This is a genomic window from Alsobacter soli (assembly GCF_003004785.1).
Lineage (GTDB): Bacteria > Pseudomonadota > Alphaproteobacteria > Rhizobiales > Beijerinckiaceae > Alsobacter > Alsobacter soli.
In genome coordinates this window covers 223,670-274,080 of sequence record NZ_PVZS01000003.1, presented here as the reverse complement: position 1 = coordinate 274,080, position 50,411 = coordinate 223,670, and the positions used below count along the sequence as shown (strand labels likewise).

Annotated in this window: 51 protein-coding genes (1 of these 51 cut by a window edge); 11 read left to right on the top strand and 40 right to left on the bottom strand. The window is 70.1% G+C overall.

The genetic code is table 11. The annotated features are described in order from the left end of the window. Window positions 1-1,178, bottom strand: a 1,178-nt coding sequence (locus tag SLNSH_RS04325) for a glycosyltransferase family 4 protein (protein ID WP_146140188.1), incomplete at its 3' end; no start/stop codon positions are given. A 166-nt stretch (window positions 1,179-1,344) separates the two neighbouring features. Between SLNSH_RS04325 and SLNSH_RS04320 the strand changes: the two genes are divergently transcribed. Beyond that, the gene (locus tag SLNSH_RS04320; protein WP_106335423.1) at window positions 1,345-2,493 is read left to right on the top strand and encodes a glycosyltransferase family 4 protein; all 1,149 of its coding nucleotides are present in this window, start codon (window positions 1,345-1,347) and stop codon (window positions 2,491-2,493) included. Here the strand turns inward: SLNSH_RS04320 and SLNSH_RS04315 are convergent. The 3 genes from SLNSH_RS04315 to SLNSH_RS04305 are packed head-to-tail and all read right to left on the bottom strand — an operon-like array spanning window position 2,462 to window position 4,445. Continuing rightward, entirely contained in the window at window positions 2,462-3,202 is a 741-nt protein-coding gene (locus SLNSH_RS04315) for a polysaccharide deacetylase family protein (RefSeq protein WP_106335422.1), read from the bottom strand. The two genes, SLNSH_RS04320 and SLNSH_RS04315, sit on opposite strands and share 32 nt — an antisense overlap. After that, window positions 3,184-3,678, bottom strand: a complete 495-nt coding sequence (locus SLNSH_RS04310) for a phosphatidylglycerophosphatase A family protein (RefSeq protein ID WP_106335421.1) — start codon at window positions 3,676-3,678, stop codon at window positions 3,184-3,186. The genes SLNSH_RS04315 and SLNSH_RS04310 overlap by 19 nt, the downstream gene beginning before the upstream one ends. Then, window positions 3,675-4,445 carry a CDP-alcohol phosphatidyltransferase family protein gene (locus SLNSH_RS04305; RefSeq protein WP_106335420.1) on the bottom strand — a complete coding sequence of 257 codons (771 nt, stop codon included), beginning with the start codon at window positions 4,443-4,445 and terminating at the stop codon, window positions 3,675-3,677. The genes SLNSH_RS04310 and SLNSH_RS04305 overlap by 4 nt, the downstream gene beginning before the upstream one ends. Window positions 4,446-4,550: 105 nt before the next feature. Between SLNSH_RS04305 and SLNSH_RS04300 the strand changes: the two genes are divergently transcribed. Genes SLNSH_RS04300 through SLNSH_RS04290 form a run of 3 tightly spaced genes read left to right on the top strand, consistent with a single transcriptional unit; the run spans window position 4,551 to window position 6,609 of the window. Further along, window positions 4,551-5,324, top strand: a complete 774-nt coding sequence (locus tag SLNSH_RS04300; protein WP_158266674.1) for a glycosyltransferase family 32 protein — start codon at window positions 4,551-4,553, stop codon at window positions 5,322-5,324. Further along, the gene (locus tag SLNSH_RS04295; RefSeq protein WP_106335418.1) at window positions 5,309-6,211 is read left to right on the top strand and encodes a glycosyltransferase family A protein; all 903 of its coding nucleotides are present in this window, start codon (window positions 5,309-5,311) and stop codon (window positions 6,209-6,211) included. The genes SLNSH_RS04300 and SLNSH_RS04295 overlap by 16 nt, the downstream gene beginning before the upstream one ends. Beyond that, window positions 6,208-6,609 (top strand): hypothetical protein, encoded by a 402-nt coding sequence (locus tag SLNSH_RS04290; protein ID WP_106335417.1) that lies wholly within the window; start codon window positions 6,208-6,210, stop codon window positions 6,607-6,609. Before SLNSH_RS04295 ends, SLNSH_RS04290 begins: the two co-directional genes overlap by 4 nt. On the opposite strand, the gene SLNSH_RS04285 is transcribed toward SLNSH_RS04290, so the two are convergent. The 6 genes from SLNSH_RS04285 to SLNSH_RS04260 all read right to left on the bottom strand — a co-directional run bounded on the left by SLNSH_RS04285 (window position 6,584) and on the right by SLNSH_RS04260 (window position 12,090). Next, window positions 6,584-7,363, bottom strand: a complete 780-nt coding sequence (locus tag SLNSH_RS04285) for a MaoC family dehydratase (RefSeq protein ID WP_106335416.1) — start codon at window positions 7,361-7,363, stop codon at window positions 6,584-6,586. The two genes, SLNSH_RS04290 and SLNSH_RS04285, sit on opposite strands and share 26 nt — an antisense overlap. Beyond that, window positions 7,360-8,565 carry a beta-ketoacyl-[acyl-carrier-protein] synthase family protein gene (locus SLNSH_RS04280; protein ID WP_106335415.1) on the bottom strand — a complete coding sequence of 402 codons (1,206 nt, stop codon included), beginning with the start codon at window positions 8,563-8,565 and terminating at the stop codon, window positions 7,360-7,362. Before SLNSH_RS04280 ends, SLNSH_RS04285 begins: the two co-directional genes overlap by 4 nt. Then, complete coding sequence (locus tag SLNSH_RS04275; RefSeq protein ID WP_106335414.1) at window positions 8,562-8,846, bottom strand: acyl carrier protein; 285 nt, start codon at window positions 8,844-8,846, stop codon at window positions 8,562-8,564. The genes SLNSH_RS04280 and SLNSH_RS04275 overlap by 4 nt, the downstream gene beginning before the upstream one ends. Window positions 8,847-8,946: 100 nt before the next feature. After that, on the bottom strand, window positions 8,947-10,140 hold the full coding sequence (locus SLNSH_RS04270; RefSeq protein WP_106335413.1) for an LptF/LptG family permease: 1,194 nt from the start codon (window positions 10,138-10,140) through the stop codon (window positions 8,947-8,949). Further along, window positions 10,140-11,270, bottom strand: coding sequence for an LptF/LptG family permease (locus SLNSH_RS04265; protein ID WP_158266673.1), 1,131 nt, complete (start codon window positions 11,268-11,270; stop codon window positions 10,140-10,142). The genes SLNSH_RS04270 and SLNSH_RS04265 overlap by 1 nt, the downstream gene beginning before the upstream one ends. A 37-nt stretch (window positions 11,271-11,307) precedes the next feature. Further along, entirely contained in the window at window positions 11,308-12,090 is a 783-nt protein-coding gene (locus SLNSH_RS04260; protein WP_106335411.1) for an ATP-binding cassette domain-containing protein, read from the bottom strand. 366 nt (window positions 12,091-12,456) lie between these two features. Here SLNSH_RS04260 and SLNSH_RS04255 point away from each other — a divergent pair, with 366 nt between their 5' ends. The 3 genes from SLNSH_RS04255 (at window position 12,457) to SLNSH_RS04245 (ending at window position 16,511) form a co-directional block, all read left to right on the top strand. Continuing rightward, window positions 12,457-13,521 carry a cytochrome P450 gene (locus SLNSH_RS04255; protein ID WP_158266672.1) on the top strand — a complete coding sequence of 355 codons (1,065 nt, stop codon included), beginning with the start codon at window positions 12,457-12,459 and terminating at the stop codon, window positions 13,519-13,521. Window positions 13,522-13,658: 137 nt separating this feature from the next. After that, window positions 13,659-14,819: an SDR family oxidoreductase gene (locus SLNSH_RS04250; RefSeq protein ID WP_106335409.1), complete on the top strand. Its 1,161-nt coding sequence runs from the start codon at window positions 13,659-13,661 to the stop codon at window positions 14,817-14,819. A gap of 18 nt (window positions 14,820-14,837) precedes the next feature. Beyond that, window positions 14,838-16,511, top strand: a complete 1,674-nt coding sequence (locus SLNSH_RS04245) for an FAD-binding oxidoreductase (RefSeq protein ID WP_106335408.1) — start codon at window positions 14,838-14,840, stop codon at window positions 16,509-16,511. Here SLNSH_RS04245 and SLNSH_RS04240 read toward each other — a convergent pair. The 8 genes from SLNSH_RS04240 to SLNSH_RS04205 all read right to left on the bottom strand — a co-directional run bounded on the left by SLNSH_RS04240 (window position 16,496) and on the right by SLNSH_RS04205 (window position 24,830). Beyond that, a complete protein-coding gene (locus SLNSH_RS04240; RefSeq protein ID WP_106335407.1) occupies window positions 16,496-17,305 on the bottom strand; it encodes an SDR family NAD(P)-dependent oxidoreductase in 810 nt (269 codons plus the stop codon). The two genes, SLNSH_RS04245 and SLNSH_RS04240, sit on opposite strands and share 16 nt — an antisense overlap. After that, the gene (locus SLNSH_RS04235) at window positions 17,302-18,030 is read right to left on the bottom strand and encodes a lysophospholipid acyltransferase family protein (RefSeq protein ID WP_158266671.1); all 729 of its coding nucleotides are present in this window, start codon (window positions 18,028-18,030) and stop codon (window positions 17,302-17,304) included. The genes SLNSH_RS04240 and SLNSH_RS04235 overlap by 4 nt, the downstream gene beginning before the upstream one ends. A 137-nt stretch (window positions 18,031-18,167) precedes the next feature. Further along, the gene (locus SLNSH_RS04230; RefSeq protein ID WP_106335405.1) at window positions 18,168-18,944 is read right to left on the bottom strand and encodes a lysophospholipid acyltransferase family protein; all 777 of its coding nucleotides are present in this window, start codon (window positions 18,942-18,944) and stop codon (window positions 18,168-18,170) included. Between the two features lie 453 nt (window positions 18,945-19,397). Then, complete coding sequence (locus SLNSH_RS04225) at window positions 19,398-19,634, bottom strand: SlyX family protein (protein ID WP_106335450.1); 237 nt, start codon at window positions 19,632-19,634, stop codon at window positions 19,398-19,400. Window positions 19,635-20,107: 473 nt separating this feature from the next. Continuing rightward, window positions 20,108-20,944, bottom strand: a complete 837-nt coding sequence (locus tag SLNSH_RS04220; RefSeq protein ID WP_106335404.1) for an amidohydrolase family protein — start codon at window positions 20,942-20,944, stop codon at window positions 20,108-20,110. 13 nt (window positions 20,945-20,957) lie between these two features. Next, window positions 20,958-21,938: an NAD(P)-dependent oxidoreductase gene (locus SLNSH_RS04215; RefSeq protein WP_106335403.1), complete on the bottom strand. Its 981-nt coding sequence runs from the start codon at window positions 21,936-21,938 to the stop codon at window positions 20,958-20,960. Window position 21,939: 1 nt separating this feature from the next. Then, window positions 21,940-23,790, bottom strand: coding sequence for a TRAP transporter large permease (locus tag SLNSH_RS04210; protein ID WP_106335402.1), 1,851 nt, complete (start codon window positions 23,788-23,790; stop codon window positions 21,940-21,942). An 11-nt stretch (window positions 23,791-23,801) separates the two neighbouring features. Further along, the gene (locus tag SLNSH_RS04205; protein WP_106335401.1) at window positions 23,802-24,830 is read right to left on the bottom strand and encodes a TRAP transporter substrate-binding protein; all 1,029 of its coding nucleotides are present in this window, start codon (window positions 24,828-24,830) and stop codon (window positions 23,802-23,804) included. Between the two features lie 150 nt (window positions 24,831-24,980). Between SLNSH_RS04205 and SLNSH_RS04200 the strand changes: the two genes are divergently transcribed. After that, the gene (locus SLNSH_RS04200; RefSeq protein ID WP_106335400.1) at window positions 24,981-25,751 is read left to right on the top strand and encodes a FadR/GntR family transcriptional regulator; all 771 of its coding nucleotides are present in this window, start codon (window positions 24,981-24,983) and stop codon (window positions 25,749-25,751) included. Window positions 25,752-25,807: 56 nt separating this feature from the next. On the opposite strand, the gene SLNSH_RS04195 is transcribed toward SLNSH_RS04200, so the two are convergent. The 17 genes from SLNSH_RS04195 to SLNSH_RS24820 all read right to left on the bottom strand — a co-directional run bounded on the left by SLNSH_RS04195 (window position 25,808) and on the right by SLNSH_RS24820 (window position 43,379). After that, entirely contained in the window at window positions 25,808-26,566 is a 759-nt protein-coding gene (locus SLNSH_RS04195) for a ZIP family metal transporter (protein WP_106335399.1), read from the bottom strand. 82 nt (window positions 26,567-26,648) lie between these two features. Beyond that, entirely contained in the window at window positions 26,649-27,029 is a 381-nt protein-coding gene (locus tag SLNSH_RS04190) for a hypothetical protein (protein WP_106335398.1), read from the bottom strand. 105 nt (window positions 27,030-27,134) lie between these two features. Further along, window positions 27,135-27,437, bottom strand: a complete 303-nt coding sequence (locus SLNSH_RS04185; RefSeq protein WP_106335397.1) for a cytochrome C oxidase subunit IV family protein — start codon at window positions 27,435-27,437, stop codon at window positions 27,135-27,137. Next, on the bottom strand, window positions 27,434-28,078 hold the full coding sequence (locus tag SLNSH_RS04180; protein ID WP_106335396.1) for a cytochrome c oxidase subunit 3 family protein: 645 nt from the start codon (window positions 28,076-28,078) through the stop codon (window positions 27,434-27,436). The genes SLNSH_RS04185 and SLNSH_RS04180 overlap by 4 nt, the downstream gene beginning before the upstream one ends. After that, window positions 28,075-29,751: a cytochrome c oxidase subunit I gene (ctaD, locus tag SLNSH_RS04175; RefSeq protein WP_106335395.1), complete on the bottom strand. Its 1,677-nt coding sequence runs from the start codon at window positions 29,749-29,751 to the stop codon at window positions 28,075-28,077. Before ctaD ends, SLNSH_RS04180 begins: the two co-directional genes overlap by 4 nt. Beyond that, entirely contained in the window at window positions 29,748-30,803 is a 1,056-nt protein-coding gene (gene coxB / locus SLNSH_RS04170) for a cytochrome c oxidase subunit II (protein WP_106335394.1), read from the bottom strand. Before coxB ends, ctaD begins: the two co-directional genes overlap by 4 nt. After that, window positions 30,800-31,600, bottom strand: a complete 801-nt coding sequence (locus SLNSH_RS04165; protein WP_106335393.1) for a thioredoxin domain-containing protein — start codon at window positions 31,598-31,600, stop codon at window positions 30,800-30,802. The genes coxB and SLNSH_RS04165 overlap by 4 nt, the downstream gene beginning before the upstream one ends. Beyond that, complete coding sequence (locus tag SLNSH_RS04160; protein ID WP_106335392.1) at window positions 31,597-31,989, bottom strand: hypothetical protein; 393 nt, start codon at window positions 31,987-31,989, stop codon at window positions 31,597-31,599. Before SLNSH_RS04160 ends, SLNSH_RS04165 begins: the two co-directional genes overlap by 4 nt. After that, window positions 31,982-32,989 (bottom strand): hypothetical protein, encoded by a 1,008-nt coding sequence (locus tag SLNSH_RS04155; RefSeq protein ID WP_106335391.1) that lies wholly within the window; start codon window positions 32,987-32,989, stop codon window positions 31,982-31,984. The genes SLNSH_RS04160 and SLNSH_RS04155 overlap by 8 nt, the downstream gene beginning before the upstream one ends. Continuing rightward, window positions 32,986-33,444 (bottom strand): c-type cytochrome, encoded by a 459-nt coding sequence (locus tag SLNSH_RS04150; protein ID WP_106335449.1) that lies wholly within the window; start codon window positions 33,442-33,444, stop codon window positions 32,986-32,988. The genes SLNSH_RS04155 and SLNSH_RS04150 overlap by 4 nt, the downstream gene beginning before the upstream one ends. Window positions 33,445-33,500: 56 nt before the next feature. Then, the gene (locus tag SLNSH_RS25645) at window positions 33,501-35,402 is read right to left on the bottom strand and encodes a quinol:electron acceptor oxidoreductase subunit ActD (protein ID WP_425352971.1); all 1,902 of its coding nucleotides are present in this window, start codon (window positions 35,400-35,402) and stop codon (window positions 33,501-33,503) included. A 125-nt stretch (window positions 35,403-35,527) separates the two neighbouring features. Next, window positions 35,528-38,308 carry a 4Fe-4S dicluster domain-containing protein gene (locus tag SLNSH_RS04140; RefSeq protein WP_106335390.1) on the bottom strand — a complete coding sequence of 927 codons (2,781 nt, stop codon included), beginning with the start codon at window positions 38,306-38,308 and terminating at the stop codon, window positions 35,528-35,530. Next, entirely contained in the window at window positions 38,296-38,952 is a 657-nt protein-coding gene (locus SLNSH_RS04135; RefSeq protein WP_106335389.1) for a cytochrome c3 family protein, read from the bottom strand. The genes SLNSH_RS04140 and SLNSH_RS04135 overlap by 13 nt, the downstream gene beginning before the upstream one ends. 216 nt (window positions 38,953-39,168) lie before the next feature. Next, window positions 39,169-41,049 carry an ABC-F family ATP-binding cassette domain-containing protein gene (locus SLNSH_RS04130; protein ID WP_106335388.1) on the bottom strand — a complete coding sequence of 627 codons (1,881 nt, stop codon included), beginning with the start codon at window positions 41,047-41,049 and terminating at the stop codon, window positions 39,169-39,171. A 39-nt stretch (window positions 41,050-41,088) separates the two neighbouring features. Continuing rightward, window positions 41,089-42,105 carry an ABC transporter ATP-binding protein gene (locus tag SLNSH_RS04125; protein WP_245422035.1) on the bottom strand — a complete coding sequence of 339 codons (1,017 nt, stop codon included), beginning with the start codon at window positions 42,103-42,105 and terminating at the stop codon, window positions 41,089-41,091. Window positions 42,106-42,165: 60 nt separating this feature from the next. Further along, entirely contained in the window at window positions 42,166-43,098 is a 933-nt protein-coding gene (locus SLNSH_RS04120) for a pirin family protein (RefSeq protein ID WP_106335387.1), read from the bottom strand. Window positions 43,099-43,217: 119 nt separating this feature from the next. Further along, entirely contained in the window at window positions 43,218-43,379 is a 162-nt protein-coding gene (locus SLNSH_RS24820) for a hypothetical protein (RefSeq protein ID WP_158266669.1), read from the bottom strand. A 183-nt stretch (window positions 43,380-43,562) separates the two neighbouring features. On the opposite strand from SLNSH_RS24820, the gene SLNSH_RS04110 reads away from it, so the two are divergent. After that, entirely contained in the window at window positions 43,563-43,970 is a 408-nt protein-coding gene (locus tag SLNSH_RS04110) for a hypothetical protein (protein ID WP_106335385.1), read from the top strand. A 180-nt stretch (window positions 43,971-44,150) separates the two neighbouring features. Here SLNSH_RS04110 and SLNSH_RS04105 read toward each other — a convergent pair whose 3' ends face one another. From SLNSH_RS04105 to ygfZ, 5 genes are all read right to left on the bottom strand, one after another. Then, the gene (locus tag SLNSH_RS04105; RefSeq protein ID WP_106335384.1) at window positions 44,151-45,143 is read right to left on the bottom strand and encodes an NUDIX hydrolase; all 993 of its coding nucleotides are present in this window, start codon (window positions 45,141-45,143) and stop codon (window positions 44,151-44,153) included. A gap of 6 nt (window positions 45,144-45,149) precedes the next feature. Beyond that, a complete protein-coding gene (locus SLNSH_RS04100; RefSeq protein WP_106335383.1) occupies window positions 45,150-45,662 on the bottom strand; it encodes a tyrosine phosphatase family protein in 513 nt (170 codons plus the stop codon). A gap of 41 nt (window positions 45,663-45,703) precedes the next feature. Beyond that, complete coding sequence (locus SLNSH_RS04095) at window positions 45,704-46,321, bottom strand: HD domain-containing protein (RefSeq protein WP_106335382.1); 618 nt, start codon at window positions 46,319-46,321, stop codon at window positions 45,704-45,706. 279 nt (window positions 46,322-46,600) lie between these two features. Next, window positions 46,601-47,209, bottom strand: a complete 609-nt coding sequence (locus SLNSH_RS04090; RefSeq protein WP_106335381.1) for a DNA-3-methyladenine glycosylase I — start codon at window positions 47,207-47,209, stop codon at window positions 46,601-46,603. A gap of 94 nt (window positions 47,210-47,303) precedes the next feature. After that, complete coding sequence (gene ygfZ, locus SLNSH_RS04085) at window positions 47,304-48,176, bottom strand: CAF17-like 4Fe-4S cluster assembly/insertion protein YgfZ (RefSeq protein ID WP_106335380.1); 873 nt, start codon at window positions 48,174-48,176, stop codon at window positions 47,304-47,306. A gap of 100 nt (window positions 48,177-48,276) precedes the next feature. Here ygfZ and SLNSH_RS04080 point away from each other — a divergent pair, with 100 nt between their 5' ends. Together SLNSH_RS04080 and argC are read left to right on the top strand one after the other, a co-directional pair. Continuing rightward, window positions 48,277-49,614, top strand: a complete 1,338-nt coding sequence (locus tag SLNSH_RS04080) for a dihydroorotase (RefSeq protein WP_106335379.1) — start codon at window positions 48,277-48,279, stop codon at window positions 49,612-49,614. 190 nt (window positions 49,615-49,804) lie between these two features. Beyond that, window positions 49,805-50,411, top strand: the 5' portion of a protein-coding gene (gene argC / locus SLNSH_RS04075) for an N-acetyl-gamma-glutamyl-phosphate reductase (RefSeq protein ID WP_106335378.1). Its footprint extends 323 nt past the window's final position; only the first 607 of its 930 coding nucleotides appear in the window; it begins with the start codon at window positions 49,805-49,807; its stop codon lies off the right edge, out of view.

Here is a 50,411-nt window from a genome sequence, read left to right as displayed (position 1 = left end):
GCCGCCGGGGCGTGCTCCGCGCGGATGCGCCTGCGCCCCGCCTCCGCGAGCCGCGCCCGCAGGCCGGCGTCCGCGCGCAGGCGCTCCAGCGCGCCCGCGAGCTGCGCGTCCGTGAACGCGTCGGGCAGGCGCCAGACCGCGTCCGCGGGCAGCTCGCCCATGGACCCGTGCGCGTTCACGAGCACGGGCGCGCCATGGTTCAAACAATCCAGCGCCGCGCCGGAGCTCTCGCCGCGGGAGTGGGCGCGGAGTTGTACGGCGAGGTCCGCCCGGCGCAGGTAAGAGTTGTAGGTGTCGGGCTCGACCCAGCCAGTGAGGCGCACGCGCTCACCGAGGCCGAGCGCCTCAATTTGACGTTGCAACTCCTGGGCGTAGTCGCTCGACAGCTCGCCACCGACGAAGGCGAGCCGGCAGCGCGGGTCGCCACTCGAGGCCGAGGCCGCGAAGGCGGCGAGAAGCCGGTGGTTCAGCTTGGAAGGGCCGAGTCCGCCGAAGCTGCACACCACGAAGTCGTCCGGAGCGAAACCGAGGTCGATCCCTCCTCCTGCAGCTGGGCCTCCCCTGCCGCATGGGGGATACGGCGCCCGCAGGTGCGGAATCAGCGAAACCGTATCTGCCCAGCCGCCGTACCAGCGCCGGATCCGCTCCAGCGCCTCGCGGGAATGCACGATCGCTCCGACCGAATCGAACAGGGCGGCGCCGCAGCAGGGATAACGCTGGATCACTGCAAAGGGGTCGCGGTGGAGATAACGGTCCGCCGCCGGTCCCCATCCGTGGTCGCGGTAAAGCGCTTCGAACCAGGCGCCTTCCCGGAAGGACGACGTGTCCATGTCGGAGAGAACGCCGGACAGGAAAACGTCGTGCAGCGTGACCACGCCCGGGTGGTCTTGAAGCAGCGGGAACATCCAGCGGTGCGCGTTGGAATTCCCGAGCTGGTAAAGGATCCGGTCGTAGGAGGCCGAGCGGGACGAGAAGGCGGCGGGATCCAGAACCTTGTGCCCCGTGTGCGACCACGCCTCGCGGGCCGTCGCGTCCTCGCACACGAGGTCGAGATCGTAGTGCGCCGCCAAGGCCGGGATCAGCTCGGCCGCGTAGGCCGCCACGCCGCTGCGCTGCGGCGGCAGGGGAGACACGAAGGCCAGCCGGCTGCGGCGCTGGGGGACCGGCGGAGAGCTCAAGGCGATATGGGAGGACACAAACACAGACTCTCAAGACGTGCGCGTCGCGACTTTTCGCGCGAGACGTGTAGGCGTCAACCGGCTATGGGGTCTCGATCGCGCCGAGCGCCGCAGTGGTCGTGCTTGGCGCCACGCTCCGGGAGCCAACGCCACCGTGATCCAGCCAATGGGAGCCCGATCTGGCGAGCGCCCCCTCCGGGTCGCGCTCCTGTCGGACTGGTTCGCGCCGCGCCGGGGCGGCATCGAAACGCAGCTCGCCGGCCTGGCTCGCGCCCTGATCGGTCGGGGCGTTGAGGCCACGGTCATCACCAGCCTGCCTGGCGACGCCATTTACGACGGCGTGCCCGTGATCCGGCTTCCGACGCCACTGTTGCCCGGCGCCCAGATCGCCTGGTCGCCGCGGCTCGTCGCCACCATCCAGGGCGCGCTCGCCGAGGGCGATTTCAACCTGGTCCATGCCCATCCGAGCGTGGTCGCGCCCGTGTGCCTCGCCGGGCTGATCGCCGCTCGCCGCCTGGGGCTGCCCGTTCTGCTCACCTTTCACTCCAGTTTGGGCGTCGTCCCCTTCTGGCTTGGCCTCCTCGACAAGGCGACCGGCTGGACGGCTCAGGGCGTGACGCTCGGCGCCGTCAGCGCCGTCATCGCCGGGCAGGTGCAGCGCATCGCGCCGGGCCGGCCCGTGCTGGTCATGCCGAACGGCCATGACCACGCGTTTTGGTCGGGGGCAAGGCCCCACACCGGCGCAGGCCCCGTTTTTCGCGTTGTCACGGCCATGCGGCTCGCGCGCACCAAGCGGCCCATGGCCCTCCTTAACGTGCTGCGCCGGGCCGGTGAGGCCCTTGCGGGCCGGGGCGTCACGCTGGAGCTCGTCGTTGCGGGGGAGGGGCGCTACGCCGGCCGCATGGCCCGGGCGGCCCAATCGTCTAGCCTGTCGGCGCAGTTGCGCCTGCGCGGCTGGCGGCCCCCCCAGGCCCTCCGCGAGCTCTACGAGCGTTCAAACCTCTTTCTCCTGCCGTCCACCAAGGAGGCGTTCGGAATCGCTGCGCTGGAGGCGAGGGCCGCGGGACTGCCGGTGGTTGGCCGCCGCGGCACGGGGCTGGAGGATTTCATCACCGACCAGGACGGCGTCCTGTGCGATTCCGACGAGGCCTGCGCAGAGGCGATCATCCAGCTGGCGACCGACCGGGCCGCCCTGTCGAGGCTTGCCGGACCCAGGCCCGGACTGGGCCGGTATGACTGGGCGGCCGTGGCCGCCGACCATGAGCGGCTTTATCGGGCGGCCCTCACTGGCCCGCGAATTCGCGGACGAGCTTGAACGCCGCTCCGCGCGTCTTGAACAGGTTGATCACGGCGCCAAGGCAGGCGAGGGCCGGCTCGCCGGTCCGAAACCGGCAGTCGAGGCGGATGGGCGAGCGGGTCAGGTCCACGAATTCCCAGGGGTGGACGAACAGGGTCACCGGGCTCCGCAGCCGGCCGAGCCATCGGTCTCGCACGGGGGCGGGCAGGCGCAGGACGCTGGAGGTGACGGAGGCGCTGAGGCGGGCGGGCGCGCCGGCGCATGTGGCCGGCGGCTCCATCGGCTTGTACAGCGCCCGCGAGGCGTCGACCGTGAAGCCTTGGCCGACCAACAACTCCAGAAAGTCCTCGGGGAAGGCGAGATAAGGCGCCCGAAACGACGTGACCGAGGCGAAGCGGCGCAGGATGTCGTTCGTGCTCGCGATCTCTTCCTGCGCTTCGCGCCAGCCCATGGTGCGGAAGGACCGGTGGGAATAGCCGTGGCAGGCGAGTTCGTGCCCATCGGCGACGAGCCGCGCGATGCAGGCTGGATAAAGGGCCGCCGTTTGTCCGGTCGTGAAGAACGTCACGGGGATACCCGCCCGCGCGAAAAGGTCCAGCAGGCGCGGCATGCCTTCCGTGACCCCGCGCCAAGTCCAGAGATAGGGAGGGCAGTCAGGCTCGAGGTCGACCGTGAGAAACACTTCGAGCGGTTCGGCGGTCCAGGCGTTCACAGCGCGCCTGCCCATCTCGCCGCCAGGATGCAGGCTGCCGTCCACCCGGCGGCCAGGAGGTCGTCTAGGATGACGAAAAATCCACCTTCACGCCTGTCCGCAAGGTAGACGGGCCAGGGCTTCGCCATGTCCAACGCGCGAAAGAGCAGGAACGCGGCGCCGAACCCTTGCCAGGAGCCCGGAGCCGCCTCCAGGGCAAGGCTCATGCCCAAGGTCTCGTCCATGACGATGGACTGATGATCCGGCGCCCCGAGCGCCTTTCCCATGCCGGACGCCGCCACCGACGCAAGCGCGATCAGAAGCAGGTAAGCGGACCCGCGCAAAACGGGCGGGAGAGGGTGCAGTGCCGCGAACAGCGCGATGCCGGCGACCGAACCCGCCGTTCCGGGCGCCCAAGGCGCGAGCCCGACGCCCCCGGTCGTGGATACGAGGAAGCGCCAGTCCGTGAAGACTTCCGCAACACCGGGGCGTCGGCCTGCGGCGCCCTTCACGGGACCATGCCGACTCTGTCGGCCACGTCCCTTTGCCGAAGCAGAAACGCGGCCCGGGTGAAACGCTGGAGCGCCGTGAAGTGGGTGAGAGCGGCGAGCATCCACAGCGCGAAGGGCAGGAACCACGCCATGATCGGGGCCCCAATCAGGCCCACGCACAGGATGAACAGTCGTATGGGCTTCTCGAGCAGATCCGGCCAATCCTTATTGGCGGTCGGGGCCTCGAGAGCCACTCGGGCCTTGTTGTAGCTGGTCAGCATCGACCCGGTGATGATCAGGAAGGCCACGGGCCATTGATCCAGGACCCACCCCACCGTGAGGTAGATCGCCGCTTCCTGATAACGGTCCACGACGGCGTCGAGATACCCGCCAAATCGGGTCGACGCGCCCTGAGCGCGGGCGACCAGCCCGTCCAGGGTGTCGAAAAGGAGCGCGGCGATCAGGCCCGAGCCGAACCAGAAGCTGTTTTTCGACACGACCAACAGCGCACAGAGCAGCGCCGTCAGGATGAGCCCGATCACGGTGATCTGGTTGGGAGTGACAGGGAGCCTCGCCACGCCGCGCACGACGCCGCGCCCGATCGCGAGCCCCAGCCGGACCACGCCGGAGGGCTGGTCCGTGGCGGCGCGCAGCGCCGCGCCGCCGTGGCGCGGCTTCGACATCGCCAGGCCGAGCGCCAGCAGCGGCAGGCCCACGCCAAGATACCAGCCTGCGAACCGGAAGGTCGCGTCATCCATCTGGAAGAAGCGTTGAATCCAAACCAGCATTCGCCTATCGCTTGACCAAAGGTTGTAACAAGGCGCTTTGCTACCATGGGGAGTTCAAGCCGGGCTAGTATCTCCTCCTCGACCGGCGCCGCGATTCCAAAGCTGTTGTCCCAGACCTGGCGCACGAAGGAATTGCCGCCCGCGGCAGCGCGGCTGAGGCGTGGTTGGATCGAGAACAATCCAGATTTCGTCGTCTCGCTCTACGACGACGAGGCCAGCCGCGACGTGGTGGCCGAGGTGGCGCCGGACGGGCTCGCCACGTATGACGCCATGCCTTTCCCGGTGATGCGCGCAGACGCGTTCCGCTACGCCGTCATGGTGCGGGACGGCGGCGTCTACGCGGATATCGACATGGAGTGTTTGCGGCCGGTCGAGAGATTGCTAAGCGGGCGATCCTGTGTCCTGGCGATCGAGGCCTGGTTGACGAAGGCGCGCGCCCGGGAACTGGGCTACGCCGCGCCCTTTCAGGTGGCCAACTGCGTATTCGCGGCGGCGCCCGGGCACAGCTTCTTTCGGGAGGCCCTGGCGCGGGCGCTGGCCTTGTCGGCCGCCGTGCGGAGCAGGGCGGAGGTCGAGGACGCGACCGGCCCGCGCATGCTGACCCGCCTGTTCTTCGAAAGGGAGTGGGACGTGGCCTTGGCGAGCCCGATCGCCCTGACTGCCCCGCTCCATTATCCCAATCTGTGGCCGCTGAACACCAACATGCACGCGCGGCACCGCGCTTTCGGGACGTGGAAGGATCGGCGTCAGAGATCGTTCCGCCGGCTCTGGATCGAGCGGGATCGATGGGTGAACCCGTTTCCTCGCGCGCTGGTGCGCCCGACTGCCGAGGCGTTCCGGTCGGTCTCGGCCGGGGAGGTCCCATGGCCGGCCGCGTGACGAGGGAGGTCGAGCGGGCGTTGGCGCGGTTCCGATACATGCCGCCCGCCTTGCTCCCGGGGCTTTTGGCGCGGGCTATTCGGTTGCATTTCGGCCGTCCAGCCTTCGGCCGGCCCGGCTGCCGTCCCGAGCGCGTCGTGGTCACGCTCACCACGATCCCGGGGCGCGCTCGGAAGCTCGCGCCGACGCTGCGTAGCCTCCTGGACCAGGACGAACCCGCCTCGCGGATCATCCTGGCGCTGCCCCATAGGTCCCGCCGAGATGGCGTCGCCTATCCCGATCCTCCTCAACTCGGCCTGCCGCGAGGAGTCGACGTGCTGCGCTGCCCGGACGAGGGCCCGGCGACGAAGCTCCTACCCGTGCTTGAGGCGGAACCTCGGGCGACGCTGGTCGTGGTCGATGACGACGTGATCTACCCGCGCGACTTCATCGCCACGCTTCTCGACGCCCATCGGCGTCGGCCCGATGCGGCGATCGGCTATCGGGGCGTCCGGCTGAGGGGGCTTGGCAGCATGGCCGAGCTTCCGCATGTGTTCGCCACCGGGGTTGCCGCGCCAACGACCGTCGACGTGCTGTTCGGCACCTGGGGTTACCTGTTGCCGCCGGGAGCCCTGGACAACGCGGTGGCCGATTTCTCCGGCTATCCAGAGGCCGTGCGCCTGGTGGACGACATCTGGGTTTCCGCCCATCTGGCGCGGCGTGGCGTCCCGCGGATCGTCGCGCCGGCCCGGCGGATCCCGCTGGAGACGGCGGCCGCCTGGACCGGCGCCCTCTCCGCGGGGCTCAACCGCTCCGGCGACAACGATCGCGCGGCGCTTGCGGCCCTGGACTCATTCTGGGCGGGGCCGCACGCCCGCAATTCCAAGGACCTCGAGACGCTCGGATGATTGATCTCGCCTACGCCAGCTTCGGCCGCGAGCGACCGCAGGGACTCGGCGGCTTGCCGCTCGCGGCCATCTGGCTGGTTAGCGCGGCTTTCGTGCTCGCCGCCGCCGCGGCGACGCTGGTGCTCAACTTCTTCGCCCTGTTCACAGGGACCCTGATCACCTTTCTTGGGCGGAACGGGACCCGCGTTCGTTTTCTTAAGCTGTTCGGCCGCGTGCCCGCCATTGCCGTAGGGCTACCCGTGCTATTCGGATACGCCGTTTGGCACAGGGCGACGCACGACGGCTTGGCGGCCGCGATCTGGCCCTTCCTGGGCGTCTGGGTTGTCGGAGCGCTGCTGATCGGGCTCGCGGCCCTGGTCGCGCCGCGCAGGGTCAGCCGCGGGCGCTCTCAGCCCTGAGATCCAGCACGGCGACCAGGCGCAGGCCCGGCGTCATGACCAGAACGCGCGCCTCGGCGGCTTCGCCCGAGCTCGGGCGCGGCGCGACGGCAAGCTCCAACGGCTCACCGACGAGGGCGGGGCTCAGGAATCGGCCCGAGTAGACGGTTGCCCCGCTCGGGAAGTCCAGGGCGCGGGCGGCCGCTTCGGCGAGCAGCGCGATCAGCCCGCCCGGCGCCACCGGCCCGGTCAGGCCCAGCGCCCGGGCGCGATCCCTGTCCGCATGAATGGGGTTGGGATCCCCCACTGCCGCCAGGTAGCCGGCGACGACTGCCGGGGCGAGCGGGGCCGTGCGCAGCCGCGTCGCGCCCCCCAAGCGGGCTCGCGCATCGGGGCCAGGGCCGGCGAGGCTTGCAGCGTCGGCCAGCCGCAGGCCAGCGGTTAGCGTGGCCGATGCGCCTGCGGATGGCTGTTCGAAGGCGGCCAGCAGGACGGGGGCGCGCGCGACGCTGTCGTCGAATTCGACGCGAGCCGCGACGACCCCGTCGTGCGCGAAGACCCCGCGCGACGCGTGGCGAAGGCTTTCCTGGACAAGAGCTGTTCCAGCCGGAAACCGCTCCAGGCGGTTTCGCATCGAGGATGTCGCGCGGCCGGCGAGGACGAGCGCGGACGCGAGCGGGGAGGGCCGGCCTGCGCGGCCGTGCCCAGCCAGGCCAGCGGCGAGATCCGCAAGCGCCAGCGCGGCGTCGGCGTCATAAGGGACTTCGATGATCACGCCTGCGTCAGGACCAGCGAGGCGTTCACGCCGCCGAAGGCGAAGGAGTTCGTCAGGGCCGCCTCGGCCGAAAAGATCCGCGGCCGGTGGGGAACAGGCTCGATGCCCACCCGGGGATCGGCGGCGGTGAAATTGAGCGTCGGCGGCGCGGTCTGCTCGCGCAGCGCAAAGAGCGTCACGATGAACTCCAGCGCACCCGCCGCGCCAAGGGCGTGGCCGTGGACCGGCTTCGTGGACGAGACCAAGAGGCGCTCGGAGGCCGGCCCGAACGCACTGCGGATCGCCTCGGCTTCGGTCATGTCGTTGGCGACCGTTCCGGTGCCGTGGGCGTTAACGTAGCCGATCGCGGACGGCTCGATCCCGGCGTCGGCGAGCGCCTGGCGCATGCATGCAGCGGCGCCGGCCACGTCCGGGCGCAGCAGGTCGGCGGCGTCGCTGGTCGCGCCGTAGCCGGCGACCTCCGCCAGGGGGTGCGCGCCGCGCTCCCGGGCAGCTTCGGCGGACTCCAGCACCACTACGCCCGCGCCTTCGCCCAGCATCATGCCGTCGCGCCCGGCCGAGAACGGCCGGCACTCTGTCGCCGACATGACGTGCAGGCTTTCCCAGGCCTGGAACTGCGCGTCGACGAGCGGCGATTCGGCGCCGCCCACGATGCAGCGGTCCGCAAGGCCGCCGCGGATCAGCTGGGTTCCCAGGCCGATGGCCTGCGTGGCCGAGGCGCAGGCTGTGGAGATGCAGTAGGTCGGGCCGGTGGCTCCATAAGCCATGCCGATCCAGGAGGCCGGCGCGTTCGCCATGACCTTCGGCACCGTCATGGGGTCGAAGCGTCCGCCTGGGTCGGAGATGAACTGGTGATAGCCCGCGTTCAGCGTCGGGGCGCCGCCGAAGCCTGTGCCCCAGACCACCGCGCAGCGCGAGCCGAAATCATCTGGCCCGAGGCCGGCCTGCTCGACCGCCTCGCGGGCGGCGGCGAGGGCCAGCACGGACACGGGGTCCTGGAAGCGCGGCTTCGAGCCCTCCATCAGCGACGCGAGTAGGCCTTCGGGCAGCTTCGCCGCGCGGGTCACCTGCTGGCGGCGCATAGCCGGGAAGAGGACTTCGCGGACGCCGCTTCGTCCTTCCAGAGTCGCGCGCCAGAGCGCCTCGGCGCCGAGCCCGCAGGCGGAGACCGCCCCGACCCCGGTGACGGCGACCCGCCTCACGCGCCAGCCCTGGCGCGGTGCTCCTGGATGCGGGTGACGACGATGTCGGTCAGGTCCCGCACCGTCTTGGCCTCGGCGAGTTCCTCGTCCACCGAGAGGTACACGCCGAACTTCTCCTCCACGGCCATCAGGATCATCACGAAATCCGCGGATTTGACGCCAAGTTCTTCCAGCAGCGCCTCCGGGCGGATGGCGGACCGGTCCACCATCGCCTCCTCCGCGACGATGTCGAAGAGGCTCGCCGTGATGGCGTCGCGGTCGGCAGTGGAGGAGCTTGTCATGCTGGCTTCCGGTCGTAGGCCGAGGCCTCGGGGCGGAGGCGGGCCGCTTGGTATGGACGGCGGTTCCCCGCATAGCAAGACGCGCCCACCGAAAATTCAATCATCGGTGGTGCTCCCGCGGACTGAGCCGGTAGAGCAGCCATCCATCCGCCGCGGCGAGCGCCAAAGGCAGCGCCGCGGCGGCGACGATCGCGGGTCCCAAGTGGCTCTCGATCGCGATCGCCGCGATGCGTGCGCCCAAATAGGCCAGATAGCTGGCGGCGAGCCCGGCCATGGCGGCAGCGGCGAGCCCCCAAAGGTCGTAGGCGACAGCGAAAAGGCCAGCGACCGCGATCGCGGCGAGCCCGGGCGTGAGCGCCTGGCTCAGGCGAATGCGCAGCCACTCGGCATATTGCGGCGGGTTGTTCGGCAGCGCGCGGTCCCGCGAAAGGGCGATCAGGTCAGGCAACGGAACGTATTTCGGATGGATGCCCCGATAGAGAAGCCACCGCGGGCTGAGGGCGATCGTGATGTCCTCCTGATGGACGCGCGCGCCGACCGGCGCCTCGGCGCCGGCAGCCGACGCAGCCTCGCCCCTGTCAGGTTGCATCGTCCAGACCGAAGCGCCGCGAGCCCGCAGCAGGAACGGCTCGGCCGGGCTGACGGCGAATACGCCCGCCTCGGCCACGCGCAGCAAATCGCCCTGAGCATCGAAGTCATAGACGGTCGCAGGCCCGAGTTTCGGATCGGGAGCATCCTGGAGCGTCGCTTGGATCACGCGGCCGCCCACCGCCAGCCACGAGGCGTGCGGCTTGCGCGCGGCCGCGTAGGCCCAGCCATATTCGCCCAGGTGACTCCGGCTCAGCGACATGAAAGCGTATGGACGGACCACGTTGTCGAGAAGGAACTGGGCGGGAACCGATGCTGCCGCGAGGATGAACAAGGCCGCGCTCCGGCCTGCAAAGGACATCCCTACGGTGCGCACCATGGCCAGTCGCCCGCTGGCCGCATGGGCGGCCTCCGCCCAGATCAGCCCAAGCAGAAAGGCGATCGGGAAGGCTTGCGAGCCGTTGTCGAGCAATCGATAGGCAATATACGCCGCCGTGCGGCTGGGCGCGGCGCCAAGGGCGGCGCCTTCAGCCCAGACCTGGGCGATCTCGGACGACACGTTGATCGCTGTGACCGAGCCGACGATGGCGAACAGGGTCAGGCTGATGAACCACAGATGATGGCACAGCATCGCCCGCGTGTGGACGCCGAGCGCGAAGCGGCGCAGGCGTCCCCACGCGCGGGGCGTGGGTGCAGGCGCTCGCATTATGAACGGACCAGGCGCGGGGCGGTCAGCATGGGGCGCGTCACAACGGCCGACAGCACGAGCCCGCCGAGTGACAGGGCGGCCAGCGCCGCCGTCGCGAGAGCGGCTGCAACCGCCGATCCGTCGGCAGGCGCGAAGGCGCCGGAGCCGGCGAGCACCAGGCAGCCAAGCAGAAGGGCGATGGCGGCCGGCAAGGCGAGGAAGCGGGTCCTGGCCGTTGTGCCGGCGGCCGCCAGAAAGGCCAGGCCGACTCCGAGGGCGCTCACAATCGCCTGCTGCACGATGATCGTCCCTTTCCGCCCATTGGAGCGGGAGAGAAAGACCGTATCGCGCCGCGCCAGGAGTGCCGGCAGCGTCAACTCGTCCTGGCGACTGCTCACCTCCGGTGGGAACAGCGTGTTGACGTCGAATTCCCTCCGCGACCCGGCGCCCTTGACCCGCACGACGTCGATCCCGCCGTCGGGGTCCGTGCAGATCCGACAGTGTGGCGTCATGGGGAGCGGCTCGCCCGATTCGCTTTCCGGCTTCTTGAAGGCGAATACGCGCGCTTCGCAGGCATCCACCAGCAGTCGACCGCCCTCGACGCGCATGTCGGCGCAGTTGGATGCGAACACCTGGTCGAGGCGGTCGCCGTCGAAGCTGAAGACGCGCATCTTGCGCCCCACCGGAGAGGGATCGCCCCAGACATGCAGCACGGTGTCGCGGGCATCGAAAAACTGTCCCGTCTCCGCCCCGCGGCCGACGACACCCGCGAGCGCCGCTTCGTACTCGCTGCGGAACACGTGGCTCGCGAGCGGCTTGAGGAAGCCGGCGACTCCAAGGGAACTGAACAGGGCGACGCAGGCCATCGCGGCGGCGATTTCGATTCGGGGCCGCCCCCCCGAACCCGCAGCGGAAAGGATCAGAAATTCCCGCCCCTCGCGTTTCTGCAGCACGACGAGGTAGGTGGCGACCAATGCCGCGATGGGTGCCACTGCATCCATGATGGTTGGCATCATGGCGCCGAACAGCACCAAAAAGGAGCGCGGCCCCAGCCGGTAGGTCAAGGCCGTGCGCAAGATGAAGTCGAACTTCTCGATGGCGAAAACGCCCAGCAGTGCGGAAAACGCGATGAGGTAGGTCGTCAGCATCTGCCGGACGGCTTGCCGCGAGAAGAGCATCGGCGCGCTAGACCGCCATTGCGCCTTCGGCGGGAGCGGCCTCGCCGACGCTGAAGTTGTCGCCCAGAAACGCGGATCGTACGCGCGGCATGTCGATCACGTCCGCGGGAGGTCCGGCAGCGATGACGCGTCCGTCCTGAAGGACGACGGCGCTGTCCACCAGTTCGAGCGCCGCGCGCGCCTTGTGGTCGGTCAGCAGCACCCCCACGCCCGACGCCGCGATGGCGCGGATGCGGGCCGAGAGCGCGGCGACCATCAAGGGGTCGAGCCCAGTGAAGGGTTCGTCAAGCAGGAGGTAGCGGGGCAGGGGGCAAACCGCATAGGCGATCTCGACGAGCTTGCGCTGTCCGCCCGACAGCAGGCCCAGCCGAACATTCCTCGTCGGCTCGATCCCGAACCAGGCCAGCATCATCCCGACCACCCGCTTGCGCAGGGCTGGGTCCGTGTGGCGCGCCTCCGCGGCGATCTTCAGGTTTTCCTCGGCGGTAAGACCCGGGAACAAGCTCGGAGCCTGCGGAACGTAGCCGAGCCCGAGGCGCGCCCGGCCATCGAGGGCGACGCGGGAGACGTCGCGCCCGTCCAGGGAGACAAGGCCGCGGTCAGGTCGCTCCAGCCCCGTCAGCATGCGGAAAATCGTCGTCTTGCCAGATCCCGACGGGCCCAGAAGCCCGGTGATCTCCCGAGGGCGCACCAGGATCGAAACGTCCGACACCACCACCCGCGCGCCATAGGCTTTGACCAGGCCGGCGCCGGCCAGCCTCCATCCTTCCGACTCCGTCGGCCCGGTCATCAGGTTAAGCTCCAAGCGGGCCCGCGGCGCCGCGACAGTTGGGGAACATCAGGTGGCGACACGGCGCATGCGAGGTGACTTGCAAGGGTCGACAAGCTCTAGTTGAGGGAGGTAACGGTCACAAGCAAAGCTAGTAGTTTTCCACCTCTCCGATCGCAGGGCCAAGCGTCCATGGTGCTCCGACGTCTGCTGTCCACCCTTCGCGGGGATGCGCCGAGCCCGACGCAAGCCGCGGTCGGCTCGCCACTGGACCTCCTGGATCCCGTCTTTCTCGAAAATCCGTATCCGACCTACGCGGCGCTGCGCGTCCATGACCCCGTGCATCGGACACGCTCGGGCGCCTGGTTCCTGACACGACACGCGGACGTGGCTGCGGCGTTCGGCGACCGCCGCCTGGGCAACGCTCCGGCGCCCACGGCCGTGATCGCCCGTCGCAATCGCGACCGGTTCGTCTGCGCCGACGTGGCGGCGAACATCCTGCCCTTCCTCGACAAGCCGGAGCATGGGGCTGTTCGGCGGATCGTCGCGGGAGCGCTTCGGGCCCGGCTTGGTCGTCTCGATCTCGAACTTCCGCAACTAGCCGGGAGCCTCCTGGAGCCCTGCCTCGAGCGTCGGTCGATGGAGGTCATGTCTGAATTCGGGCGCCCGCTCTCGGTCGCGGTGATTTCGCTGATCATGGGGCTGCCGATCGAAGACGCCGCTCGGCTGGATGCCTGGAGCGACGCCTTCTTCCATCTGTTCGCGCCCATGCCCTCGGAGGCCGCCCGCGTGAGGGTGGACCAGGACCTCGCGGAATTTCGCGACTATCTGCGCCAGCACGCGGCGGCGCGGCGTCGAGCGGGTGGCGACGACCTGATTTCTGAGTTGATGCAAACCGAGGCCGAAGGTCGAATACTATCGGAGCCCGAGCTGCTCGACGCCTGCATGCTAATCTATGCCGACGGGATCGAGAACATCGACGCCGCCATTGCGAACACATTGCTGGCCCTCGGCGGCCATCCAGAAGAGCAGCGCAGGCTCGAACGGGAGCCCGAGCGTGCGCGCGCCGTCGCCCAGGAGGGGATTCGCTTCGATACCCCCGGCCAGTTCATCGCCCGCATCGCGCGGGAGGACCTGGTAATAGCCGGGCGTTCGATCCCCCAGGGCGGCGTCGTGCTTCTGGCGCTGGCGGCCGCCAACCGCGACCCGGTTGCCTTCGAGAAACCTGACAGGTTCGCCCCTGATCGGTCAGAGGGCGGCGCCTTGACCTTCGGCCAGGGACGCCACGGTTGCCTGGGCGCCAACCTCGTGCGCCTCCAGGTCGCGGCGGCGCTGCAGGCGCTCTTCACTCGAACCCGTCGGCTCGCGATCGACGACGGCCCGGTTCGCTACAAGGCCCGTGTCGGGCATCGTTGGCCGGAGCGGCTCCACATTCGTTTCGAACCAACCTGAGTTAGGTTTCAGGTTGTTGCCCAACCTAGGGTTGTTTAGTACGTGGCGCTTGCGGCCAGCGCCCGCCTTGGGCTGCTGACCGCCGATTCGAATTCCCGCCTGCGTTCGTGGGCGTTCCCATCGACGAGGCGTGGAACATGGGCACCCTCCTGACGGGGGCGACCGGGACCCTGGGATCGCAGCTGCTGCCGCGCCTTGTCGACGCGGGGGAGCCGGTGATTGGCCTCGTGCGCGCGGACGACGAGGCTCACGCCAGGCGGAGACTCCAACCCCTCCTGCCTTCAGGAGCAGAGGTCGGCGCCGTTCGCGGGGATATCGGCGCGCCGCTCTGCGGGCTGTCGGCTTCGAAGCGCGCGAGCCTTGCGGGTCGCGTGAGCCGCATCCTTCACTGCGCCGCCAGCATCGATTTCCTCGACGCCGAGCAGGCGATGGCCAGCAATGTGGGTGGCGTCCGCAACATGCTGGACCTGGCCGACGCGCTGGGCGTGCGTGAGGTGCTGCACGTCTCCACCGCCTACGTGGCCGGCGACGCGCGGCGCTTCGGGGAGACGGACTACGCGGTTGGCCAGCGCTGGCGCAATCCCTACGAGACGTCGAAGCATACCGGGGAAGGCCTGGTCCGCGCGTGGGCGGCCTCCGCCGCGGGCCGCCGCTTCGCCATCTATCGACCCGCGATCCTGGTCGGCGGACAAGACGGCTATACGCCGGGTTTCGATGCCTTCTACACGTATTGCAAGGCGCTCGCGGTCGCGGCCGCCGTGTTGCGCCGCCGAGCTGGCGCTCGTCTGCCGGACAGCGTCGCCGTTTCAAGCGAGGGCGTGGTCCACATGCCAGTGGCCGTGCGCCACGACGTCGGAGCCACGCTTAACCTGGTTCCGCTCGACTGGGCGGCGGACGCCATCGTGGCCTTGCTTCGCGTGCGAGCCGAGGGCGTCTTTCACCTCACGCATCCCCATCCGCCCCAGGTCGACGAACTCTGGGCAGACGCCCAGCGCGCCCTGCGAATCACGGGCCTTCGGGTCTGCAGAACCGACGCCGAGAAGGCGGCTGCGCTGTCGGCCATGCCACCCGTGATGGCGAGGCTCCAGAAGGGATTGGAGCCGGTGTTCCAGGCTTACCAGCCCTACACGACGGGCGAGCCCGTGTTTGGAGTCGAGAGGCTCCGCGCCGCCCTGGGCGACGCGTATCGGGACCCACCAGCCGTTGACGGCGCCTATGTCGTCCGCCTTCTCGCCTTTGCCGAGCAGGCTGGCTGGGGTGACCGCGCGCCGGGGCGGGAGGCGATCGCGGCGGCCTGAAACCGGGAGAGAGCGCCCATGATGAAATGGTGGGGCTGGGGCGCGTATGACGTTTCGTTCCCCATGGACCAGAAGCCGAACCTTTGGCCCTGGGCCCGGACCAAGCTTGGACTCGAGGTGGAGCGCTCCACGCCGCCGGTGGAGCGGGCATCCCTGCGGTTTGCCTCGCCTGTGATGAACGACGCCTTTGTCGGCGCGCTCGCGGCGGCCGTGCCCCATGCGGAGTGTTCGAGCTCGGACGAGGACCGCCTCCACCACGCATATGGGAAGAGCTATCCGAACCTCTGGCGCGCCCGCTGCGGAGATCTGGGCAGGCTGCCAGACCTCGTGGTTCGTCCGAGCTCGCGGGAGGACGTCGAGAGCATCCTGGCGCTGGCGCATGCCCACGAGGCGTGCGTGATCCCCTTCGGGGGCGGGACCAACATCGTCGGCGGCGTCGATCCCCTGCTCGGGGAGCGGCGCATGATCGTCTGCCTCGATCTGAGACGGATGAACCGGGTGGTGAGCGTGGACCGCTACGCCATGACCGCGGTGATCCAGGCGGGCGCGTCCGGCCCCGAGCTGGAGCAGCAACTCCAGAAGCACGGCCTCTCCCTGGGGCATTTCCCGGATTCCTTCGAGTACTCGACCCTGGGCGGCTGGCTTGCGACCCGGTCCGCCGGCATGCAGTCCGACGCCTACGGCAGGATTGAGGATATGGTCGTGTCCGTCACGATGGCGACCCCGATGGGCGTGATCGAGACTCGTCCCGTGCCTGCCTCGTCGGCGGGACCCGACCTGAACCGCGTTGTCGTGGGCTCGGAGGGGGTGCTCGGCGTGATCGTCGAAGCCACCATGCGGGTGCACGCGGCGCCTGCGGCGAAGGATTATCGCGGGCTGCTTTTTCGCAGCTTCAGTGATGGCGTGGCCGCCATCCACGACTGCCTGCGGGCGGGTATCCGTCCCAGCATGATCCGGCTGCAGGACGAGGGCGAGACGGAGTTGGCCTTCCGCATGAAGGCGCCGCCCAAAGGCCTGTCCGGCCTGCTCCAGGGCGGGGTGAAGGCCTACCTGGCCCGTTCCGGCTACGCGCGGCCGTGCATCATGGTGATCGGCTTCGAAGGCCAGCCTGCGGACGTGCGCCGCCTTCGGGTCCAGGCGCTCAGGGTGATGAAGAGGCGAGGGGCCTTTCCCCTCGGGGCGAGCGTGGGCGGAGCTTGGTCGAAAGACAAGTACAACATGCCCTACCTGCGGGACTACATCATGGACCGCGGCGTCATGTGCGACGTCTCGGAGACCTCGGCCACCTGGGACAAGGTCGTCGACGTGCACGCCCGCACGATAGCGGCCGTGGAGGAGTTGTTCCGGGAGGAGCAGGGCGGCCATGGCGTGGTGGGCTGCCATATCTCCCACACCTACGATACCGGCGCCTGTCTCTACTTCACCTACGCGGCCCGGCAGATCGAGGGGCGCGAGCTCGACCAGTATTACCGCTACAAGCGCCGCATCACTGACGGGTTCATGCAGAGCGGCGCGGCCCTGACCCACCACCACGCCGTGGGGACGGAACACCGTCCCTGGATGGAGCAGGAAGTCTCCTCCACCGGCCTGCGCGCCTTGCGCGGCCTCAAGGCGGCGCTGGACCCAAAGGGGATCATGAATCCCGGCAAGCTCATTCCGGACGAAGGGAAGACCGCTCAGCCGCCGCCGTGACCGCCCAGGCCGCGCCTGGCGTTAATCGCGCCCATCACCCTGGCGCGGGACGGGCGCGGGACAAGGCCCGCGGCCAGCGTGAGCAGCTTGTTGCGCAACCCCGGCACGATCAGGAAGCGCCCGGCCATCAGGCCCTCGACGGCTTCGGCCGCAACGCGGTCTGGGTCCATGCCGCCGCGCTCCGCCCTGGGGCTGAGGCCCGCGCGGCTGCGGAAGGCGGTGCGGGTCGTGCCCGGCGCGAGCAGGCTGGCGGTGACGCCCGTCCCCCTGAGCTCCTCGCGCAGGGCCGCAGCGTGGCTAAACATGAAGGCCTTGCAGGCGCCGTACACGGCCTGGTGCGGGACGGGGATGAACGAGTAAACGGACGCCACGTGCACGATGCGCCCGCTGCGCAGCGGCAGCATGGAGCGCAGCGCCAGCCGGGTCAGTCGCAGGGTCGCGAGGATCTGCACCTGAACGAGGGCTTCCTCCGCATCCGCCTCCACGGCCGCCACGGGGCCGTGCACGGCGAAGCCGGCGTTGTTGACCAGGATCTCAACCCGCATGCCGGCCGCGTCCAGGGCTGCGGCGATCCGCTTCACGGCGTCCGGCTCAGCGAGGTCGACGGCGCAGATCTCCGCCCTGACGCCCGCGCCGGCGCAGTCGTGGGCCGCGGAGCGCAAAGTGGCCTCGTCGCGGCCCACAAGCATCAGGGGAAAGCCCCGTTTCGCGAGCTGACAGGCGAGAGAGCGGCCGATCCCCGAAGATGCGCCCGTGACGAGCGCGGCCCCGGTTATGTCCGACGGCAAAGTCATCGGTCCTCCCAGTCCGCAGGCTGTCCGAAATGGCGCTTCTCCAGCCGAGCTAGCGTCTCGCCGATGCGGGCCGTGATTGCTCGGTATGCCCCAGGGCGGGGGAGTACGGCGCCGAACTCGATCACTTCCATGGCGAGGCGGAAGCGGGATCCGCGGCGAGGGAAGTCCGAGTAGCCGTCCTGCCCCTCTGCGCGCATGTAAACGCAGGCGACCCGGCACGGACCCGCGTGGGCCACGACCTTGCCGACGCCGGTCGCCAGCCGGCCAGGGTCGAAGCGGCCGCTCCGGCTGCGCCTCCCTTCGGGAAAGATCGTCACCGTCTCACCCTTCGCGAGCAGATGCGCGCAGAACTGCAACACGCGGTCCTTGTGCCGCATGGAGCCGTTCCGATCGATGGGGATGCATTTCGTGACGCGCAGGATGGCCCTGCAAAGCCACCTGCGGCCAAAGACGTCGTCGGCGGGCACGTTCCAGGAGAGGTGATTGTAGCGCCGCGCGTAAAAGCGCGCCGGCGCGAGCGCCCACACGATGAGCAGCGAGTCGACGAACGTGAGATGGTTCGCGCAGATCAGGATGGGACTGGAGCGCGACGCGAGCGCTGCGAATTGGCCCCTAATCGCCCGAAGGTTCTCTATGCGGTAGCCGCCCACAATGCGCAGCGCCAACCAGAAGGCGGCGTAGACCGGCCAAAACAGGAGGCGGCTGATGCGTCGGCGCTGCCCCACCTTATAGAGCGAGTGCGGCGATAGGGTCGGCTCCAGCCACCCGTTCGGCGCTTCCCTGGCCGGATTGGCTGCCTGAGCCGCCCCAGCGTCACATCGCGCCTCCGCGTCAAAGCGGCGCCCAGGATCGCCCGCTCTTATCAGCACGTGGCAGCCGCGAGTTCCTCGCCTCGCGAAGCCTCAACCCCCGCCAGACGCCTGGATGCAGTCTCGATGCGATCAATCAGGACGCCCATGAACGCCGTGCGTTCGGTGCTCGCTGGGATAAGGGGCAGGATTTCGACCCGTATGACGCCGGGCGGGCGGAGGATGCTCCGCCGCGGCCAGACCAGGCCCGAATTCAAGGCGACAGGTACGCAGGGCGCCTTCAATTGCTGGAACAAAACGGCCACGCCCTTGTGATAGTCCGGCTTGGCATAGGGCGCCGCGCATCGGCGCGTGCCTTCCGGAAAGATCAGGATCGAGCGCCCCTCGGCGAGCGTCTGCCGGGCTGTCTCGACGGCCTTCGCGAAAGGTCCGACGCCCTTGCCGCGAGCCACGGGGATATGACGCATTCTCCACGCGACAAGACCCATGATCGGCGCCAGCAGGAATTCGCGTTTCACGAAGGCGGCCGGATCGCCCAGCAGCATGGGCAGAACAGCGCTGTCCCACGCGGATTGATGCTTCGAGGCGAACAGCACGGGCCCCGGGGGGATGTTTTCACGGCCCACGACGACATAACGGACGTCGCAAACGACTTCGATGAGCCAGAGTCCGATCCTGAGATACGCATGAAAAATGCGCCGCACGAACGACCGCGGCAGGACCATGAACGGCAGAAGCAGGGCGAACGCGCCGCTCAGCAGGATGATCAGAACGAGAAAGACATAGGATCTCAGAACTACGCGCCATGACGGCGATGGGAGTTGGGTCATGAGGCTGTTGCAAAATGGGTCATGCTGGCCACAGTCATATCCCCGAGCACGTCGGCGCACACCATCCGACCGTGTGATAATCCGGCTTATATACTAAAAATCGCGAGGCGCTCGCCCACGCCGGCGGGCGTCCTACGCAGGTCCGGCCCGCTGAATGCCAGCCACGACAGGTCCGCAAGCGCTCGGGCGCGCACGTGATCGAACAGGGCTCCTGTACACCAAGCTGGACCGGTCTGCTGCTCGACTCCCTCGGCTTTCCAGGGTGATGTTCCCCCAGCATTACGACCACCGAACGCCGTCTTGTAAATCGTCGATACTCGCCAACTGCTCCGCGCTGAAATCAAGTTTACCGAGCGCCTCGGCGCAGTGGTGGACCTGTTCGGGGCGGCTTGGGCCAATGAAAGCCGATGCCACACGGAGTCACTCGGGTGTCGAGGGACTGCGGTCCGCCGCTCAGTAGTGAGGTGGCGGGGGCTCCTCCTGCGGGCCGGGAATGGGCCGCTCCTGTAGGTCCCGCACCCTTTCCTCCAAGCGCTCGATCTGGCGACGAAAGGTGTCCATGGCGGACCATTGCTCGACAATGACCTTATTGAGATCCTCGATCACCTGATCCTGGTAGGCGAGACGCACCTCAACATCTTCGAGCCTCGCGGCGAAGTCCTTCTCGGCGAATTCGAGTTCCCTATTCATCCAGTCCTCGCGCACTATCGGCTCGGGCGAGCGGGCGTTCTTCGCTGATCTGAGATGCGATGTCCACCGCGTCGCTCAGTTGCGTTCTCCCGACCGAAGCGGAGTCGGAACTCTGGCGCGTTAAGGTCCGTGTTGGTCATGACCTCGCGTTCCCAGTGGTCTCCCTCAACCAAGCAGAAATTGCCGCGGCGCGTCGCATGTCGACGAATTCGCCCGCCTAAAAAATGCTAGTCACGAGATCGAAATGCCATTGCAGCTCAATGCAGCATTTCTTATGCGGGTCAGATGAATAAGTCTTTGACCAGGCTTAACTGTTGCGCTTCTGCCGGGGTCGCCACGCTTCCAATTGAACGCTATGCGTTCCTTGTCGCCCCCGACCCCTAGGGCGGCCAGATCACCCCCAAATGCCCACTATTCGGCGCGCCGCTTCGCCGGCGGGCTGCCGGCCGCGCGCGGGCTCTCGTCGACGAAACTCAGGCCCCCTCGAAGCTGTAAACCGCAGCCGGATTGCGAACGAGGATCTGCTCGATCGCCGGCGCGGGCGCCCATTCGGCTAGGAGGTCCAGCAGGTCCGCGTCGTCGGGCGGCTGCTTGACCGAGACATGCGGCCAGTTGCTGGCCCAGAGCATGCGCTCGGGCGCCGCCTTCACGCAGGCGCGGGCGATGGCGGCGACGTCGTCGTAGCCGGGCGGCCCCGCGCGCGAGACCTCGTAGGGACCGCTGAGCTTCAGCCAGGTTGTTCCCGCCTCCAGCAGTCGGAGGAGGCAGGCGACGCCCGCATGGTCGAGTCCCGGCGGCTCCAGGAACTTGCCGACATGGTCGATCACCAGCGGGCAAGGCAGGCCCCGCAGCATCGCTTCGCGCTCCGGGAGGAGCCGGCCGTCCATCTGCAACTGGATGTGCCAGCCGTGGTCGGCGATCTTGGCCGCCACGGGCTCGAGGTCGTCCCACGGCACGACGCCGCCGGGCAACATCTGGAATCGCGCGCCGCGGATCCCGGCCTCGGTGAGCCGGCGCAGTTCGGCATGGTCCACGTCCGCCCCGACCACGGCGACGCCGCGCGTTGTCTCCTGTCCCAGCGCCTGGATGGCGGCGACCGTGCAGCGGTTGTCGAAGCCATAGGCGGTGGGCTGGACCACGACGGCCCGCGTGAGGCCAAGCCGGGCCTGCAGGGCCCGGTAGGCGTCCGCTGTCGCCCAGGCGAAGCCGGGCGTGGGCGTGGTCGCCGCGGCCGGATAGGCGGCGTCGTAGATGTGGATGTGGCAGTCGCAGGCGCCGGGCGGGGCCTGGAGTGCGGGGCGATGGGTCATGGGGCCTCGGGGGTCAGGCGCCGCGGCGCGTCCAGCGGTCGGCGTTCACGGCCCCCTCGGGGACGGAGCCGGCCAGGATGGCCTCGACCTGCCGCACGGTGTCGAAGGCCTGGGATTCGATCGCCTGCGGTACGAGGCCGCCGATGTGGGGCGTGGCGATCACGTTCGGGAGCGCGGCCAGGGCCGGGGAGGGCATCTGGTCGGCCGCGCGGCCGACATCCATCGCCGCGCCGGCGAGGCGGCCCTCCCGCAAGGCGGCGGCCAGCGCCGCCTCGTCCACCAAGTTCCCGCGCGAGAGGTTGATGAAGAACGCGTCCGGCCGCATCAGCGCGAAGGCGGCGGCGTCGAACAGGTTCTCGGTTTCTTCCGTGGCCACGGCCAGGCAGATCACGAAGTCCGAGCGGCGGAGCAACTCCTCCCGGCCCACCTGCTGGAGCCGGGCGTCGTCCACGGCTGCGTAGGGGTCGTGCACGAGCACGGTCATGCCGAGGGCGGACAGGATGGGGGCGAGGTGGCGGGCGATGGCGCCGTAGCCCAGGATCCCTGCGGTCGCGCCCGTGAGTTGCCGGCCCATGCGCACCTCGGGCATGCGGCCGGCGTGGTAGTCGGCGGCGGCGCGCGAGACGCCGCGAGCGCAGTCCACCAGGAAGCCGAGCGCCAGCTCGGAAACGGCGGCCATGAAGCCGGGCTTGGCCCGGGTCACCAGCACCCCGCAGGCGCTGGCCGCCTCCACATCGATGTTGCGGATGTCGACGGCCACGCGGAGCATCGCCTTCAGGCGCGGCAGGGCGGGGAAGATCTCGCCGCGGCCTTCGGTGAGCCGGTCGGCGATGATCAGGTCGACGCCCTGCGCGGCGCGGACCAGGCCTGCGGCGTCCAGGGCGTCCGCGCCCTCGTGCAGGCGCACCTCGGCCAGGGCCTGCAGCGCCGCCAGGGCGCGCGGGCCGTAGTATTGCGCCCGCGCCTGCGGCGTGTGGGTGAGCAGGATCTTCATCTCAGTACCCGAAGGCGTGGGGCAGCCACAGGCTGACGCCCGGCACGAAGGCGATCAGAAGCAGGCAGGCGAACAGCAGGGCGAGGTAGCCCAGGATGGGCTTGATCGTGCGCTCGATCGGCACGTCGCCGATGAGGCAGGCGCCGTAGAGCCCCAGCCCCAGGGGCGGGGCGAAGAGCCCGATGCCCATGGCGATCACCAGCACCACGCCGAAATGCAGGGGCGCGACGCCGAGCTGGGCCGCCACCGGCAGCAGCAGCGGCCCGAAGATGATCAGCGCCGCCGCGCCCTCCAGCACCGATCCCATGACGATCAGGATCGCGATGGAGAGCAGCATGAACATCCACACGCCGGTCGAATGGGACAGCGTCACCATGGCCTCGGCGACCATGTGGGGCACCTGCTGGAGCGTCAGCACGAAGGCGAGCGACTGGGCCGCGGCCACGATGAACAGCACAAGGCCCGAGCGGTTGGCGGCGAACACGAAGCAGCGCCAGGCGGCCGCGAAGGACAGCTCCCGGAACACCGCCGCGCCCACCACGACCGCATAGAGAGCCGCGAAGGCCGAGATCTCCGTGGCCGTCGCGAAGCCGCTCTTGAAGCCGATGAAGATCATGGCGATGAGGCCGAGCGACACGACTGCGCCCGTCCACATGCGCCCGACCTCGCCGGCCGGGATGACCTCTGCGGCCTCTGCGGCTTTTGTCCCGAACAGGATCGACACGGCGATCAGCGCCGCCGCCATCAGACCGGCGGGCAGGAGGCCCGCCATGAACAGGCCGCCGATGGAGAGGTTGGCGACGAAGCCGAGGATGATGAGGTTGATGCAGGGCGGGATGGTCTCCGCCATCACGGCCGAGGCGGCCAGCAGCGCCACGGCCTGCCCGGGGTTCTGCTTCGATCGCCGGGCGGCGGGCACCAGCACGGAGCCCACGGCGGCGACGTCGGCCATCTTGGACCCCGAGATGCCGGAGAACAGCACCATGGAGGTGACCATGACGACGTTGAGCCCGCCGCGCATGCGCCCGACGAGGCGCTGCAGCAGCTCGATGAGGCGCACGGACATGCCGTTCGCCTCCATGAGGTAGCCGACCAGGATGAAGAACGGGATCGCCAGCAGCACGAAGTTGTCGATGCCGCGCGCCATCTGCTGGGCGAAGATGACGCCCGGCAGGCTGCCTTCCACCCAGATGTAGATGAGCGCCGCCAGCGCCAGCGCGAAGCCGATCGGCAGCCCGCCCATCAGGGTCACCACGAAGCCGACCAGCATCAGGGTGCGCGGCTCGGGGACCGTGGCGGGCGACAGCGCGTCCCAGGCCAGGTAGGCGCAGGCCGCGACCACGACGAGGGCAAGTCCCGACGCGATCTCGCGGGCCGGGCGCCGCAGCACGATCTCGCCCGCGAACACGGCCATGCAGGCCGCGCCCGCGCCCATGGGATAGAAGGTCCATTCCAGGGGCAGGCCCGAGCCGGTGGTTTGGCCCGTGGTGAGCCATCCGAGCTTGAGCGCGTTCCAGGCCGCGTAGGCGGCGATCACCGTCACCAGGACGGCGCCGGCCGAATCCGCCACGCGGCGGGCCCCGTCTGGCAGCTTCTCGACAAAGAATGCGACGCCCGGGTTCTCGCCGCGGGCCAGCGCGCTCGCCGCGCCGAAGAAGCTCGACCCCACCATGAGGCCGCGGGCGACGTCGTCGGCCCACTCGACGGGCGCGTTGAACAGCGACCGTGCGATCACGGAGCCGATGACGACGGCGAGATCGGCCGCCAGCATCGCCGCCGCGAGCCAGTCGGTGGCGAGGAGCAGGGAGCGGGTTCCCGGCCGCGCCACGCGGCCCGCGACGGCGAGTTCCATGGCGAGCCGCCTCAGGCCTGGGTGGACTTAATGATGTCGACGATCGGCTTCGCTTCCGGGCGCGCCTTCACGAAGGCGTCCGTCTGCGGGGCGACCTTCTTGCGGAACGCCTCGCGGTCCGGGTCGATCACCGTGACGCCCTTGTCGGCCAGCACCTTGAGCGCTTCCTTCTCGACCGCCAGGCCATGGGCGCGGGTGTCGGCCGCCGCCTTCTGGGCCGCGTCCAGGAAGGAGTCGCGCAGCTTGGGATCGAGACGGTTGAAGGTGGTCTCGCTGAAATAGACCGCCAGCGGCGAGAAGTTGTGCTGGGTGAGGCTGTAGAACTTGGCGGTCTCGTAGAACTTGCTCGCCACGATGGTGGGCGGATCGTGCTCCAGCCCGTCCAGCACGCCGGCCTGCAGGCCCGTGTAGATCTCGCCAAAGGCGAGCGGGGTCGCGGCGGCGCCCATGAGGCGCAGGCATTCGGTGATGACCGGGTTGGGGAGGGTGCGGATCTTGAGGCCTGCGAGGTCCTCGGGCGTCTTCACGGCCTTCTTGGCCAGCACGCTGCGGGCGCCGAAGTTGTAGGCCCAGGCGATCACGCGGATGTTGGCGTTTTTGAGCAGCGCGGCTTCCACCGGCTTGGCGGCGCCGGCGTCGAAGGCCTTGGTCTGCTGCTCGAAGCTGGAGAAGAGGTAGCCGAGGTCGAAGGTCCCGACGAGCGGCACCAGGTTGGCCGAGATGGACGAGCCGGACACCATCATGTCGATGACGCCGAGCTTCACCGAGTTGATGACGTCGATCTCCTGGCCGAGCTGGTTGTCCGGGAAGAAGGAAACGTCCAGCTGCTCGCCCAGGCCGGAGCTTTTCACATGCTTCATCAGGTTGTCGTAGAACACCCGGCCGTTGGCGTATTTCGGGTCGTTCGCCTGCGAGGACGAGAGCTTCAGCTTGGTCACCGCTGCCACGGCGCGCCCGATCAGGGCAGGAGCGAAGACGAGGCCGGCCGCGAGCGGGGCGGAGGCGCGCAGCAGCGAGCGGCGGGTGAGATGTCCGGTCATATGTTTCCTCCGGAGGCGGGTCTGGCGCCCGCTCTCGTGCTGACGAGTCCCTTTGGACTTCATCTGCGCTTAATGTAAGACTAGATTTCCAATGCCGGCAAGCCTCGTGCGCCAACTTCCCCGGCGCAGCGGACCGGCCCAAGGGCGCCCATGTTCAAGAACTCGGCCGGCCTCGTCCGGAACGTTCACAGCCAGGTGGCGGACCGCATCGGGATGGGCATCATCCGGGGCGAGATCGCGCCCGGCGAGGCGCTCCCGGCCGAGATGCGCCTTTGCGAGATGCTGGACGTGAGCCGCCCGGTGGTGCGCGAGGCGATGAGGATCCTGGCCGGCAAGGGGCTGATTGAATCCCGCCCCAAGAGCGGCACGCGCGTGCGCCCGCCCGAGGCCTGGAGCCACCTGGACCCGGATGTTCTGCGTTGGCGGCTCGCCTGCGCGGACACGGAAGACTACCTGCGCAAGCTTTTCGCGCTTCGCTACGCGGTCGAGCCCGCCGCCGCCGCCATCGCGGCCGAGGCGGCCGGGCCGGAGGACTGCGCCGCCATCGCGACCGCGCTCGCCGGCATGGAGACGGCTGCCGACAATGCCGCCTTCGTGGAGTCCGACATCGCTTTCCACAAGGCCATTTACATGGCCACCCGCAACGAGCTCTTCTGGCCCATCGCCCAAATGCTGGAGATCTCGCTGCGCCAGAGCTTCGCGATCGCGGCCACGGGCGATCACCGTCCGCGCGCACTCGCCGAGCACAGGGCCGTGATGGAGCGGATCCAGGCCCGGGATGCCGAGGGCGCGCGGGCTGCGACCGCCCTGCTGCTGGCGAATTCCGCCGGTGACCTTGAGAAGCTGCAGGCCGGCCACGTGCGTCCGCCCGCCTTGCCGCAGGGCGCCGGAGAGACGGCGATGCAGCCGGTCGCCGGATAGGGCCGACACCTGGAGGAAAGCGGGCCTCGGTGGGAACGCCAAAGCCTTGCCCGCCGTCAGCCGGCCAGCTTCGACAGGCAGAAGGCCGCGAGAAAGCCCGCGACGGTGATCAGGCCCGCATAGTCATGGGCCGTCTCGAAGGCCTCCGGGATCATGGTGTCGGCCAGCATCGCCAGGATGGCGCCGGCCGCGACCGCGGTGGTCGCCGCGATGATTTCCGGGCTCGCGCCCTGGAGGGCGACGTTGCCCACGAGCGCGGCCAGTCCCGAAATGATGGCGATCGCGCCCCACACGCCGAACACATAGGCCGCGCTGCGGCCCGCCTTGCGCATGCCGGCGGCGCTCGACAGTCCCTCGGGCACGTTCGACAGGAACACGGCGGCCACCGTGACGAGGCTGACGCCCTTGCCGGCGAGCAGGCTGACGCCGATCACCACGGATTCGGGGATGCCGTCGAGCAGTGCGCCCACAGCGATCGCCAGCCCTGATCCGCCCGAGGAGTCCTGGCTTTCCTTCGGATTGGACCCCGACCGCTTGCGGTGCTTGGCCCCGCGCCGCGAGATGTAGATGTTGGCTGCGGTGTAGATCGCGCCCCCGCCCAGGAAGCCGATGGAGGTGGAATCGAAGCCGCCCTCGCGATAGGCCTCGTCCATCAGGTCGAAGGCCACGGCCGAGATCAGCACGCCCGAGCCGATGGCCATCACGGCGGCCACAACGCGCTGCGACAGGCTGGCGAACCAGGCCGTCGCAGCGCCGACGAGAAGCGCGGAACCGCCAAGGAGGCCCCACAGGCCTGCCTGCAACCACATTGGCATCAGTGTCTCCGTCCGCCGCGTGCCGGGGGCGGCGGCGCCTCCTGTGATCCGGTGACGAGGGAAGGGGGCCGCGTGACCCGCGCTACTGCTTCTGGCTGTTGTTTTGGTTGATCGAGCCGGTCTGGTCCGTGCTGTTGCCCGAGGAGCTGTTCATGGCCTCGAACACCGACATCCCGTGCGGGCCGATGGTCATCACGACGGGATTGCCGTCCTTGGTCTTGGCCTGCACCACGAAGGACTGCGCGACCACGTTGACGTCCTTGAACCCGGCGGATTGCAGGTCCTGCTTGATCTTCTGGGCCGCCGCCTGGCTGTTCTGGCCGGCGCTCATGCCGGCGCCGGGTTGGGCGCTGGCGGATGGGGCGGGGGTGGCAGGGGAGGTCCCGCTCGTGCTGGATTGGGCAAGCGCCGGGGAAGCCAGGCCGAGCCCGGCGACGGCCACGAGAATGCCGAGTGATTTCATCTTCGATCTCCGTTGAAAGCCCCCGTGCGACCAATGGATGGTCGGCGCCCATGTTCCGGCGCCGGACCGCGACTCGGTCTCTTCCCGAACCGGTCGGGAGGCACGTCAGAGACGGGTGAGCACGTCGCTCAACGTGAGGGCGAATAGGATGGCGATCCAGAAGAAGCCGGCCAGTCCGGTCAGCCGGAGCAGGGGCGTCCCGCGCTTCAGGTTCATGAAGAAGGCCGCCACGAAGCCGGCCTTGATCGCCGCGATGCCGAGGCCGATCGCGGTGGTGATCGGGCCCAGCGGCCAGTAGGCCGCCCAGCAGGACAGGGCGAGCAGCCCCATCAGGGCGGCCCAGACCGAGAGGTCGCGGAGCAGCGGGAGAGGGCGGGGGCGCTCGGCCCCGGAAGGCCCGGCGCTCATCCGGCCCTCCCCGGGAGGTAGATGAGCGGGTAGAGGATGATCCAGATCACGTCGACGAGGTGCCAGTAGAGCGCCGTCACCTCCGCCTGCGGGTTGTCGCGCAACCGCAGATGCGGACCTCCCCCACGGATCGTGAGCCGGCCGACGAGGCCGATGCCGATCGTGAGGTGCAACGCGTGCACGCCGGTCATGACCCAGTACAGGGCGAAGAACAGCCGGGCGCCGGGCTCCGGCAGGGCGAAGTCCCCGGCCGGCCACAGCCCCTTGCGTAGGTCGTCCGCGTACTCGAACCCCTTGATCGCCAGGAAGGCGCAGCCGAGCGCCGCGGTCGCGGCCAGGCAGGCGCGGATCACGATGGGCCGCGCCTCCCGCTCCGACGCCTGGGCGGCGAGCGCCATGGCGAAGCTGCTCGTCAGCAGCACGGCGGTGTTCGCAGTGCCGTAGACGATGTCCGTCTCGCGCGCGGCCGCCATGAAGGCGTGGGGATGGCCGATGCGGCACACTGCATAGGCGAGGATCAGCCCGCCGAAGAACAGCAGCTCGCTGGCCAGGAAGATCCAGATGCCGAAGGTGGCCGCCTCCCGCTGGCTCGCCAGGTCGGGCCAGGGTTCGCGCAGGAGCGATTGGACCGGCGCGCTCATGCGTCCTCTCCCTGCCGGCGGCGGGGGCGCTGGTCCGGCGCCGGAGCGACCGCCTCGGGGTGGTAGTCGTAGGGGCCGACGTCGATCCTGGGCTGCTGGTCGAAATTGTGGGGCGGCGGCGGCGAGGCCGTGCGCCACTCGAGGCCCGTCGCGTCCCAGGGATTGTTCGGGGCGCGGCGTCCCCAGATCAGGGACCAGAGCAGGTAGCCGAAGGGCAGCGCGTAGGCGGCCGCCAGGACGGTCGCGCCGGACGAGGACATCACGTTCCAGACCTGGAACTCGGGCGGGTACACATGGTAGCGCCGCGGCATGCCGAGGTAGCCCAGGATGAACTGGGGAAAGAAGGTCAGGTTGAAGCCGAAGAACATCAGGATGGCGGCGAAGCGCGCCCAGCCTTCCGGATAGAGCCGGCCGGTGATCTTGGGCCACCAGAAGTGCAGGCCCGCGAAGTAGGCCGACACGGTGCCGCCCACCATGATGTAGTGGAAATGCGCCACCACGAAGTACGTGTCCGTGACGTGCACGTCGATGGGGATGGAGGCGAGGAACAGCCCCGTCAGGCCTCCCATCGTGAACAGGCCAAGGAAGCCCAGCGCATAGAGCATGGGCGCCTCGAAGCTGATCTGGCCGCGGTAGAGCGTCGCCGTCCAGTTGAAGACCTTGATGGCCGAGGGCACCGCCACCACGAAGGACAGGAATGAGAAAACCAGTCCGGCGAAGGGCGACATGCCGGACACGAACATGTGGTGGCCCCACACGAAGAAGCCGATGCCCGCGATCGACACCAGCGCGTAGACCATGAATGTGTAGCCGAACACGCGCCGCCGGGCGAAGCAGGTGATGACTTCCGAGACCACCCCCATGGCCGGCAGCACCATGATGTACACGGCTGGGTGGCTGTAGAACCAGAACAGGTGCTGGAACAGCAGCGGGTCGCCGCCATGGGCCGGGTCGAAGATCGGCAGGTGGAGCACGCGCTCGGCCATCACCAGCAGCAGGGAGACGGCGAGCACCGGCGTCGCCAGCACCATGACGAGGCTCGTGGCGTAAAGCGACCAGACGAACAGCGGCAGTCGGAACCAGGTGAGTCCCGGCGCCCGCAGCAGGTGGACGGTGGCGATGAAGTTCACCCCCGTGGCGATTGACGAGAAGCCCACCGCGAACACCCCGAACGCCGCCGCGAAGACGTGGGAGTTGGAGAACATCGTCGAGAACGGCGTGTAAAAGGTCCAGCCCGTGTCGACGCCACCCAGGATCAGGGTCGCGACCGTGAAGGCCCCGCCCAGGATGGCGAGGTACCAGCTGAACAGGTTCAGGCGCGGGAAGGCGACGTCGCGGGCGCCGATCATGAGCGGCAGGAGGAAGTTGCCGAGCGTGGCCGGGATGGCCGGGACCATGAAGAACCAGACCATCACGATGCCGTGGAACGTGAACAGCCGGTTGTAGGTGTCGGCCGTGACCACGTCCGCCTGTGGGGTGAACAGCTCCAGGCGGACGAGCGTGATCGCGGCGCCGCCCAGGAAGAAGAAGATCGTGATGGTGACCGCGTACAGGATCGCGATGCGCTTGTGGTCGGTCGCGCCGAACCATGAGCGCAGCGAGGCGCCGGCGCCCAGGTAGCTCGGGCGGTCGGGAACAAGCAGGCGCTCGTCGGGGGTGGCGGCGACGCTCATGGCGATCCTCCAGCGGGCGGGGTTCCCTCCAGCGCGCGGCCGGGCTCCATGGCCGGGCTGCGGCCCTCCGGCGGCCCCGGCGCCAGCCCGGGCGGGGCCGCCGCCTCGGCTGCGGGCCGGCCTTCCGGCGCGGCGAGCGAGCGGATGTAGGCCGTCAGCGCCACGATCTCCCCATCCCCCAGCACCCCCCTGAAGCTCGGCATGATGGGGTCGTAGCCGGCGGCGATGTCGCGCTCCGGCTGCAGGATGGAGTCGCGGATATAGGCCTCATCGACCACCGCGCGGCGTCCGTCCGAGAGCGGCACGGTGCTGCCGAAGAGCCCCGCAAGGCGCGGCGCGCGTACGCGCGAGCCCGGCGCGTGGCAGCCCGCGCACCCGCGCGACACGAACAGGCGCGCGCCCTCGCGGGCGAGCCCGTCCGCCTCCGGCCGCGCGCCCAGCCAGCGCGCGTAGTCCTGCGCGGGCATCACCACCACGCGCCCCTCCATGCGCGCATGATCCGTCCCGCAATATTCCGCGCAGAGGAGGTGGTAGACGCCGGGCTTGGTGGCCTGGAACCAGGTCTCGGTGTAGCGGCCGGGCAGGACGTCCTTCTTAATGCGGAAGGCGGGGACGAAGAAGGAGTGGATGACGTCCTCCGAGGTCATGAGCAGCCGGACCGGCGTGTCGGCCGGGACGTGCAGCTCGTTGATCTCGCGCGGCCCCTCAGGGTGCTGCGTCTTCCACATCCACTGCTTGGCGACGACGTGGATCTCCAGCGCCCCGGCCGGCGGGATCAGGGCGGCGACCTGGGCGGAGCTCGCCCACCAGAACAGGAACAGGAACACGAACAGCGTCGCCGCGGTCCAGCCGATCTCGAACTCGCGGCTCAGGATGGCTGGCATCGCGCCGCGCGGCGCGGAGGACCCGCGGCGATAGCGGACGGCGAAAACCGCCACCAGGGAGAACACCAGCAGCAGGATGACGCCCGACAGGACCAGCAGCAGCAGGAACAGCCGGTCGGTGGTCGCCGCCTGCGTGGAGGCGGACACGGGGACGAAAAAGGCGCTCATGGGGCGGCCCTCGCATCGCGGCGCCGCGCGGCCCGGGCCAGGGCGGCGATGGCCAGGGCCATGCCGATCAGGGTCAGCACGCCGGCTCCCGCCAGAATGCGCCGGATCGCCGGCGTATAGGCCCCGAGCGCGGGGTCGAAGCCGTAGCACAGCAGGGCGAGGCGGTCGGTGAAGCCGCCGATGCGGCCCTGGCCCGCTTCCATCAGCGCTAGTCGCAGCCCGTCCCGATCCAGCGCGAAGGTGGACAGGGCGCGCGACACGCGTCCCTCGGCCGTGACCGCGTAGGCGGCGGCCGGGTGGGCGTAGCGGCGCTCCCCGGCGTCATACGAAGTCGTGTAGCCCAAGGCGGCGAACAGCCGCCCGATAGCGTCCGCCGAGCCGACCAGGGCCACCGTTCCGCTGGCGTCTCCCGGATCGCCCAGGGCGGGCGCCACCATCGCGCGAGCCTGCTCGGGCGTCTGGGCCGGGTCCATGCCCACGGCCACGATCCGGTAGTCGCGCCCCCGCTGCGCCGGGATCGCGTCGGCGGCCGCGCCGACCAGCGCCAGCGCCGGCCCGCACAGGGATCGGCACGCGTAGTCCACCGGGATCAGCAAGGCCGGCCTGCCGCCCAGGGCGTCGCGGAGCCTGAGCGGGCGGCCGCTCGCGTCCCGGAAGGCGGCGTCGAGCGGCAGCACCGCGCCGGGCGCCGCGGCGGAGCGCACGCCGTCGAGCTCCGATCGTGTCAGCGCAGCCCGCGCGGCTCCAGGCTGCAGCAGGATCGCGAGCAGCAGCACGGGCGCGAGCCGGCGCTTCATGGGCCGCTCCCCTTGGCTGACTTGGACGCGTCGGTCCCGGCGGCGCCTTCGACCGGATCGAAGGCGGCCTGGCCGCGGGCGGCCACCATCGCCATGGCGTCCGTGATCGGGACGCGCGCCACCCCCCGGTCGCGATCCACCCAGGCGTAGCCTGCCAGGCGCTCGCGCTGGGCCGCTTCAAGGCGCAGCCGGTCCGCCCGGGGATCGGCCTGTAACCGAGGTTCCGCGAAGCGGCTCGGCTCTGGGAGGCTGGGGCTTCCGGCGGTCAGCCGGTAATAGGCCAGCAGGGCGATAAGCGCGACCGCCACAAAGGCCAGGAAGCCGAGCGCGATGGCGGTGACGGCCTTGGCCGCCACGTCCGGCCGTTCCGGGCGCGACTGGTCACGCACGGGCGGCCCTCCGGGGCGCCCGGACGAGCGACGGGAGCGCGACGCCCAGCGCCACGGCGCACGTCGTCGCCAGCACGGCCGCGAGCGCCGCAAAGAACCCTTGGTCGGGCGCCATCAGCCAGAAGACATGCAACGCCGATCCGATCAGCACGAGTGCGCCGGCGACGCGCAGCAGCGGTCCGCCCTGCCGGGTGGAGCGCAGGAGCAGCAGGCCGAGAGGCGCGGCCGCGCCGACCAGCAGGGCCGCCAGGATCACCGCCTGCCAGGCGCCTTCCGTGCGCCGGACATACCAGGCGGCCTTGGCCGGCAGGTCGCCGTACCAGAACACCAGGTAGGTCATGAAGCCCAGGTACACGACCCCGAGCAGGGCGGCGATCATCAGGCCGGCGATGTTGGGCGAGGCGCGGTCGTCCGGTCCCGCCAGCGCGGAGACGCCCAGGGCCGCCAACACCTGCTGCGTCGCGAGGGTGAGGCCCGCCGAGGTGTTGGTGAAGCCCGGCGCCAGGGACACGATCCAATCCGTCGCTAGCACGGACACGGCGACGGCGTGGAACACGAGGAAGAGCGCGGCGGCCAGACGCGACGGATTCCGGTCGGCGAGGACAGCCATGGCGATCCAGCCGGCCAGGATCAGGCCGGTTCGCGCCAGCAGAAGCGGCGCGTTCAGATAGAAGCGCGCCACCCCCGGCGCGCCCGGCGGCGCCGCGGCCCAGGGAAACAGCCCGCCGAGGTCGAGGGCGACGAGCGCGAGCGCGAGGCCGCCGGCGAGGATGAGCCATGGCGCGCGCGCAGCCGGGGCGGCCAGGCCGGCTCCCCAACGCCCGCCGGTAAGGCGCTGGATCATTCGCAGCGCCACCCCGCCCAAGGGCGCCAGCAGGACGACCGCGCCCGCCACCGCCGAGCCCTGGGCGGCGGCCCTGGGCGCCAGGACGAAGCACGCGGCCAGCGCGGCGGCGCTCGCCAAGCCCAGAACGGCGGGGAGCACGGGCGCGCGGCTCATGGCAACCGCTCCCGCAGTTGCGGCGCGTCCGCGACGCGGGCCGCCTGCGACAGTTGCAGGGCGCGGATATAGGCCACGATGGCCCAGCGGTCCTTCGGCGCCACGCGAGCCGCGTAGGGGTACATGACCCCATAGCCGTGCTCGATCACGTCAATGAAGTGCGAGGCGTCGGCCGAGCGCAGGCGCGGCTCGTGATAGGACAGCGGCGCCGGGAAGCCGCGGGAGACGATCACGCCGTCGCCGTAGCCGGACAGTCCGTGGCAGGGCGCGCAGGCGATCTCGTAGCGCTCGCGACCGCGGGCCAGCAGGGCGGGCGTAACGGGCGGTGGCTGCCGGGCGGCGTCCTGCGCAGCAGCGTCGACCGGCACGGCTCCCTCGGGCGCGGTCCGACTCGAGGCGCCGTCCCGCCAAAGGCTGGAGGGTTCGTCCGTGTCGTAGCGCTTCTGCACGATCATGGACTGGTCGCTGCACGCCTGCAGCGCCGCCAGGAGCAGCAGGATGCCGAGGCGCCTCACGGATGCGCCTCCGTGACCGAGATCGCTCCCGCTTCCTCGAGCGACCGCCGCAGCTCCGGGAGCGACCCGGCGGGCTGGGCCAGGAGGAAGAAACGGTCCTGGGTCGCCCGCTCGAAAGCCGGGACGGCGAACACGGGATGATGGAGCCGCGGCAGGCCGCCCGTCCGAAACATCGCGACCAGTCCCGCGAAGGCGGCGGCGAAGAGGCCGACCTCGACCGGCGCGATCAGGAAGGCCGGCCAGCTGTGGGGCGGGCGGCCGCCCAGGTTGAGCGGATAATCGACGACGGCGCTCCACCACTCGACCGCGTAACCGAACGCCGCCGCCGCGACTCCCGTCGCCAGCATCGCGGGGCCGACCCGCACCCGTTCGTCCGGGATCGCGGCGGCGAAGGCCCGCACGGGGTAGGGCGAAAACAGGTCGACCGTCACGTCGCCGCGCTGCGTGACGCGGGCCACGGCGCGCAAAAGGCGATCCACCGTCGCGAACTCAGCCAGCAATCGCCCGGTCGGCGGCGCCTCGGCCGTCTTCCCCGGCGGCGCAGCCGCGGAGGGGAAGAGTATCCAGTCTGGGCGNGCCGCGGAGGGGAAGAGTATCCAGTCTGGGCGCCCAGTCTCCTGGATCCCCTTCCCGGCGCTTCGCGCCGCCGGGGATGACGGCTCCTCGGCCAGGGCCTGCGAGAGCCCGTCCAACGATTGCGCGGGCGCGGCTGTCTCCGCCGCCTGGGCCCGCATCTCGTAGGCGGACAGGGCGGGGGCGACCCGCAGGAAGACGAGGTAGAGGCAGCCGAAGAACCCGATGGGGCCGAGCAGCAGGGCCCAGTCCCATATGGTCGGGTGGAACGCGCGCCAGAGCGTCGGCATGGTGTCGTGCGAGAGCGTGCCCCAGATGATCAGGATGCGCTCCAGCCACATGCCGACCAGCACGCCCCCGGCGATCAGGCCGAGGCTGATGGGGCTGCGGCGCACGGCGGGGAGCCACAAGGCCTGGGGGATGACGCAGTTCAGGGCCAATTGAGCCCAGTAGAGCGGGGCGTACGAGCCGGTGAACAGGAACCGCACGACCCCGCGGTCCGCCGCATCGCCGCCGTACCAGGCGGTGAACCACTCCGTCGCGTAGCTGAGGCTCATCAGCAGGCAGGAGGCCAGGATGATCTTGGCCATGGCCGAGAGATGGCGGGGCGTGATCATGCCTTCGGCGTCGAGGCCGCGACGCACCAGCAGGGCCAGCAGCAGCACGCAGGCGAAGCCGGAATACAGGGCGCCGAACACGAAGTAGGGCGGGAAGATGCTCTCCTGCCAGCCAGGCATCAGGCTGGCGGCGAAATCCAGGCCGACGATGGAGTGCACGGAGACGACCAGCGGGACCGCGATGGCGGCCAGCGTCCGGTGCAGCCGCTGATGGGCGCGCCATTGCAGGGCCGAGCCCCGCCAGCCCATGGCGAGGACCCCATAGGCGACCTGCCAGCCTCTGCGTTTGGCGCGATCCCGGAGGGCCGCCAGATCCGGCAGCAGGCCCACATAGAGGAACAGGATGGAGAACAGTAGGTAGCTGAGGATGGCCCAGAAATCCCAGACCAGCGCGCTGCGCCACTGGGGCCAGAGGCCCATGGTGTTGGGATAGGGCGCGAGCCAGTAAAAATATTGCGGACGACCCAGATGCAGGATGGGGTAGAGCCCTGCGATCGCCACCGCGAACAGGGTCATGGTCTCGGCCAGCCGGTTCACGGCGTGCCGCCAGTCCTGGCGGGTGAGCACGAGGATGGACGAGATCAGCGTGCCGCCGCTGCCGATGGCGATCCACCAGACATAGCTGGCGATGGCGTAGCCCCAGACGACCGTGGAGTTCACGCCCCACGAGCCGATGCCGGCGAAGAGGTCCACGATCCCGACCACCATCGCCAGCGTGAGTGCGAGCCCGGCGCCGAAGGAAATCCACCAGCGCCGCCCGGGCCTCGTTTCGAGTGGACCCAGGATGGCCTCGTTCGTCGCGGCCATGGCGGTCGCCTGGGCGGCGGCCGCGTTCATGCGCCGCCTCCCAGGGCCGGGTCCGGATTGCGGCGGTCGGCGAGGTAGGTCGTGCGCGGCCGCGTGTTGAGCCGCTCCAGCAGGACGTAGTGGCGCGGGTCGGCACGCAGGTCGCGGACCGTCGAGTCCTTCGCGTTGAGGTCGCCGAACGCGATGGCCCGGGTGGGGCAGGCCTGCTGGCACGCGGTGACGACGGCCAGGTCCTGATCCTCCCGGCTGTCGCGCTCAGCGTCCTGGCGGGCCTTGGCGATGCGCTGCACGCAATAGGTGCATTTCTCCATGACGCCGCGGGCGCGGACCGTGACTTCCGGGTTGGCGCGGGCCTTGAGCAGTTCGGCGCCGAGGTTGGCGTATTCCTGGCCGTCGGCGTAGCCGAAGAAGTTGAAGCGGCGAACCTTATAGGGGCAGTTGGCCTCGCAGAAGCGGGTCCCCACGCAGCGGTTGTACACCTGCGCGTTGAGGCCCTCGCTGTCGTGCACGGAGGCGGCCACTGGGCAGACCGGCTCGCAGGGCGCCTGCTCGCAATGCATGCAGGGCACGGGCTGGAACCCCACCCCGGCCCCTTCCTGCTCGTATTCGTCCACCCGCAGCCAGTGCATCACGCGGCCACGGCCGATCTCCTCCGGCCCGACCACGGGGACGTTGTTCTCCGACTGGCAGGCCACCACGCAGGCGTTGCAGCCGATGCAGGCGCCAGTGTCGATCACCATGGCCCAGGCCGGGCCCCCGCCGGGCCAGGCGGGATAGAGGGACGGCTCCGAAACAGGCGTGGGCTGCTGATCCGGCGCCTGCGCGTCCGTGATAAAGCGGAAAAGGTCGCGGCGCTCGCCGTCGAGCCGCACGACGTTTTGCGTGGTCAGGACCTCGCCCCGACCTTTCGCCTTCGCGACCTCGACACCCCGGATCACCCACTGGTCCGGCCCCTCGCGAAGGGGGAAGGCGTTCGCGCCGACGCCGTTGCCGATCGCGCCGGCGCGTTGGCGCCCGTGGCCGAGAGCCAGGGTGGCCGCGCCGGTCGGCTGGCCCGACACGACGCGGACCGGGACGGTGATCACCTTGCCCGAAGCCCGCGCTGTCACGAGATCGCCCTCGACGACGCTGAGCCGGGCGGCGTCCTCGGCCGCCAGCGCGAGCGAATTGCCCCACACCTGCTTGCCAAGCGGCTTGGGGCATTCCTGCAGCCAGGCGTTGTTGGCGAAGCGGCCGTCCCAGAGGGTCGGGTCAGGCTCGATGACGAGGTCGAGGCCGCCGGGGGCAGGCGGAGCGGGCGCGGCGGCCGGGGCCGGCGCTCGGGCGCTGAGCCCGGCCAGGGGCGCGGGCGCGGAGTCCGCGACGAACCCCTGGGCCAGGGCGACGCGCCAGTCGGCGTCCGCCATGGTCCAGCTGGCGCGCACCTCGTCGCGCGCCGAGGAGTCGGGCTTGCCCATGAGCGCTTCGAGCAGCTCGTGCGAACTCCAGCCGCCGAACAGCGGGGCGATGAGGGGCTGGGCGACGCTGGCGAGGCCTTCAGGGGCGCGCAGGTCCGTCCAGGTCTCAAGCGGGTGGGCCTGCGGGACATGCCATCGGCACAGCGCCGCGGTTTCGTCGACGGCGGGGCCGAGGTGGAGGGAGAACGCCGTCCTTGGCAGATGCTCGGCCAGGCCGAGGGTCGGCCAGTCATAGGCGGGGTTGGCGTCCAGGATGAGGAGCGCGCGGACCCGGCCGGCGGCGAGATCGTCCCGGAGCGCCTGCGGGTCCTCCGGCTCCGCCCCGGCGGCGCGGTCGAAGGCGGGGAGGAGGTCGAGGGGCGCCCGGAGCTTCTCGTTGATCCACCACGCCCAAGCCCCGGCTTCTGGCGCCAAGGCCGGGCCTGGCAGAACAAGGGCGCGGCCGGGGGCCTGCCGGAGGGCGGCTGCGGCCGCCTCCACGAAGGGTCGGGCCGCCGGCGGAAGATCGGGCTCGGGCATGCCCGCGCCGAAGCGGTTGGCCAGCGCGGCTGCGCAGGCCTCGACGGCTGCGGGAGCCAGGGCCAGGCGGCCATCCGCCTTGGCGCCGGTCAGGGTGAGGCGGGATTCGACGGCGTAGAGTCGCGCCGCGCCCCGGCGCCGGCCTTCCGCCCAGCCGCGGGCGAGGCGGACCTGGTCGGGCCCTGGCCCAAGCGGGTCGGCGTCCAGGCACACGAGCGCATCGACCTTCTCGAGGTGGGGAACGGCCTCGATCTCGCGGCCGTAGGCCAGGCGCAGCGACGCGCGGGGCGAGACGTCGGCGGCCTCATAGGCGTGCCAGCGGGCGCCGGGGAAGGCGGCGAGCACGGCCGCGATCTGGCGCAGCAGGGTGGGGGAGGTGACCCGGCCGGTGAGGAAGCGCAGGCCCCCGCCGGCGTCGGGCTCCTTCCGCCACTGCTCCAGGGCGAGGAGGAAGCTCTCGCGCGAGGCGATGGCGCCGTCCCGCAGGATCGCGCGCGAGCGGTCGGGGTCGTAGAGGGACAGGATCGCGGCTTCGGCGAAGACGTCGGCGGCGCCGCCGCTTCCGGGATGGCGTGGGGCGCCTTCAACCGCGATGGGGCGCCCGTTCACGGTGACGCCGACCACGCCGCGGCCGTAGCCGGCGAGAGCCAGGGCGGTGGCGAAGCGCTCCGGCTCGCCGGGCGGCGCCTCGCGGCCGAGCACGGCCGGGACGATCTCCTCGTCCGGCCCGGAGCAGGACGTCGCCGCTAGCGCCATGGAGGCGGCCAGAGCCTGCAGGGCGGCGCGGCGGGTCAGGCCGCCGCCCGCGGAAGCGTCGTTCAGCGGTGGCATCGCGAACAGTCCGTGAGGCGGGCGGGGTCGACGTGGCGCTCGGCCATGAGCCGGCGGCCGCGCGCCTCCTGGTCCGGCGGGGGCTTCCAGGCCATGTCATAGACGGCGGAAAGCGGGCGGAGCGCCTTCTCGGGATGGCGGTGGCAGTCGAGGCACCAGCCCATGGTGAGCGGCGCCGCCTGGCGCATCAGCGGCATGCGGTCCACCGGGCCGTGGCACGTGCTGCAGCCGACGCCCTTGGTCACGTGCACGGCGTGGTTGAAGTAGACGTAGTCCGGCAGGGCGTTCACCCGCCGCCAATGCATCGCGCGGTTCTCCGCCAGGCTCGTCCGCACGGGCGCGAGCATGCCGGCGTCGGTCCACAGCTGGGAGTGGCAGGTCATGCAGGTCTCGGTGGGCGGCATTCCCGCGTAGCGCGTGGTCTCCACGCCGGTGTGGCAGTAGCGGCAGTCCAGGCCGAGGCCGCCCACGTGGTGCTGATGGCTGAACGGCACCGGCTGCTCGCGCGCGAGGTCCTGGCCGGTGACGGCGGGCGAGCGCATCAGCGCGTAGGCGAAGCCAACGCCCAGGACCGGCGCGGCCGCCAGGGCGGCGAGCCCGAGTCGCAGCAGCACGTCCGCTCCCGGGCGAAAGATCTGCGCCATCACCCCTCACTGCGGCGATAACGCGGGCATCCCCGGCGGCGTTCAGTCGGCCGGGATTAGCCCGCGCCTGATCGACTTCCTGAGGGCGTGGATCGTTCCCCCGAGACGCCGTCGCATGGTCGGCCGGAGGACCAACAGGGTCGCGCGAGGAACCTCAGCGTCCCCGCTCGCAACGGAAAATGGGGCGCCGGCCGCCCTGTGATCAACAGCCCGCGGTCAGCCCGCGAGGGCTTCCTCGTACTCGGTGGAGAGCGCCAGCCATTCCTCTTCGGCGGTGACGAGCGTCCGTTCCAGTTCGGCGCGCTGGGCCGACAGCTGGGCGGCCTTGGCGGGATCCCGCTGGAACGTGTCCGCCTCGCCGAGCACGGCGTCGACGCGCGCGATAAGGTCCGAAAGCTTCGCCATGCGCTGCTCTGCGGCTTCGATCTTCTTGCGCAGCGGGGTGAGGGAGGCGCGACGTCCGGCCGCCTCGCGCCGCTGTTCCGCCTGGGAGGTCCGGCTCTCGTCGGACTTGTCGCCCTTCTCCGAAGGTCCGTCCCCCTCCAGCACGAGGCGCCGGTAGGCGTCGAGGTCGTCCTCGAACGGCTTCACCGTGCCGCCCTTTACGAGCCAGAGCCGGTCGGCGCAGGCCTCGAGCAGGAAGCGGTCGTGCGAGATCAGGATCACAGCGCCGCCGTAGTCGTTGATGGCCTCCATCAGGGCGGCGCGGGAATCGATGTCGAGGTGGTTTGTCGGCTCGTCGAGGATGAGCAGATGCGGCCCGCCAAAGGTGGCGATGCCCATCAGCAGGCGCGCCTTCTCGCCGCCCGAGAGGTTGGCGACCGGTGTGTCCGCCTTCGCGCCGGGAAACCCCATCTGGGCGCAGCGGGCCCGCACCTTGGCTTCCGGCGCGTCCGGCATGAGCTCGGCGACGCTGGTGAACGGCGTGGCCGCGAGATTGAGCTCGTCCAGTTGGTGTTGGGCGAAATAGGCCACCTTCAGCTTGGACGAGCGTCGCACCACGCCGGACTTCGCCTCCAGCCGGCCGCCGACCAGCTTGGCGAAGGTGGACTTGCCGTTGCCGTTGGAGCCCAGCAGGCCGATGCGGTCGTCCTCGGCAATGGAGAGCGACAGGCGCGAGAGCACGGTGGTCTCGCCGTAGCCGACGGAGGCGCCTTCCATGGCGATGATCGGCGGCGAGAGCGGCCGCTCGGGCGACGGGAAGTTGAAGGGCAGCACGTCCGTGTCGATGAGGGCCGCGATGGGCTCCATCTTCTCCAGCCGCTTGACGCGTGACTGCGCCTGGCGCGCCTTGGACGCCTTGGCCTTGAAGCGGTCGACGAAGGCCTGGAGGTGCCGGCGCTCCTCCTCCTGCTTCTTCACGAGCTTCAGCTGGAGCGCCTGCTTCTCGCGGCGCTGGCGCTCGAACTGGTCGTAGCCGCCGCGGTAGAGGGTCAGCTTGGCCTGGTCGAGATGGAGGATCCCGTCGACGGACTGGTTGAGCAGGTCGCGGTCGTGGCTGATGACGAGCACCGTATGCGGGTAGCGCGCCAGGTAGTCCATGAGCCAGAGCGTGCCCTCGAGGTCGAGGTAGTTGGTCGGCTCGTCCAGGAGCAGCAGGTCCGGCTCCGCGAAGAGCACGGCCGCGAGCGCGACGCGCATGCGCCAGCCGCCGGAGAAGGACGAGCAGGGCCGGGCCTGCGCCTCGGCGTCGAAGCCGAGGCCATGCAGAATGGACGCGGCGCGGGCCGGGGCCGAGTGGGCGTCGATGTCGACCAGTCGCGTCTGGATTTCGGCGATGCGGTGCGGGTCGGTGGCCGTCTCGGCCTCGGCGAGGAGCGCGGTGCGCTCCGTGTCGGCGGCGAGCACCACCTCGGTCAGCGTCTCCGGGCCGCCGGGCGCCTCCTGGGCGACGGAGCCGATGCGCAGCCCGCGTCCCACCGTGACCGTGCCGCCCTCGGTCGCGACCTCGCCGCGGATGATGCGGAACAGCGTGGTCTTGCCCGTGCCGTTGCGGCCGACGAAGCCGACGCGGGCGCCGGTGGGGATCGCCACCGTGGCCTTGTCGAAGAGCGTGCGGGCGCCCAGCCGGTAGGTGAGGTCGTTGACGTGCAGCATGGCGGGCTTGTCGCAAAGCCCGCCGGGAGGCGCAAGGCGCTATTCCACCACGTCGACGGGGGTCCCCAGCGGCGTCTCGGTCTCTTCCGCGATGGCGTTCACCGCCTGGGCGATGAGGTCGTACTTGGTGGCGGTGGCCGTGAGGTCGCGGAACCAGTTCACCAGGTCGCCCCAGGGGTCGTTGATCTTGGCGAGGCCGGACACGAAGGCAACCACGGTGCCGACCTCCGTCTGGCCATGGACCACGAACCAGCCGCCCGCCGCCAGCACGCCGGCGGTGCCGGAGTGGTGCAGGAGGTTCATCAGGAAGTTCATGGAGAACTTGAGCTTGTAGATGCCCATGTTCAGGGCGAACACGTCGTCGATGCGGACGTCGAGGTCCTGGCCGACATGGAAGTGGGCGCCGGGCTCTCCCATCATGGCGACGCTGACCTCGCGCAGCGCGCTGATGCGGCGGGCCACGCGCAGGTTGATGGCGTGCTGCATGAGCGGGACGAAGACGATCTGCGGGCAGAAAACCAGCAGCGCGACGAGCGCCATCAGCGGCTCGAGATACGTCATGTAGCCGAAGACGGCGAGCAGCAGGCCGCCCTGCATCATCGGCTCGGACACCGAGACGCCCACGAAGCCGCCGATCGGCTCCGCCTCCGCCAGCATCATGGATGTCTCGATGCCGAGCGCGTCGGCGGCGACGCGGTCGGAGGAGGCTTCGCGCAGCAGCAGGTGCACCGTGCGGCGCAGGGAGCGGACGGTCGTCTCGCTCACCCAGCCGCGGTAGACGTTCATGGCGAGCTTGACTGCGCCTTCCGCGATCGCCAGGCCCACATAGGCGAGGGCCAGCGCCAGGATCGGCTGGAACTGACCGCCCTTGAAGGCGTCGTTTACCATGCGCCGCTGCACCTCGAGCGGCGCGGTGGAAAGCAGGAAGACCAGCACCGACAGCGCCGACAGGGCCAGCTGATGCGGGCCGCTGACCTCCCAGATGAAGCGCCCCAGCGACGGGGAGAGCCGCACGCCGGCGGCGCCCAGGCGGGTCGGGTCCATTCGCTCCAGCATGACCGCCGATCTCCTCGACGGCAGGGTGGCCTCAGGCGGCGCCGGCCGCAATGCGATGGATCATGGGGGGAGCGGGATGAACTCCGTCTCCCCGGGCACCGCCTCGAAGCGGCCGGCTCGCCAGTCGGCCTTCGCCTGCTCGATCCTGTCCCTGGACTTGGACACGAAGTTCCACCAGATGTGGCGCGGCCCGTCCATCGGCTCGCCGCCGAAGATGAGCACGCGCGCCGCCGTCTCCGCCGTCACCGTGAGGGCGTCGCCCGTGCGCAGCACCAGCAGCCGCCCGGCCTCGAACCGGTCGCCCGCAATGGCGATGGCGCCCTGCGCCACGTAGATGGCGCGCTCCACGTGCTCGGCCGGGACGGGCAGGCTGGCGCCGGGCTCCAGCGCGGCGTCTGCGTAGACCATCTCGGAGAAGGTCTTCACCGGGGCCGTTTCGCCGTAGAGCGAACCCGCGATGATGCGGACGCGCTTGCCCTCGGCCTCGAGCGTGGGCAGCGCGGCGGCGGCGTGGTGGGCGAAACCGGGGTCGGTCTCCTCGTCGCGCTCGGGCAGGGCGATCCAGGACTGGATGCCGAACAAGGGGGCGTCGCTCAGCCGGACCTCGGGGGCGGTGCGCTCCGAATGGACGATGCCGCGCCCGGCGGTCATCCAGTTCACCTCGCCGGGATCAATGGCCTGGATCGAGCCCAGGCTGTCGCGATGAAGGATCTGTCCTTCGAACAAGTAGGTGAGGGTGGCGAGCCCGATATGCGGGTGCGGACGCACGTCGATGCCCGTGCCCGCCTTGAACACGGCCGGGCCCATCTGGTCCCAGAAGATGAAGGGGCCGATCATCTGGCGCCGGGCCGAGGGCAGGGCGCGCCGCACCTCGAAGCCGCCCAGGTCGCGGGCGCGCGGCACGATGATGGTCTCGACGGCCGGGTTCGGGCTGTCTTCTGCGTCGGCGCCCTCGCGCAGGGACGCGTCCGCGCGGATGGTGAACTGGGTCATGGGGGGAACGCCCTCGTTCAGGCGGCGCGCTTCCGCCCTGCGCGGTCGCGCCGTCGCCGCAAGGCGGCGTTCCCACAGTGTAGACCGGGTCTGGCCCGCCGGACAGGGCGGGCGTGGGGCTACTCGCGTTCGGCCTTTTTGTCGCCCGCGGCGGCGCGCACCATGGCCTGTGTGATTTCCAGGCTGAACAGGGTGAACCCGAAAGCGATCTTCATGGCGAACAGTGGCAAGGCGAGGTCGACGCCGCCGCTGGGGGCGGTCTCTGGAACGATGGGCTGCATGGTTGTTCGCTCGCCTGGCGAGCGCTCCTCGATGGCGCCGGCCCAGCCGGCCTGTCGGGGATTCAACGGCTTGGCCGCATGCTTGTTCCTCGCCGGTACGGGGCGGGAACGACGCCTGCGCCGCCACGTTGGCCCCAGAGACAACCGAGGGCGCGTCCGCCGCGCCCGCCAGGAGGAGCACCGATGGCCGAGCACAAGCCGAAGGGCGGCGACCACGACCGCCACCGCTACGAGGAGCACCGCCAGGAGACCCCGCCCGTCGGAGGCCGGGAATATGGACGAGTGCGCGCAGGCGAGACCGACAACACCGTCATCGGGGGCGGCGAAAGCCACTCCTATGGCGGCTACGGCAGCGACTACGTCCGCTCGCGGGAGGAGTTCGGGGGCGGCGGCCCGCCGCTTCACGAGCCGAGCGATGCCTACCAGCCCGGCTACGAGGTCAAGAAGGGCTCGGGTTACGGCGCCCTGGGGCAGGGCGGCCAGATCGACCGGCCCGGCGAGGGCATGCCGGACCCCGATCCGCAGGCCCAACCCGTCGAGAAGGGGCGCTCGGGCGGTCTTCCCGACGAGAAGCCGACCCAAAAGCGCTAAGCGCGTTCACGCGCTTCTGATCCGACGTGAGGGGAGCGACTCGCAAAGAGGAGTAGACTGGATCATCCCAACGACGAACCGGGAGCCTGCCATGCTCGACAAGGCGGTCGATTGGATCTTCGTGATGGTGGTCCTGCTCTCGATGGGCTTCGTGTCGATCCTGCCCATCTGACCGGAGGGCTATCGCACGCCCACCTTGAGCCCCGGCGCCGGGCGCTCCTGGACCACCTCTCGCCTGAACCTGAACAGGGCGGCCGGACGGCCGCCCGTCGTGGCCGTCTCGCCCGTGGGCTCGACCAGGGCGGCGTTCTCCACCACCCGGCGGAAATTCTGCGTGTGCAGATGGCGGCCGGAGATGGCCTCCACCGTCTTCTGCAACGCCGTGAGCGTGAAGGTCGGCGCCAGCAGCTCGAACACCACCGGGCGATACTTCAGCTTGCCGCGCAGCCGGCCCATGGCGGTCGCCAGGATGCGGCGGTGGTCGAACCGCATGGGTTCGCCCAGGACGGGAAGGCTCGACCGGGCCAGCGCGGCGGGACGGCCGTCGCGCCGCGCCTCCTCGAGGATCCCCGCTTCATAAAGCAGTTCGTAGCGGTCGAGGACCTTCTCCTCGTCCCAGGCCAGCGGCTTGGGCGAGTCCGGCGTCGCTCCGAAGGCGAAGCGCAGCCGCTCGATGCGTCTCAGCGGGCGCTTGTCGCCCTCCGCCTTCTCGGAGGCGGCGTCCAGCGCCCAGTCGAACAGCGCGGGAAGGATCTGCGCGTCCAGAATGGCTGGACGACCCTCGCGCCAGTCTTCCCAGGGGAAAAAGGCGTACCAGGGCCGGAAGCGGGCGCCCTTGGGCAGGACGGACCGGCCATCCGCGAAGCGCGTCAGGGCGAGGTAACCGATGGAGATGACGTGGGCCTCGGTCTCGGGGTCGACGATCCGGCCCCGGTCCGCGAAGGTGTAGAGTTGCTCCACATAGCCCAGCCCGAGCCCGGACTGCTCCGTCACGAAGGCGCGCAGGCCGATCTCGAGCGTGCGGTGCGCCAGCGGATCGAAGCTGCCGGACGGCAGCCCGGCCAGTTCGCCGCGTTCGGAGCCCGCCACCAGGATCTGGGGCGACAGGCCGTCGATGGCCACCACAGCGGCGGCAAGGCCGATCTCGATCCCGCTTTCGATCGGACGCGCCATGCGGGATCAGTCCAGGGGAAAGCGGAAGGGGGTGTTCTCGAAGCAGTCGGCGCCGCGCCCGATCGCCGCGACCGCGTCCGCCATCCGGCCGCCCCGACCCAGGAGGTCGTCTGCGATCCGCACCAGCTTCGCGTTGGGAGTCGCCGATGGCGACAGCTCGCGCAGAAGCCTCGCCGTGGCGGCCTCGTCCCGCTCCGGCCTGAGCGCGCAGACCGTGATGAAGGCGGCAGCCGTGGAGCGGCTGACCCCCGCCCAGCAGTGGATCACCATGGGGGCCTGCTGGTCCCAGGCGCGAGCGAAGGCGAGCAGCTGCTCCACATGGGCGTCCGCCGGCAGGATGTGGCCGTCCAGCGGGTCCACGATGTCGTTCACGCCGATGAAGAGATGGCGCTCCGGCGCGATGGCGGCGGGGCGCTGAACCGGCGTGGCCGGATTGATCAGCGTCACCACGTGGCTGGCGGCGCAGGCCTCGACGGTCTCATGAAGGCGGGAGAGGGGCGTGACGTGGATGGCGGGCATGCTGTTTCCGGTCTGCGGCGCTCACAATAGGCCCGTTTCGCTCACACGCCACCTGTCCTTGCCTCGTCCAAGCGTCTGAAGCGGGCCAGAAAGCGGTCCTCCGCCTCGCCCGCGGTCCAGGGTTGGAGGAACTCATCCGCGTCGTCCGGCATGGCCGCGGGCCTGCCGAAGAATTTGGCCGCCTCGGCCTCCACGAAGCCGGCCAGTCGCGTGGCCTCCAGGTAGGCGGAGGCTTTGTCGGCCGTCTTCGCCAGGACGGCGACCGGCTTGGGGGCGGCGGGCGGGAGTCCGAAACGCAGGTGGATCGCCGACAAGAGCCGGTTCTCGATACCCTTGTAGCCGTCGCCCAGCACCGCCTTGAACGGCGAGATGATGTCGCCGATCACGTATTCCGGGGCGTCGTGGAGGAGGACGAGCAGCCGGGCCTCATGGGTGAGACCAGGGTCGATGGCGCCCGCGATGGCCTCCACCAGCAGCGAGTGCTGGGCGACGGAGAACACGTGCGGCCCGCGCGTCTGCCCGTTCCAGCGCGCCACCCGGGCGAGCCCATGGGCGATGTCCTCGATCTCGACATCGAGCGGTGAGGGGTCCAGCAGATCGAGCCGGCGCCCCGACAGCATGCGCTGCCACGCCCGCGGGGCGGTCTCACGCGGCGGCATGGGCGGGCCTTTCGCGATTGGCGGAATCACGGCGAAGAGTTCGTCGCGCGCCGCCCTGCCGACCGAGAACGCTCCCCGTCATCCCCGGCCGGAGCGCCGACGGCGCGGAGGGGAAGGGGATCCAGGGGCCCTGGCGCGAGCGTTGGGTGGCGCAAACCAGGGAAGGCCCGCGCGCGCCGGTCAGACGAACTGTCGAAGATGTGCGCGCGCCGCCCCTGGATTCCCTTCCCGCGCCTTCGGCGCGCCGGGGATGACGGGGGAGACGTTTGTGCGCGTTGCTCACAGCTTCGCCCCCAGCGCCTTCACCTCCTCGTGGCGGAAGCAGCCGACGTAGTGGTCATTGACCATGCCGACCGCCTGCATGAAGGCGTACACGATGGTGGGGCCGACGAAGTTGAAGCCGGCCTGCTTGAGCTCCTTCGACATCCGCCGGGCGGTTTCTGTTTCCGTGGGAACGTCGCTGCGGTCCCGCGGCGCATTCTGCTGCGGCCGGCCATCGAGGTGCTTCCAGAGGAAGTCGGAGAACGAGCCCTTCTCCATGATCTCCAGGTATGCGCGCGCGCTGCCGATGGTGGAGACGATCTTCGCCCGGTTGCGGATGATGCCCGGGTCCGCCATCAGCGCCTCGACCTTCTCCGGGCCGTAGCGGACGATCGCTTCGGGCCGGAAGCCGTCGAAGGCGGCGCGGAAATTCTCGCGCTTGCGCAGGATGGTGATCCAGGACAGGCCGGCCTGAAAGCCGTCGAGGATCAGCTTCTCGAACAGCGCCCGGTCGTCGAACTCCGGCACGCCCCAGTCGGTGTCGTGGTAGGCGACATAGAGCGGGTCCACCCCGGGCCAGGAGCAGCGCGTCTTGCCGTCGTCGTGCGTGATCAGGTGCGCGTTCATGGCCTGTTCTTAGCCCAGGATTCGCGCGGAGGGCAGGGGGCTGCTTCACCGTCAATGCAAGGAGCCTTCGTCGCTGCGCTCCTCGCAATGACGGCTACTCGGCCCCCGGCGCCTTGAAGCTGGCCCAGTCGGGCTTCACCAGCCGGATCGGCAGGCCGCCGGCGGTCACGGGGGCGCCGGCTGCCAGCGCGTCCTCGATCCGGTCGAGGCGGACGGATGCCAGGCCGCGGCCGCCGGGGGCGGTGGAGCCGATGCGGCCCGCGACCTTGTCGCCGGCCATCACTTCCGAGCCTTCCTCCGCGGCGAAGCCGCCGTCGAAGGCCACCGGGACGATGCGGGTTCGGGCCGTGCCGCGGTGCTGCATGCGGGACACGACCTCCTGGCCGATGTAGCAGCCCTTGTCGAAGTCCACGCCCCCGAGTTGGTCCATGTCCGCCTCGTGCGGGAAGGCGTCGCCATAGGCGAAGTCCTGGCCGCCGTGGGGGATACCGAGCGCGATGCGCCAGGCGCGCCAATCCTCGGCGGTCGCCGTGGCGAGGTCGGGAGCGCGCGCCGCGTCGGTGACGAGGCGGTCACCCAGCTGCGTATGCCGTGGGTCGGGATAAAGCACGCCGGCGCCATCGCCGCCTCGGTCGCCGCCCCAGTAGGCGACGACGCCAAGCGTGTCCGACAGGTCCTCGACGGAGACCTTGGCGCGTAGCTTGTACGTCGATAGGCGCTTCGCGAGATCCGGCGCGAGCGCCCGGGGGCAATCGAGCACGAACCCGCCGCCCATCTGCTCGCCGTCCGCCTCCGCGACGATGAAGTCGACGAGGATCTTGCCCTGGGGCGTCAGCAGGGCGGCGTAGCGCGCCCGGTCCACGGCCACCTTGTCCATGTCGCTGGTGACGAGCCCGTCCAGGAACTTGCGCGCGTCCTCGCCGGTGACGCGGATGACGCCGCGGTCGGTAAGATGGGCCGAGGGCATGGGCGAAACTCCTTCAAACGGACGCTGGCGGCTTGCGGCGGGCGCCGGGCTTACGTATGTGCCGCAGCAGGCGGATCAAGCCGCAACCGGGAGCCTCACCATGTCAGAGTCCTTCGACGTCATCTACGCGGGCGGAATCGTGGTGAACCAGGACGGCGCCGGCGTGCGCGACGTCGGCGTCCGGGGCGGACGGATCGCGGCCCTTGGCGACCTGTCCCGCGCGTCCGCCGGGGAGCGGGTGGACTGCACGGGGCTGCACGTGCTGCCGGGCGTGATCGACACGCAGGTGCACTTCCGCGAACCTGGGCTGGACCACAAGGAGGACCTGGAGACGGGCTCCCGCGCGGCGGTCATGGGCGGCGTGACGTGCGTGTTCGAGATGCCGAACACCAATCCGCAGACCACCACGGCCGAGACCCTGGCCGACAAGGTGGGGCGCGGGACGCATCGCATGCATTGCGACTTCGCGTTCTGGGTGGGCGGCACGCACGAGAACGTACGCGACATCCCGGAACTGGAGCGCCTCCCGGGCGCGGCCGGCATCAAGGTGTTCATGGGATCGTCCACCGGCTCGCTGCTTGTGGAGGATGACGCGGGCGTCACGGCGGTTCTCTCCGCCACGCGCCGAAGGGCGGCGTTCCACTCGGAGGACGAGGAGATGCTGCGCGCCCGCAGGGACCTGCGGGTCGAGGGCGATCCGCGTTCCCACCCGGTCTGGCGCTCGCCCGAGGTGGCGATGCGCTGCACGGAGCGCTTGGTGCGGATCGCGCACGCGACCGGCGCCCGCATCCACGTCCTTCACATCTCGACCGCGGAGGAGATGCGCTTCCTGGCCGGCCACAAGGACGTCGCCACCGTCGAGGTGACGCCGCACCACCTGACGATCGATGGCGACGAGGCCTATGCTCGCCTTGGCACGCTGGTGCAGATGAACCCGCCCGTGCGCGGCAAGGACGTGCATCCCGGCCTGTGGTGGGGCGTGGAGCAGGGCGTCGTCGACGTACTGGGCTCCGACCACGCGCCGCACACCCTGGAGGAGAAGGCGAAGCCCTACCCGGCCTCGCCCTCCGGCATGACGGGCGTGCAGACGCTCGTGCCCACCATGCTGGACCATGTCGCGAAGGGGCGGCTCTCTCTCCAGCGCTTCGTGGACCTCACCAGCGAGGGCCCGTGCCGCATCTTCGGGCTCGCCAACAAGGGCCGCATCGCGGCGGGCTACGACGCCGACCTGACGATCGTGGACCTGAAGCGGCGGGAGACCATCACCAACGCCTGGATCGCCTCGAAGTGCGGCTGGACGCCCTATGATGGCGTCCAGGTCACAGGCTGGCCTGTGGGCACGGTGGTGCGCGGCCGCCGCGTGATGTGGGAGGGCGAACTGGTCGGTCCTTCCACGGGCGAGGCGGCGCGCTTCCTGGAGGCGCTGCCGCGCGGTTGACAGGGCGGGGCGCCTGCGGCATGCAATCCGTATGTCGACGGCGCTCATCCTCACCGCCCTGCGACGTGCGGCCGCTCCGCGGCGTGCGCGACGATGAGCCTTGCTGGCTTCCGACGTCACGGCCGCGCCATCGAGCGCGGCTTTTTTGTTCGAGCATCCGCCGGCTGAGCGCCGGGGCAGGGGATCCGTCATGGTCAAGACAGTATTCATCGATGGCGAGGCCGGCACGACGGGGCTGGGCATCCGCGAGCGGCTCCAGGGCGTGGCCGGAGTCGAGGTGCGCAGCATCGACCCGGAGCGGCGCAAGGACCCGGCCGCCCGCATGGACCTGATGTCACGGGTGGACGCCGTGATCCTGTGCCTGCCGGACGACGCCGCCAAGGAATCCGCCGCGCTGGCCGCCTCCCTGGGCGACGCCGCGCCGCGCGTGCTGGACGCCTCCACGGCCCACCGCGTGGCGGAGGGCTGGACCTACGGCTTCGCCGAGCTTGCGCCCGGGCAGGCGGACGCCATCCGGCAGGCCAAGCGCGTGGCCAATCCCGGCTGCTACCCCACGGGCGGCATCGCGCTGATCCGGCCGCTGGTGGATGCCGGGCTCATGCCGGCCGACCACCCTGTCACGGTGAATGCCGTCAGCGGCTATTCCGGCGGCGGCAAGTCCATGATCGAGGCCTACGAGGCTGGCCGGGCGCCTGCATTCGAGCTCTATGGCCTGGGACTGGAGCACAAGCACCTCCCCGAGCTGCAGCGCTATGGCGGGCTCACGCGGCGGCCGATCTTCGTGCCGTCGGTCGGCG

Coding starts and splice junctions, on each gene's coding strand:
- SLNSH_RS04315 (WP_106335422.1), bottom strand. CDS start 3,202: ATGGGCAGGCGCGCTGTGAACGCCTGGACCGCCGAACCGCTCGAAGTG.
- SLNSH_RS04185 (WP_106335397.1), bottom strand. CDS start 27,437: ATGAGCGCCGGGCCTTCCGGGGCCGAGCGCCCCCGCCCTCTCCCGCTG.
- SLNSH_RS04320 (WP_106335423.1), top strand. CDS start 1,345: ATGGGAGCCCGATCTGGCGAGCGCCCCCTCCGGGTCGCGCTCCTGTCG.
- SLNSH_RS04220 (WP_106335404.1), bottom strand. CDS start 20,944: ATGACCCATCGCCCCGCACTCCAGGCCCCGCCCGGCGCCTGCGACTGC.
- SLNSH_RS04215 (WP_106335403.1), bottom strand. CDS start 21,938: ATGAAGATCCTGCTCACCCACACGCCGCAGGCGCGGGCGCAATACTAC.
- SLNSH_RS04250 (WP_106335409.1), top strand. CDS start 13,659: ATGGGCACCCTCCTGACGGGGGCGACCGGGACCCTGGGATCGCAGCTG.
- SLNSH_RS04120 (WP_106335387.1), bottom strand. CDS start 43,098: ATGACCCAGTTCACCATCCGCGCGGACGCGTCCCTGCGCGAGGGCGCC.
- SLNSH_RS04260 (WP_106335411.1), bottom strand. CDS start 12,090: ATGACCGGGCCGACGGAGTCGGAAGGATGGAGGCTGGCCGGCGCCGGC.
- SLNSH_RS04155 (WP_106335391.1), bottom strand. CDS start 32,989: ATGAGCCGCGCGCCCGTGCTCCCCGCCGTTCTGGGCTTGGCGAGCGCC.
- SLNSH_RS04100 (WP_106335383.1), bottom strand. CDS start 45,662: ATGCCCGCCATCCACGTCACGCCCCTCTCCCGCCTTCATGAGACCGTC.
- SLNSH_RS04135 (WP_106335389.1), bottom strand. CDS start 38,952: ATGGCGCAGATCTTTCGCCCGGGAGCGGACGTGCTGCTGCGACTCGGG.
- SLNSH_RS04210 (WP_106335402.1), bottom strand. CDS start 23,790: ATGGAACTCGCCGTCGCGGGCCGCGTGGCGCGGCCGGGAACCCGCTCC.
- SLNSH_RS04110 (WP_106335385.1), top strand. CDS start 43,563: ATGGCCGAGCACAAGCCGAAGGGCGGCGACCACGACCGCCACCGCTAC.
- SLNSH_RS04265 (WP_158266673.1), bottom strand. CDS start 11,270: ATGCTGACGACCTACCTCATCGCGTTTTCCGCACTGCTGGGCGTTTTC.
- SLNSH_RS04095 (WP_106335382.1), bottom strand. CDS start 46,321: ATGCCGCCGCGTGAGACCGCCCCGCGGGCGTGGCAGCGCATGCTGTCG.
- SLNSH_RS04205 (WP_106335401.1), bottom strand. CDS start 24,830: ATGACCGGACATCTCACCCGCCGCTCGCTGCTGCGCGCCTCCGCCCCG.
- SLNSH_RS04245 (WP_106335408.1), top strand. CDS start 14,838: ATGATGAAATGGTGGGGCTGGGGCGCGTATGACGTTTCGTTCCCCATG.
- SLNSH_RS04225 (WP_106335450.1), bottom strand. CDS start 19,634: ATGAATAGGGAACTCGAATTCGCCGAGAAGGACTTCGCCGCGAGGCTC.
- SLNSH_RS04295 (WP_106335418.1), top strand. CDS start 5,309: ATGGCCGGCCGCGTGACGAGGGAGGTCGAGCGGGCGTTGGCGCGGTTC.
- SLNSH_RS04140 (WP_106335390.1), bottom strand. CDS start 38,308: ATGCCACCGCTGAACGACGCTTCCGCGGGCGGCGGCCTGACCCGCCGC.
- SLNSH_RS04180 (WP_106335396.1), bottom strand. CDS start 28,078: ATGAGCGCGCCGGTCCAATCGCTCCTGCGCGAACCCTGGCCCGACCTG.
- SLNSH_RS04080 (WP_106335379.1), top strand. CDS start 48,277: ATGTCAGAGTCCTTCGACGTCATCTACGCGGGCGGAATCGTGGTGAAC.
- SLNSH_RS04270 (WP_106335413.1), bottom strand. CDS start 10,140: ATGCGAGCGCCTGCACCCACGCCCCGCGCGTGGGGACGCCTGCGCCGC.
- coxB (WP_106335394.1), bottom strand. CDS start 30,803: ATGAGCGCCTTTTTCGTCCCCGTGTCCGCCTCCACGCAGGCGGCGACC.
- SLNSH_RS04090 (WP_106335381.1), bottom strand. CDS start 47,209: ATGAACGCGCACCTGATCACGCACGACGACGGCAAGACGCGCTGCTCC.
- ctaD (WP_106335395.1), bottom strand. CDS start 29,751: ATGAGCGTCGCCGCCACCCCCGACGAGCGCCTGCTTGTTCCCGACCGC.
- SLNSH_RS04195 (WP_106335399.1), bottom strand. CDS start 26,566: ATGCCAATGTGGTTGCAGGCAGGCCTGTGGGGCCTCCTTGGCGGTTCC.
- SLNSH_RS04150 (WP_106335449.1), bottom strand. CDS start 33,444: ATGATCGTGCAGAAGCGCTACGACACGGACGAACCCTCCAGCCTTTGG.
- SLNSH_RS04125 (WP_245422035.1), bottom strand. CDS start 42,105: ATGCTGGAGCGAATGGACCCGACCCGCCTGGGCGCCGCCGGCGTGCGG.
- SLNSH_RS04290 (WP_106335417.1), top strand. CDS start 6,208: ATGATTGATCTCGCCTACGCCAGCTTCGGCCGCGAGCGACCGCAGGGA.
- SLNSH_RS04240 (WP_106335407.1), bottom strand. CDS start 17,305: ATGACTTTGCCGTCGGACATAACCGGGGCCGCGCTCGTCACGGGCGCA.
- ygfZ (WP_106335380.1), bottom strand. CDS start 48,176: ATGCCCTCGGCCCATCTTACCGACCGCGGCGTCATCCGCGTCACCGGC.
- SLNSH_RS04165 (WP_106335393.1), bottom strand. CDS start 31,600: ATGAAGCGCCGGCTCGCGCCCGTGCTGCTGCTCGCGATCCTGCTGCAG.
- SLNSH_RS04130 (WP_106335388.1), bottom strand. CDS start 41,049: ATGCTGCACGTCAACGACCTCACCTACCGGCTGGGCGCCCGCACGCTC.
- SLNSH_RS04230 (WP_106335405.1), bottom strand. CDS start 18,944: ATGACCCAACTCCCATCGCCGTCATGGCGCGTAGTTCTGAGATCCTAT.
- SLNSH_RS04275 (WP_106335414.1), bottom strand. CDS start 8,846: ATGACAAGCTCCTCCACTGCCGACCGCGACGCCATCACGGCGAGCCTC.
- SLNSH_RS04190 (WP_106335398.1), bottom strand. CDS start 27,029: ATGAAATCACTCGGCATTCTCGTGGCCGTCGCCGGGCTCGGCCTGGCT.
- SLNSH_RS04200 (WP_106335400.1), top strand. CDS start 24,981: ATGTTCAAGAACTCGGCCGGCCTCGTCCGGAACGTTCACAGCCAGGTG.
- SLNSH_RS04305 (WP_106335420.1), bottom strand. CDS start 4,445: ATGCTGGTTTGGATTCAACGCTTCTTCCAGATGGATGACGCGACCTTC.
- SLNSH_RS24820 (WP_158266669.1), bottom strand. CDS start 43,379: ATGCAGCCCATCGTTCCAGAGACCGCCCCCAGCGGCGGCGTCGACCTC.
- SLNSH_RS04105 (WP_106335384.1), bottom strand. CDS start 45,143: ATGGCGCGTCCGATCGAAAGCGGGATCGAGATCGGCCTTGCCGCCGCT.